The sequence below is a fragment of the Brevibacterium sp. BDJS002 genome (assembly GCF_028201555.1).
Lineage (GTDB): Bacteria > Actinomycetota > Actinomycetes > Actinomycetales > Brevibacteriaceae > Brevibacterium > Brevibacterium aurantiacum.
On record NZ_CP116392.1, the window covers coordinates 3,791,598 to 3,849,268 of the forward strand.

Here is a 57,671-nt window from a genome sequence, read left to right on the forward strand (position 1 = left end):
TGTGACTGCACCTGCACGTCAAGGGCGGAGACCGGCTCGTCGAGGATGAGCACCTCTGGTTCGACAGCGATCGCGCGGGCGATCGCCAGTCTCTGGCGCTGACCTCCCGAGAGCTCACGCGGAGTCCGCCCCAGCAGACTCTCATCCAACGCCACGAAACCGAGGAGGTCCCGCACCCGAACCGGGCGGTCCCTCCTGGTCCCGATCCTGTGCCCTCGCAGCGGTTCGGTGAGGATCTTCTCGACCGTATAGCTCGGGTCCAAGGCCGCGCTCGAGTCCTGGTGGACGTACCGGATCCGGCGCCCGAGTCCCTTTGCCCCGTAAGTGCTCAGCTCCCTGTCGTGCAGTTCGATGGTGCCTGCGTCGGGTCGTTCGGCTCCGAGCAGGATCCGAGCGGTCGTCGTCTTCCCGGATCCAGATTCGCCGACGATGCCGACGGTTCGTCCGGCAGTGAGTTCGACGCCGAGGCGCTTGACCGCCGGGTGCGGACCGCCGAAGTCACGGGCGATGTCGGTGGCCCGAAGAACCACCTCGGCGTCGGTGGCAGTGACCTCAGTCGGTGATTGATCAGCCGAGGCGCCAACCGTCGAGGCGCCAACCGTCGGGGACCGACCCGGGGCGATGTCGGCGCTTGGTCGGAGGCGTCCTCCGCCCAGGTTGGGTGCTGCGGTCAGCAGAGCCCGTGTGTATTCCCGGCTCGGTGAGGCGATGATCGACCGCGTGCGGCCCGCTTCGACGATGCGCCCGCTGCGCATGACGATCAGATCCTCGGCGCGTTCCTTCGCGACCCCCAGATCGTGGGTGATGAGGAGGAGTGCGGTGGAGGAGCCGGCGACGAGTTCGGAGAGCACGTCGAGGACCTGCTTCTGCACCGTCGCGTCCAAGGCCGAGGTCGGTTCGTCGGCGATGATGAGCGCCGGATCCGCGGCGATGGCGTTCGCGATGAGAACCCGCTGACGTTGGCCCCCGGAGAGTTCGTGGGGGTAGCGGCGACCGTGCTCGGCCGTGTCGAGACCGACCGCGTCAAGCACCTCGGCGACCCTCGAACTGATCCGGGGTCGGGCATAGCCGTTGACCGTGAGTGTCTCGGCCAGGCCGGAAGCGATCGTGCGCACGGGATTGAGTCCGGCTCCCGCGTCCTGCGGCACATAGGCGATGCCCGTGCCGAGGATGCGCTGCCAGGTGCGCGGCTTCGCCCCGACCAGATCCTCGCCGAGGTGGGAATGTGTGGCTGCGTGCACTGCGGTTCCGGCGGGCAGGAGTCCGGTCAGTGCGGCCGCCGTGGTCGACTTCCCCGACCCGGATTCGCCGACGATCGCCACGGTTCCGCCGGGTGCGATGGAGAGGCTGACATCAGAGATCGCCGAGGTGGCCGCCCGCGGGTAGGTCACGCTCAGACCCGAGACCTCGAGGACAGACGTGGGGGTTGACGTGTGCGCAGGCGTGGCGATGGGTGAGATGGGCTGGTCGAAACCGGTCTTGTCGGCACCGGGCTTGTCGGCACCGGGCTTGTCGAGGAGTTCGGTGCCGGCGCCCGAGGCTGGCCAGGCGAGGAAATCAGTGAGTGTCATCGGAATTCCTTCTCAGAGTTGAATACGTGGGAGATGCGGTTGGCGGCGAGCACGACGGCTGCGACGACGAGTCCGGGGAATGTCGTCATCCACCAGGCTGCGGCAAGGAAGTCACGGCCCTCGGAGACGAGGAGGCCCCACTCGGGCTGTGGCGGAGGTGCGCCGAAGCCCAGGAAGCTCAGGGCGGAGACGGCGAGGACCGCTGATCCGAATTCCAGTGCCACGAGTGCCCGATCGGGCCTCTGACCTGCGGCAGAATGTGGCGTGCGAGAACGCTCAGGGTGCTCAGCCCGTCGGCGCGTGCGGCACGGACGAATTCGGCTGATCGCCACCTGATGACCTCCGCGCGGGTGAGGCGTGCGAACGAGGGAATCGCGGCGACACCGACGGCGAGGGCCACATTGATGGTGCCGAAGCCGAGAGCTGTGATCACGGCCATGGAGAGCAGCAGACCGGGAATGGCCTGGAGGACATCGACGATGCGCATGAAGATCGCGTCGAGGACACCGGTGAAGAAGCCGGCGATGAGGCCGATGACCACACCGCTGATGACCCCGATGGCCACGGCGGCGAGGCTCGCCGACAAAGTCTGTGCGGAGCCGTGGACGGTGCGTGAGAAGACGTCTCTGCCCAGGTGGTCGGTGCCGAAGATGTGATCGAGGCTCGGAGGCAGCAGCCGGTTCACCGGATCGCCCGTCAGAGGATCGACTCCGGTGAGCAGACTCGGCCAGAAGGCTGCGAGCACGGCAAGGGCGAGGACGGCAAACGCGAGGATTTCAATGACGCCGAGGCGACTGCCGCTCAATCGCAGCGGCCCACGGGCCCTGCCTCCGCCTTGCTGATCGTTGCCACGCTTCTGGTCAGGCGTTGCCGGCCCGGAATCTTCGGTGCGAACGTCCTCACCGAGGTTCTCGGCTTGTCCGTTCTTCTGGAGTTCCATTGCCAGGCTCATGCGCGGGCTCCTTCGTAGTCGGTGGGGGCGGCGTCTGCCGGCACGTTCCTCGTTGCGGCCTTGAGCCGGGGGTCGAGGACGGGGTAGATGAGGTCGGTGGCGAGGTTGACGAGGACGAACACGGCGGCGGCGAGGAGCACGATGCCCTGCACGAGCGGGATGTCCTGCCCGGTCACGGCGGTCTGTGCCAGACGACCCAGGCCCTGTCGGGAGAACACGTTCTCGACGACGACGGCTCCGGCCAGCACCTGTCCGAAGAGGACTCCGCTCATGGTCAGTGCCGGCAGCACTGCGACGGGCAGGGCCTGTCGCAGCAGCAGTCGCAGACGTGAGTAGCCCGAGGCCGCGTAGGTCGTGACGTACGGCTGGATCCACGCATTCTGCAGGGCCCGGAACAGAACCTGCGCGATGATCGCCGACAGCGGGATCGCCAGGGTCACGGCCGGCAGGATGACTGCGGTCGGCGTGCCCGTCCCGATGGCAGGGAAGATCGGAAAGCGGAAGGAGAACACCTGCAACAGCATCAGCCCGACCCAGAAGGTGGGAAGTGCCACGCCCAGACCGGGCAGTGCCGCGAGTGTGTCCCGCAGCCAGGGCCTGCGCGTGAGCGTCGCGCCGATGGCGATGGCGGTGCCCGCCACCAGGGCGATGACCAATGCCACCGCTGCGAGACCGATGGTCGAGGGGAGCGAGGAGGCGATCGCCTCGGTGACGGGAGTTCCGGTCTGGATCGACGTGCCGAAGTCCAGGCGGAGGACGGCGACGAGGGCCAGGAGGTATTGGATGGGCAGAGGTTGGTCGAGGTTGAACTCGGCTCGCAGCCGTTCCACCTCGGCGGGGTCGAAGCTCTGCAGCTCTCCCCCGGCCCCGAGCATCGTGATGACGGGGTCCCCAGGGAGCCAGTAGAGGAGGAAGAAGCTGAGCGTGAACGCGATCCAGAGGACGATGACTCCCTGGGCCAGGCGCGAGGCGAGGTAGCGAAGGCTCATTGTGCCTCACCATCCAGCCAAGCGTCGTAGAGCTGGAAGCGCGAGGAGGCTTCGTAATTGAAGTCGTGGACATCCTTGCCTGTGCCGATGACCCCCGAGAGTTCGACGATCGGGATCGAATAGCCTTCGTCGATGAGGACCTTCACCGCTTCGGTGAAGTCCGCCTTGCGTTCGTCCTCGTCAAGGGTCGAGGTGGTGCGGGCGAAGATCTTGTCGACCTCGTCCGCCTTCTTCCTGGCGTTGCCGTTCTGTTCGCTGACGCCGAAGTAGTTGCGCAGCACATCGCCGTCGGCCCGGGTGAGGTTGCCGAAGGTCAGCTCCTCCTTGCCCTCTGCCTGCTGCGCGGTGACCTCGGCGGTGGTCTTCTTCTCGAGTTTGAGGTCGAAGCCGATCTCACGCAGCTGCTGCTGGACGAGTTCGAGGAACGGAGCATCCTGCCAGTAGGTCAGGGTCACGCTCAGCGGCGTGCCGTCCTTTTCGCGGATGCCGTCGGAACCGACCTTCCACCCGTCGTCCTCGAGGAGTTTCTTCGCACCCTCTGGGTCATAGGCGAGCAGATCGGAGACGTCCTCGTATTCGGGGGTCGACTTCGCCAGCACCGAGGTGGCCGGTGCCTGATGCTCGGAGATGACGCTCTGGAGCTGGTCGCGGTCGATGCCCTTGACCAGTGCCTGCCGCACCGACTTGTCCTTGGCGATCTTGCAGGTGAGCTTGGGGACGAGGTTGTAGACGACGCCCGGGTTCGGACGGGAGGCGATGCCGAGTCCCTGCGCCTCGAGGGTCTTCTCGTCCTGGGACTGGACGGAGAAGTCGACGTCGATCTGACCGGAGAGCAGCGAACCGTTGCGCACGGAGGCCTCGGGCACGATCGAGAATTCGATTCCGTCCAGGTGGGCCGGCCCCTCATGCTTCGCGATCGAGGACGGCCAGTTGTAGTCATCGAACCGTGAGAGCTTGATCGCCTTGTCATGGACGAAGGAATCCAACTTGAAGGGTCCTGTGCCGACGATGTCGCCGGTGCAGCGTTCCTCGGCACTCTTCGCGAGCGTGTCCGAGGAGTAGAAGCCCAGTGACATCGTCGAGGTGGCCTGGAGGAACTGAGCATTGGGCTTGTCGAATTTGAAAGTGACCGTCGACTCGTCGGGAGTCTTGATTGACTCGAGCCCGTCGAGGTAGGTCTGTCCGAGCGAGGCCTTAGCACCGAGATCCTGAATCGCTTCGAAGTTCTCCTTCACCGAGGCGGATGTGAAGTCGGTGCCGTCCTGGAAGGTGACCCCATCACGCAGATGGAAGGTGAAGGTCTTCGCATCCTTGGAGACGTCCCAGCTCTCGGCCAGCCACGGCTTGATCTCCTGAGTCTTGGGATCTTGATCGGTCAGCGAGTCGGTGATCTGCCGCGTGACATTGAGGGTGACGTTCGTGCCCTGCTGCTGACCGTCGAGGCACGTCGGGTCGACGTCATAGGCGATCTTGAGCGTTCCACCCGACTGCGGTTTCGCATCAGCATCCGCATCGGCCCGAGCGTCTCCGGAGCAGCCGGCAAGCAGAAGAGATGCCGCGGCAAGCAGGGAGAGGAGCACCTGACCGCGGCCTCGGCGAAGCGAAGCGGCGGATCGTATTGGTGGAGCCGGTTGTTCGGATGCGAGTGAGTGGCTGCTGATGGTCGGCATGGGCGTCCTGGGTGTGAGAAGTGAATGTTTGAGAAGCGAGTACGAGAAGTGAGGCTGTGAAGGGTGCGACTGGTTCTCACCAATTGCCCCGAGGTTGACGAACGCATGGCACTGCCACGGCAGAGGTCGAAGAGGGACTACTACGAAGGCTCTCCAGCTAGATAGATTGCTCAACACATTGAAAAAAAGGATTGAACATCGCTGCGATAGCACCCCGACCGGCGCGCACCCTGAGACCCGGATGCAGGCAATGGACAGGCGCAATGGAAACGGCGAACCAACCAAGGGTCTAGGAGTAGGTCTAGCGGGTCAGTCACCTGCAAAAGAGCGGCGCATGCTCATGGGCATCGAACAATCAAGAGCCTCGAACCGCGTGGCTAGCGCCCAGGCCTGAGTGTTCTTGTATGCGATCATCGCGTCCTCTGTTGAGATAGCTCCGTCATGTCGTGCTGACGAAATTCACAATATCAGGATTCAGATTGCTCAACAATACATGCATGAGATTTCCGTCTTACGGAGTCACACTTCACCCACGGGGAGCCATTGACCTTCACGATCAAGCCATGCAATACTTAGCTTCATGGCTAAGTATTCGGACGAGCTCGATGCGATGTTCACCGCACTTGCCGATCCCACGCGGCGCACCGTGATTCACCAGCTGGGCCACGGACCGGCGAGCATCGGAGAGTTGGCAGAGCCCCTGTCGATCTCGCTCCCGTCGTTCATGAAGCATGTGCGCACCTTGGAATCGTGTGGGCTGATTCGGACACGGAAGTCAGGACGAGTGCGCACCTGCGTGCTCAACAGCGATCGCCTGACACTGCTCAATGATTGGCTCGCCGAGCAGAGACTCATCTGGGAGGCCAGCACAGATCGTCTCGAGCAGTTCGTGACCGGCGACAGCGACACCACACACATCGGGCGACAGCGACACCACTCACAGTAGGGAAGAATCATGACCGCACATCTCGCTCGCACCCGGCATTTCGACTTTGCTCTCGACCTCACGATCCAGAGAGTGATTCGAGCGCCCAAGGAAACCATCTGGTCCGCCTGGACGGATCCCGAGAAGCTGGCGAAGTGGTGGATTCCAGAACCGCTCACCCTCCGCGTCGACGCGCTGGAGCTGCGTCCCGGAGGGGCCTTCTCCACCATGATGAGCGAGGACGGCGAATCGTTTGTGCCGCACGTCGACGCAGTCTTCCTCGTCATCGAGGACAGCAGTCGCCTCGTGTTCACCAACGCCGTCAACAGTTCCTGGCACCCGGCCTTTCCCGACCCTGTCTCCATGACCACCGAGATCATCTTGGGCGACCATGCCGATGGCACCGACTATCAGGCCGTCGTCCGCCATGGCAGCCCCGAGCAGCGCGCCCGTCACGAGGAGCTCGGCTTCTTCGACGGCTGGGGCACCGTCACCGAGCAGCTGGCGAAGTCCGTGGAGTGAGGCGAGCGCTACGGCGCTTGCAGCAGCACGTGCAGCAGCACGTGCTGCTGCACGTACGGCAGTCGGCCTCAGACGAGGCTGGCCGTCGCCTTGACACGATCCGTCACGGTCGGCACTTCACTCTCCGCTGGAATCTGCGCCTTCATGGTGGCGGCCAGCACCAGCGAAGTCAGGAGCGCCGCGATAGAGACGAGCGTCCAGATCAGCGGAGCGATGCCGATGAGAAGCGCAGTCGCGATGCCACCCATTGCCAGGGTGACTGCGATGAGGGCCCGAGGAACAGGAGTCAATAAACGCTGACCCACTCGAGCCTCGGAAGTCGAGAAACTCTCCCGCACAACCCTCGCCGCTGCGCTCCCGAATCTGGCCAACCTCGCCTCGCTGGGATACGGGATCTTCGACATGGCCACTGCCAAAAGCGCAGCCAGTCCCATCACCGTCATCAGCCATGGCAGCCTGGACAGCCACCACCAGCTCGATTCGATCTCAGGCAGTACGATCCCGGCCGCTGACAGTCCATCCCCCACCGGTACTCCAGCCAGCAGCTGAGCTGCATAGCCCAGTACTCCGATGAGGGTGATGACGATCGGCATGTGCCACAGGTAGACCTGGATGCCGTAGGTGTTGCCCCAGGAGATGACACGCTGCCAGATGCCAGCTCGGTACTCGCGCGCACGCTCCGTCCCCTGACGGCCGCCGGCCACAATTTCGTTCAGACGCGCATGGCTCAGTCGCAGGATGGACATCTGTGCCACTCCCAGCAGCACCAAGGCCCCCGTCGGCGGGTTGAGATTGACGAGCATGTCCGGGCTGTAGACCCCGAGTCCCACGAGCACGCCGAGGCTGGCCAACGCGAGAACCATCGTCGTCCACGCGAGTCCGACTCGGACAGGCTTATGTATGGCGTCGGCGTAGAAGAACCCGAGCTGCTGGATCAGGGGCCATACGAACAGGAAGTTGAGATAGCCAAGGCCAGTCAACCCGGTGAGTGCGACCACGGTGTCCAAGGCGATGACTGCGCCGGCGAGCACTGCGATCGACCGCCTCGGCGCCCTTTCGTGGAAGTCCACGGCCAGCGGCACCAGGGAGGTCAGTCCGACGTAGACGGCGAGGAACCATAGGGGTTGTCCGATCCGCGTGCTTGCTTCTGCGAGCAGGCCGGTGGGCACCCCCAGTTCCGAGGCGATCGACAGTCCTGCGCCAGCGAGGCCGATGAGGGTGGCGACCGGGATGACGAGGCGGCGCAGACGGGCACGAATATAGTCGGCCCAGGTGCCTCCGGTGGCTTGGGTGCGTCGCCAGCCGTTGATGGCGGCATATCCTCCGATGAAGAAGAACAGCGGCATGATCTGGAAGAACCACGAGGCAGCTGTGAAGCCAGCGGTATGCAGCAGCGCCACCGTGGGCACAACGTCACCGTCTGCGCCGAGCACGGCTGCGCTCATCATCGAATGCAGGATCACCACGACGACGAGGCAGCCGAAGCGGATCAGATCGATCGCCCGGTCCCGATGCGGTCGATCAGTGGTGCCGCTGGGTGGGACGGGAAGGTGGTTCACCCCGGCCTCGGGCGGCCTGCTGAGGGTCAGTGACATGTCGGCTCCTTGTCGGATTGAGCTCCGCTGATTGCACGGAGTGCGGAGCTCGTCGTTCGATATATCCGAAGCTATGGGCGCGATCGCCGCCCACACATCACCTCTGAGTTCCGACCTGAGCCCGCCCAAGCACTACTTTCGGGTGAGTCGGGACGCCCCGACTCCGTACCCTCATCGACCCCGCCCTCCGAGAGCCTCGGCCCAACGTGAGTGCAAGAATGGCAACGAGAGCATCACCCGATCAGGGACCTGACTCGTCCCGAACGTCCTACTGAGGAGCGCCCAACGATGACGACGATCGCCTTCGAGACCACCGACCTGCCCATCATCGGAGCCCCGATGGCGGGCGGAACGACGACACCCGAGCTCGCAGCAGCGGTCGCCCGTGCCGGCGGATTCCCATTCGTGGCCGGCGGGTATCTCAGCGCCGAAGCATTGGCCCCTCTGGTCGAGCGCATGCGGGAGACGACCGAAAACTTCGGCGTCAATCTCTTCGCTCCGAACTCTGTGCCCATCGATCGCGGGGCCTTCGACGCCTTCGTCTCGGCACTCGAGCCCGTTGCCGCCGATCGCAGCGTCGGCATCAATCCCGAGTCCGTTGATGACGACGATCATTACACCGACAAGGTCGACTACCTCGTCGACAACCCCGTGCCCCTGGTGTCGATGACGTTCAACATCCCCACCGCCGAGGTGGTCGATCGTCTCCATTCCGTCGGCACTCAAGTGGTGTCCACCGTGACGACCGCCGCTGAGGCGCGCACGGCTGCCGATCGCGGAGTTGATGCGCTCATCGTCCAGGGGCCTCGCGCCGGCGGGCACTCGGGCACCGCCGATCCGACACGGTCCATCGAGGATCGGGCCACCGTCGATCTCGTGAGAGATGTCCTCGCCGAGGTGGATCTGCCCCTGGCTGCCGGAGGTGGAGTCGACAGCCCCGAGTCCGTCGACGAGCTGCTGCAGACTGGGGCGAGCGCCGTGGTCGTGGGCACTCTTCTGCTGCTGAGCGATGAGGCAGGCACTGCGCCGACTCATCGGGCGGCCCTGCAGTCCGAGGATTTCGACGAAACACAGCTGACCAGGGCGTTCACTGGTCGGCCGGCTCGTGCGCTGGTCAATGATTTCGTGCGCAAGTTCGATCCGATCGCGGTCGACGCCTACCCGGCGGTCCATCATCTGACGAAGACGTTCCGCGCCCACGCAAAGAAGACCGACGATCCGCAGGGGCTGCACCTCTGGGCTGGCACCGGCTACCGCAGCGCCCAGACAGGCTCAGCGGAGACGATCGTCAAAGAGCTCGGCGCCCATTTCGCCCGGAGCTGAGAACTCCTCGACGATTCGCGAGGCCGGACTACCCAGTGGCTCGTTACCCGGAGACTTGGTGCCCGGAGCACCTTAGATGGACGTTTTGGTCGGATCTAGCAGTGATTCTTCTGCCCAAAACGTCCAGCTAAGAGCACTTCGAGCGTGCCTGCGGCTCTCGGGCACTGGGAACTCGGGCACTCCCTAGAGTTTCAGCTGCCGGCGACGACCAGCCCGGATTCGTAGGCGGCGACGACGATCTGGGTGCGATCGCGCAGGCCCAGCTTGGACAGGATCCGCGACACGTGGGTCTTCACGGTCTGCTCGGCCAGGAACAGGTGCTCAGCCACCTCGGCGTTGGCATGGCCTTTGGCCACCAGGGTCATGACGTCGATCTCACGGTCGGTGAGCTGCCCGAGCACGGCGGTGTCCTTGGCGATCTTGGGTCCGCTCACGTACTCGGAGATGAGTCGGCGGGTCACGGACGGCGCCAACAGCGACTGCCCCTCGGCGACCACGCGCACGGCGGTGATCATGTCTTCTGCGGTGGCGTCCTTAAGGAGGAAGCCGCTGGCCCCTGCGCGCAGTGCTGAGAACACGTACTCATCGGCGTCGAAGGTGGTGAGCATGATGATCTTCGGGTGCTCGCCGGGCATCGAGAACACGGCCCGAGTGGCATCGAGACCGTTGAGCTTCGGCATCCGGATGTCCATGAGGATGACGTCGGGTGCGGTTCTGCGCACGAGGTCGACGACTTGCGAACCGTCCTCGGCACTGCCGACGACACTCATGTCCGGCTGTGCATCGAGGAGAGCTCCGAATCCTTGGCGGACCATGGCCTGGTCATCGACGATGGCGACGCGCGTCGTCTCGGACGAGGGCGGCGGAACCCCGTCGCGCGCAATCGACCCTGGTGCGGGACTCGGCGTCGACCCTGGTGCGGGACTCGGCGTCGACCCTGGTGCGGGACTTGCCCCTGGCACTCCTGCTTCTGGCATGCTCTCACGCTACCCGACCCGCACCACGGTGGACCCTCGAAAGCCCGTGAAATCAGGCGGAAACCTCCCCACCAGGGCCGATTTCATCCGAAAGTAGCACTCCCCCGCCTGCACAATCACTCCTTCGTATGATGCGCCCCATGACACCAGGTCCTTAGCGTGCACACCATGATCATCACAGCGATAATCCTCGCCACGGTCGCAGCCTTCTGCTTGGCACTCGGCACCCACTTCCAGCAGTACGCCGTCGCCACCATGACACCCGGACCCAAACGCCGAGCCACCTGGATCACAGGCCTGGGACTCATGGGCATGGTGACCGTCCTCAATGTCATCGCACTGGGCCTCGGGCCGGTCGCCATCGTCCAACCCATCGGTGCGATCTCCCTCGTCTTCGCCGCGCTCATCAGCCGCCGGTACTTCGGCTTGCAGCTCGGTGCCCCACTGCTCATCAGCATCGGGGTGACGATGTTCTCGATCTTCGCCTTCGTGACCACCTCGGCGCAGTTCTCCCACGAACTCGTCGCCACCGAGGAATCGGTGACGTGGCTGCTGGCACTCCTCATCGCCCTCAGCGTCTTCGGCGCGCTCTTCGCACTCAGTCGGGCCGGGCACATTCCACGCGTCATCATGACCGGCATCATCTTCGGCACGGTCGCCGCCGCGACACATGTGCTCGCCCGCACGGTCGTGGCTGGCGGACTCCCCGAGTTCGACCTCATGGGCGCGCGGTGGTGGATGGTGCTGGCAGCCGTGGCCCTCGCCTCGGCGGTGGGATTCTGGCTGGTCCAGACTGCCTACGCCTCAGGCCCTCCAGAGACGGTTCTGGCCGGTCTGACCGTCATCGACCCGATCGTGGCGGTGGCCATCGGCGCCGCCTTCTTCGGCGAGTACACGGGCCTCACCCCCATGGCCGTCGGCCTGCTGCTGGTGGCCGCAGCTGGAGGGATCGCCGGGGTGTGGATGCTCTCGCAGTTCCACCCTCGCGTCCTCGAAGCGAAGTCGGTCCTCACCGGGCTGATCCCAGCAGCCGTTCCCGCACACCTCTCATCAGAGCCGCGAACACCGGCTCACACTAGTCAAGGAATCCGATCATGAACCAGACCCTCGAATCCTCATACACCGATGCGTCTTCGTGGCCGAGCACGTATTCTGAGAACGTGCCCCGTCCCCCAGATACGCCGCCGCAGACCCGGTCATGGTGGTCGCGGATGTGGCACAACCTGGGCCGCGACGCCATCCTCGTCCTCCCCGGATTCTTCATCTCCCTCATCGGGTTCATCGTTCTCATCACGATGTTCTCCGTCTCGATCGCCACCCTCATCATCTGGATCGGCGCCCTGCTCCTGCCGCTGACGCTCTACGTCGCGACCGGATTCGCAAACCTGTCCCGGGCCCGTGCCCGGCAGTGGGGAGCTCCCATCGCCGAGGTTGTCCATCGTCCCCGCGGACGCGGAATCAGCGGGTGGTTCGGTGTCATGGCCGAGGGACGGCGCTGGCTCGACCTGCTCTTCGAAATGGTCTTCGCGCTGCCGATCCGGCTCTTCACCTTCTCTGTGGTGATCCCCTGGTTCTTCGGTGCCCTGGGTGGGATCACCTACTTCTTCTGGGGACGATTCCTCCCCTACGACAACACCGATCTCATCAGCCTCATCGCAGCCTGGTGGAACGACACCCCCTTGGTGGATCTGGGATTCGGCGCCGAGGCGACCTTCCAGTTCATCTCCGGACTCATCCTCCTCGTCACGTTCCCCTTCGTCCTGCACGCCATGGCCCGGTTGGAGATCGCGGCGATTACGGCAGGTCTGGCGCCCGGTCACGATGGGGCCACCTCGGCGGGAAAAGCACGAGCCGGTGACGCATGGGGCCACGATCCGATGGGGGCTGCTTCGGCGACTTCGTCGGGATCGACAGTCCTGGTGTCACCGGCAGCCAACTCGTTCCTGACGCGCTCCGCCGGCGAGGGCTGGTTCTGGCTGATGAGCATCTTCGTGGGCGTGGTGCTCGTGGCCATCGGATGGCCGGTAACGGCGGTTGTCTACGGAATGCCAGCGGTCGTTGCAATGCTCCTCGCGCTCACCTCGAGCGGGGCCTTGGTGCTTGCCGTGAGCAAACCGATCCCGGCCATCGTCCTCGGCCTCGTCTCCTCCGCTGCAGGAATCGTCCTCACTGCGGACGTCACAGGGGAGGTCTGGCCGTGGGCAGTGACGTCAATCTTGGCTTTGCTCTTCCTCCACCTCATCATCGGAATGCGGCACAGCTGGCTCCACCTCGTCATCCTGTGGTCGATGTCCACGGTGCTCGGGGCGCTGAGCCTGACCATGCCCCATCCGGGAGGACTGTCGGGGGCGCTGGCGAACGTCATCACCACGGTCTCGCTGACTGCGGGAATCTCGATCGTCGCGGTCATCGGCAACCTGTGGATTCGCGGTCGTACCCAGTTGGCCAACGAACGCCAGCTCAGCGCCGAACAGCTGGCCAAGCGTCAGGAGCTCGAGGAGCGCAACCGGATCGCCCAAGAACTCCATGACGTCGTCGCCCACAGCATGTCCGTCATCAGCGTCCAAGCCACCACGGCCCGCTACCGACTGCCGGAGCTCGACCAACGCAGCGTCGAGGAGTTCGATTCGATCGCCGGCTCCGCCCGGCAGGCGCTGACCGAGATGCGTGGTCTGCTGGCGATTCTGCGCGGCGGCCGCGATGCCGATCTGGCACCGCAGCCGACGATCGATGACATTCCCGGCCTGGTCGAGGCCACACGCGGCTCCGGCGCCGAGGTGGAACTCGAGTTCCCGACGGGACCGAACTCGCTTAACCCGACGACCGGGTTGACCGCGTTCCGTCTCGTCCAGGAAGCCCTGTCGAACGCCCTTCGACACGCTCCCGGTGCTCCGATTCGGGTGAGCGTCTACTCGGATGAGTCATTGCTGTCGATCGGTGTCGTCAACGGTGCTCCGGATCCGAATCAGTCCGCTGCCGGCCACCTCGGCGGCGGATTCGGCCTCAAGGGCATGCGCGAACGAGTCGAGGCACTCGACGGCACGCTGCAGGTGGGGCCGACCGCAGCGGGCGGCTTCGAGGTGCTCGCAACACTGCCCGCGGGCTGAGCCACACGCTCGGCGTCCCCGCGGGGACGCCGCCTGGCGTCGAGGATGACGACTCCCGCGAAGACGATCGGCGCGGCAATCGAGATGAGGGTCTCGATCGTCGGTCCGCTCGTCGCATTCAGATCGGCCCCGGAGAGGACACCGAGTCCCAGTGCGAAGATGTTGTTGACGATGTGGAAGGCCATGCCGGCCTCCAGGCCACCGGTGAACAGGGTGAGAGCGCCGACGACGACGGCGAAGATGCCGACGTCGATGAGTCCCGGCACGTCATAGAGGTGACCGAAGACGAAGAACGGGACGGGGATGAGGACGGCCCAGGCGGGATGTCTGAGCCAGGAGCCGATGACGTTCATCGCCAGACCACGGAAGACAACCTCCTCGGCGGCGGCCTGAAACGGGACGAGCACGAGGACGGCGACGAGCATGGCGGCCATATGAGGGCTCCACGCCAGCCCGGAGGCCAAATCGCCCATCGCACCTGGTGAGAGGACGATCATCACGAGCGCAGCGATCACCCACACCGGCAGCGCCAGCAGCACATAGCGGCCCAGCAGACTCCAGCGCAATCCGCGACCGATCGAGATCATCGACCAGAACCAACGGCGATAGACCATGCGTGTGGCCAGTTCCACCGCCGGCCACATGAGGATGACGCTGATCAGGCCGTTGACCATTCCATTGACGGTATTGAAGTCGACCATTGAGTCGGCGAAGGCGTCGAAGTCACCACCGGAGCCACCAGCACCACCAGCGCCCTCGACGTAGACCAGCGCCCAGATGAAGAAGCCGCCGAACTGGACGATGAGACCGACCCCATAGAACAGGCCGGCAAGAAGCAAGACGAGCAGCGGGCTGTACCACTTGTGCCGCGGGTGGGATCTGAACTGACGAATGTATTGCGTTGACATGTCTCCACCCTTTCGCACCACCTCGGCGCGGGCCCTCGACCATCGGTTCGAATGATCTCATCCTTTCGGGCGACAGCGCCGGCGAGCGGGGGCGGGTAGTGTCGAATTGTGAATCCTCACCCCGGTCGCAGAACTCTGACATATGCCCTGCTGTGGACAGGTGTCTCGGCAGCCATCGGTGTGCTCGCGCTCTTCATCATCGTCGCAACAGAATGGCCGGATCTCGCGGAGGCGGGTGCCCGCACCGGAGCGCTCAGTGCCGAACTGTTCATTCACATCGGCTTCGGAGTCATCTCCTTGGCCTGCCTGCCGATCGTCCTGGCCTTCGACGGGCGGACGATCCCCCGCAAGGCCCTGCGCCCCAAAGTGATCGCGGCCGAGAAGCTGCGCGACTTCCTCGCCACGAGTGGTCGCGGCGGCGATGAGTTCCTCGCCGCCGACGGCTCCGTCGAATCCCTGCAGCGTCGCCCCGGCGGGTGGGTTCCGGTCGCTGTCGGGCTCCTCGGCATCGTCACCGGCACGATCGGCGTCCTCGGCGCGGTCGCCGGTTTGGTCATGCTCATCACCCTCACCGCTCGACGCAGCTGGTCACTCGACTTCGTCTGCCTGGCGGCAGCCATCATCGCCCAGGGCCTGACATACACGCTTACGCCCACCGCGGTCGGAGCATTCGAGCTGCCGCTGTTCCTCGTCAACGGCACCCTCTACGCGATGATCGTCGTCATCGGCGTCATCCGCGGAGCCCGCGAACAGGGCCTCATCGACACTGCAGCCCAGACGCTGCTGCGCGAACGATCCCGTCAGGACCGTGCCGTCGCCGAGGTGCGCCGCGGCATCGCTCGCGACATGCACGATTCGCTCTCGCACCACCTCAGCGTCATCGCCATGTACTCCGGTGCACTCTCGGTGCGCCGAGATCTCGACCCCGAGGCGGTCCACGAAAGCGCCCGTCTCATCGCCAGCAGCGCCCGCCGATCCGGCATCGAGCTGCGGGAAGTGCTGACGATGCTGCGCGGTGACGACCAGGGCACCGTCATCGACCCCGATCTCGACCGACTCGTCGCCGACCGACCGGAGTCGGTGACCCTGGTCTATGAGGAGCCGCTGACGTCCGAATCGCTGCACGTCTTGGGCAGCCTCGAGCGGATGACGATCTATCGCTTCGTGCAGGAGACGATGACGAACGCCTTCAAACACGCTCCCGGTGAGATGCTGAGCATCACCATCGGCGGCGACATCAGCAGCGAAGACGGAGACAAACCCCATCGGTACCTCACGATGACCGCGCGCAACCCCTATCCGGACAGCCTCCTCGGCGACACCGTGGCCGCAGGGACCAATCGCAAGCAGTACATCGCCGGCTCCGGCCTGGGAATTCTGGGCCTCAAGGAGAGGGTGGAGGCGATGGGCGGTGACCTCGTCGTCAGCCATTATCCCGATTTCGAGCTGCGAGCTCGCATCCCCGTCCAAGACACGGAGGAGATCAGCGCATGAGCATCAGGACCATCATCGCCGACGACGAGTCACTCATGCGTTCGGGCCTGCGCCTCCTCCTCGGCGCGGCCGATGACATCGAGATCATCGCCGAGGCGGCTCACGGTGCCGAGGCCATCGACCTGGCCCGGAAGCTGAGCCCCGATCTCATCCTCATGGACATCCGCATGCCCGTCATGGACGGGCTGGAGGCGACCCGGGCCCTCATGGCCCAGGCCTCTCACCCGGAGGTTCTCATCCTCACCGCCTTCGGCACCGATGAGTTCGTCCTCCAAGCGCTGCGGGCCGGTGCTGCCGGCTACATCCTCAAAGACACCCCACCCGATGAGCTCATCCACGCGGTCAGGGCCGCCGCGAACGGCACTCGTGCCGTGTCACCGGGGGTCATGGAGTCCCTGCTGGGACGAAGCACCACCTCGGCGGCGGGCACAGGCACCTCCGATGCCGGGCCACCGAGTGGGCCCGACCCTTTGGAACCCCTGACCTCGCGAGAGCGGGAGATCGCCGAGGCGGTCGCTCAGGGGATGACGAATGCGCAGGTGGCGCGGGCGCTGTTTGTCTCCACGGCCACGGTCAAGACGCACCTGGCGCGCATCTTCTTCAAGCTCGGCGTCAGCACCCGCGTGCAATTGGCGCTGCTGGTCAACGAACGGCGCTGAACGGCGAGGGTTGAGCGTCGAGGGCTGACTCAGATCACTTCGGAGCCATGCGGATGGCACCGTCGAGGCGGATGGTCTCACCGTTGAGCATCGGGTTGGCCACGATCGATTCGACGAGCTGAGCGTACTCGGCGGGCTTGCCCAGTCGCGAAGGATGAGGAATCGACTTCGCCAGCGATTCCTGAGCATCCTCGGGCAGACCGGCCATCATCGGGGTCTCGAAGATACCCGGTGCGATCGTGACGACACGGATCTGCGAGGAGGCGAGCTCACGGGCCATCGGCAGAGTCACCGAGGCGATGGCGCCCTTGGACGCGGAGTAGGCGATCTGGCCGATCTGACCGTCGAAGGCAGCCACCGAGGCGGTGTTGACGATGACGCCGCGTTCCTCGCCGACACTCTCCTGCGCCTGCATCGCAGCGGCGGCGAGGCGGCACACGTTGACGGTGCCCACGACGTTGATGCTCAGCACCTTTGAAAACGCGTCGAGGGGCAGTGGGCCCTTGCGCGAGACGAGTTTGCCGGGAGTCGCGACTCCGGCACAGTTGACGACGACCCTCAGCAGTCCGAGACCGGTCGCGGTGTCCACGGCCGCCTGGACCTGCTCTTCGTTCGTGACATCGGCTGAGACGAAATGGGCACTGGAGCCCAGTTCCGCTGCCACCTGCTGACCCACCTCGGCGTTGAGGTCGACCATGACGACCTGGGCACCGGCAGCCAGGAGCCGTTCCGTGGTGGCACGGCCGAGCCCGGAGGCTCCGCCGGTGACGAGTGCGACTGTGTTGTTGAGATCCATGAGTGTCCTTCGCAGCGTTGAGTGAACGGTTGAGTTGGTTCGACTTTAACGCAGGCCAGTCTGGTCCGGGCACGACGAAGCCCGCCGACCTTTCGGTGCGACGGGCTTCGAACGTGTCAGCTGTTGGTCAGGCTGCCTGCTCCTCGGAGGCGGCATCCTCACGCACGGACTTCAGGGCCTCGCCCCAGGACACGAGGTCATCGGTCATCGACGCGAACGGAGTCGCGGAGACCTCGGTCGGGGTGAAGACGCCGTCGGCGAAGTCGGTGAAGAGGCTGAAGGAGGCCTGGTCACGGACGACGGCCAGCTTGTAGTTGGCGAGGATGTGGCGCAGGTGCTCAGCGGCACGCACACCCTTGTCGGCGCCGTAGTTCACGATGCCGGCGACCTTGTGGTTGAACTCGGCGGCCACGAAGTCCAGGGCGTTCTTCAGGGAACCGGAGATCGAGTGGTTGTACTCGGGGGTGACGAAGATGAAGGCGTCGAACTCGTTGAGCTTGGCGCCCCAGGCCTTGGTGTGATCGTTCTGGTACATGTTCGCGCCAGCCGGAATGACCTCGTCGAGCAGCGGCAGGTTGAACTCACCGAAGTCGACAACCTCGGCGCGCACGTCCTCGCGGCCGGCCAGCTGGTCCTTGGCCCAGGCGACGACCTGTGGGTTGAGTGCCTGTGGGCGTGAAGTTCCGGGAATGATGGCGATGTTGAGCATGTCCGTCCTCAGTTCGATGGCAAGATGCAATGTCAGATAATTCTGTTCTTGGGCGTTCGGCACACAGCAGTCCACTGCGGTGCGCCCACGTTCGAACAACATGGTTGAAAACTTGATAATTCCAGATTCTGGAGTGATCGCTGTCACGTTGATCGTGGCGTCGTTGTCACGTTCAACTGCGATTCGGACTCCTGGGGCACCTCTCTACCATCGGAAGAGCCGGGTTCGGATCACCATTCCGCAGGGCGCAGATCCCCGAATTCTGGCCGGAAACGGCCAGTCTCAGCCCAACGTCATGTATCCTCGGTTGGCAAGTGAAAGATTGTTCGATATCCGACCGTCAAGGAGCATAAGCACCGTGAGATCAACCAACGGCCGCAACAACATCCTCCGCTCGGCTCGGGACACCTTCGCCGCAAAGGGATTCGACGGTGCCTCCATCCGCGATATCGCACAGGCCGCAGGACTGAGCCTGTCCGCACTCTACTATTACTTCCCATCCAAGCAGGAAGCTCTCTATGAGCTCGTGCACACGGCGTACACCTGGTACAGCGAGCACAGCCGAGCCGCCATCGCCGAGGTTGGCGATGATCCGACCGAGCAGCTGACCGTGGCCGTGCGCTACCTCGCCCGGTACCGGATGGAGAATGTCTCGGTGTCCACCGTGCTGCTGCGCGACACCGAACGGCTGACCGGTGACAATGCCGCTCGCGTGAAAGAACTCCAGCGTGAGGCACGAGTCATCATGGGCGACATCGTCCAAGCCGGCATCGACGCCGGGACGTTCCAGGTCGACAGTGCGCAGCTTGTCACGCGTGCGATCCACTCGATCTGCAATTCGCTCTCACTCTGGTACCAACCCACCGGCGACCTGACTCCCGATGTCATCGAGCGCGATTTCACTCAGTATTCCCTGCGCATCCTCGGCATCGACCCCAGCGCAGTAGAGCTTGACCGGCTCATGGCGCTGCCGATCAGCCAGGCAGGCATGCTCGACTTCATCTCCGACGACAAGGCCTGAGTCCGGCCGGTCGGCAGACACCCGGGCCGCAGACACCAGCGGCGCTGCCCAGGTCACTATTTTCGCCCGAAGGTACTAATCACGCGCGGCGCCGTGCGTGATTAGTCCCTTCGGGTATCTTTTGTCTCCAGAGCCGACCGCGGCCCCGCTCGACCAGCGGCCTGCTCAGCCGACGGTGGTGCGCAGGCTGCGGGCCAGTTCGCGGCGCTTTGCCTGCTCATCCGGGTCAGGCACGGGCAGCGATGCGATAAGCCGCTTGGTGTAGTCGTTGCTCGGCGACCCCAGCACCTTCTCGCCCGTGCCCTCTTCCAACAGTTCACCGTGGAAGAGCACGCCGATGCGGTCGGAGAGCATATCGACGACGGCCAGGTCGTGGCTGATGAACAGGGCCGCGAAGTCGAACCTGTTCTGCAGTTCGACGAACAGCTCGAGCACCTTGGCCTGCACCGACACGTCCAGCGCCGAGGTCGGTTCATCAGCGATGAGCAGTTCCGGGTCGAGGGCCAGTCCGCGTGCCAGGGAGGCTCTCTGACGCTGGCCGCCTGAGAGCTCGTGCGGGTACCTGGCAGCGTAGGCGCTGGGCAGCTGCACCGAGTCGAGGAGTTCGAGGACTCTCTTCTCACGGTCCTTAGCCGTCATGTCTCGCTTGTGGATGGCGAACGGCTCCGCCACACACTCACCGATCGTCAGGTGCGGGTTGAAGGAGGCCGCCGGGTCTTGGAAGACGAACCCGATCCGGCGCCTGATAGGGGAGAACGCCTTCTCCTTGAACCCGACCATCTCGTGGTCGAGCACCTTGAGGCTGCCTCCGCTGGCCCTGGTCAGGCCGGCGATGGCACGCCCGATTGTGGTCTTGCCCGAGCCGGATTCGCCGACCAGTCCGTAGACCTCGCCGGCCTTGATGTCGAAGCTGACCGAGGACACCGCCTGGAAGTCCGATCGCCCGAACCCTCCCGGGTAGACGATGTCGAGGTTTCGCGCCACGACGATGGATTCTCGTTCGTCTCGTGGCGTGCCGGAGTCAGGCCCCTCCCCCGCCGAGGTGGCTGTGGCCTTCCCGTCGCCACCTGCCGTCGCGCTCGAGCCACCGGCCCGCTCTTCGGCGGCAGCGGCCTTGCGGCTGCCGGCAACCGTCGATCCCAGGCGAGGAACAGCGCCGAGGAGGTCACGCGTGTACTGCTCCTTCGGGTCACTGAAGAGCTGCTTGACCGAGGAGACCTCGACGAGGTCACCGCGATACATCACGGCCACCCGATCGGCGAGGTCGGCGACGACACCCATGTTGTGGGTGATGAGCACGATCGCGGTCCCTGTCTCATCGCGCAGGTCCCGCAGCAGGTCGAGGATCTCGGCCTGGACGGTGACGTCGAGAGCCGTCGTCGGCTCGTCGGCGACGATGAGTTCGGCGCCCAGCGCCAGCGCCATGGCGATGACGATGCGCTGCTTCTGCCCACCGGAGAACTGATGCGGATAGTAGTCGAAGCGGTTCTGCGCATCGGGAATCCCGACCTGCTCCATCGCGGCGATGACCTTGGCCTTGAGCTCGGCCTTGCTCGCACGTTTGTGGTGGGCCCGCAGGCCCTCGGCGATCTGCCACCCCACGGTGTAGACGGGGTTGAGCGCCGTCGAGGGTTCCTGGAAGACCATCGACACATCGGTTCCGCGCAGCTTGCGCAGCTGCTCCCCGGAGACGCTGAGCACGTCCTTGCCGGAGACGATGACGGCGCCCGACCGCTGTGCGGTTTCGGGCAGGAGTCCGAGGATGCTGCGTGCCGTCACGGTCTTGCCGGAGCCGGATTCGCCCACGATGGCCAGCACCTCCCCTGGGGTGACCGACAGGGTCACGTTCTTCACCGCGTGGACGTCGCCGCCGTCGGTGGAGAAGGTGACGTCGAGCCCGTCGATGTCGAGGATGCTCTTCGCCCGACTGGCTGTGCTGTCCGAGCCGGCCGCGCTGTCCGAGCCGTCGGTGCTGTTGTCTTTCACGTTCTCATTCATCACTTGGCCTCCGCGGTCTCATTGATGCTCGACGATGAGCCGGCCTTCGCGGCCTTCGCTGTCTTGGCGCCCTTGGCTTTGCGACGCACCCGCAGACGCGGGTCGTTGAGGTCGTTCATCGACTCGCCGACGAGGGTGATGCCCAAAACGGTCAGCACGATCGCCAAGCCTGGGAAGACCGAGGTCCACCACACGCCGCTGGTCACGTCGGGCAGTGCCTTGTTGAGGTCATAGCCCCATTCCGACGCCGAGGTGGGTTCGATTCCGAAGCCCAGGAACCCGAGTCCGGCCAGAGTCAGAATCGCCTCGGAGGAGTTGAGGGTGAAGATCAGCGGCAGAGTACGGGTGGCATTCCGGAAGATGTGCTTTGAGATGATCCGGGTCTTCGAAGCACCGAGCACGATCGCCGATTCGACGAAGGGCTCTGCCTTCAGGCGCAGGGTCTCTGCGCGGACGACGCGGAAGTACTGCGGAATGAAGACCACGGTGATCGAGAACGCGGCCGCGGCGATGCCGCCCCAGGCACTCGACTGACCGCCGGAGATCGCAATCGACATGACCAGCGCCAGCAGCAGGGTCGGGAAGGCATAGACCGCGTCGGCGATGACAACGAGGATGCGGTCGAGCCAACCGCCGAGGTAGCCCGAGACGAGTCCCAGGATCACGCCGGCGAAGAGTGACATGATCACGGCCACGATGATGACGGCCACCGCGGTCTGGGCTCCCCAGACCACACGGGAGAAGACGTCGTAGCCGCCGACGGTCGTTCCCCAGATGTGGGTCCCGCCAGGTGGCAGCTTCGATCCGAAGTTGCCCTCGGAGGTGCCCAGCTGGTTGAACCCGTAGGGGGCGATCAGCGGTGCGAAGATCGCGCAGATGAGGACGATGCCGCACAGGATGAGACCCGTGATGAGCATCCCTCGCTGCAGACCCACTGACTGACGAAGATGGGAGACGATCGGGAGGCGGGAGAACCAGGACTTCTTGGCTGTGTTGTCTGGAGTGGACATCAGTACCTCACTCGGGGGTCAATGAAGGCGGCGATGACGTCGACGAGGAAGTTGGTCAGCGCCACGATGATGGCGAGGAAGACCACGATTCCCTGGACGGCCACGAAGTCACGGGCGGTGAGATATTCGGCGAGTTTGAAGCCGAGCCCCTTCCATTCGAATGTCGTCTCCGTGAGCACGGCGCCGGCGAGCATGAGCGCGATCTGCATGCCCATGACCGTGATGATCGGGATCAGCGCGGGACGGTAGGCGTGTTTGGTGACCAGGCGGTATTCGGAGATGCCGCGGGACCGGCCGGAGTCGATGTACTGCTGGCCCAGGGTGCCGATGAGGTTCGTGCGCACGAGGCGGAGGAAGACTCCCGCCGTGAGCACGCCGAGGGCGATCGCGGGCAGGACCGCGTGGGCGAGCACATCGCCGAGAACCTCGAAGTTGCCGATGCGGATCGCATCGATGATGTAGAACCGGGTGGGCCCAACCACGCCCGACATGATGTATTCGGTCTCGGTGGTGCCGCGACCCGCCACGGGCAGGATGGGCAGGAAGACGCCGAAGACCAGCTTGAGGATCATGCCCGCGAAGAACACGGGAGTCGCGTAGCCGAGGATCGCGAGGATGCGCAGCGCGGCGTCGGGGGCCTTGTCCCTGTGGTAGGCAGCGAGCATGCCCAGCGGGATGCCGAGGATGAACGCGACGATGAGGGCGTAGAAGACGAGCTCGATGGTCGCGGTGCCGTAGTTGAGCAGAATGCTCGACACGGGTTGGCCGTCTGAGACCGTGGTGCCGAAGTCGCCCTTGAGCAGATTGCCCATGTATTCGAAGTACTGGACGAGGAGCGGCCGGTCGTAGCCGGCGGCATGGATGCGTTCGGCCAACTGGCTCTTGGTCAGGCGTCCACCCAGAGATGCGGTGATCGGATCACCGGTGATGCGCATGAGGAAGAAGACCAGAGTGGTGAGGATGAAGATGGTGGGAATGATGAGGAGGAATCGGATGACGACGTAGCGTCCCAATCCGCCCCCCGAGGGCTTCTTCACCGCGACCGAGGTCTCGGCGGTTTCTGCCCCTGGTTCGCTGATGGCTGCAGACATGTGTTCCTTCATTGCTGGCGTCGACGCTCAGAAAGCTCGAGTGCCGACGTGGTTCTTGTTCGGTGCCACAGAGTGCGGGCACGCTGGATGCGGTTGCAGACACGCTGGATGCGGTTGCAGACACGCTGAATGCGTTCGCGGGCACGCTGGGTTGCGGTCGCAGGCATGCTGGGATGCCATGCGAACGCACCACGAGGTGCAGGCGGGCCGGGCGGCTCACCTGCACCTCGAATGACGATCAGGTCATGGATCGTCGCGGCGTAGCCATGCGCACTCTCACGTCGTTGGCGACGTGTGTGGTTCGCGCTCTCACTTGCTCAGCAGCGCCAACCGGAACTGGAACGCGGGGTCAAGGGTGTCATCGACGCCCTTGACGTCCTTGCCCGAGACCGCGATCTGGTTGCCCTGAAGCAGCGGCAGGGTCGGCAGCTCTTCGGCCAACTGACCCTGAATCTTCTTCAGCGCGTCTGCGCGCTTGCCCTTGTCGTCGATGGAGGACTGAGCGTTCAGTTCCTTGTTCATCGTCTTATCCCGGTAGTGATTGGCCAGGAAGCTCGGTGTCTCGTCGGTGTCATAGAAGAACGGCACCAGGTAGTTGTCGGCATCCGAGTAGTCCGGGAACCAGCCGAGCTGGTACATGGGGTAGGCGTCGTCGGTGCGGTCCTTGCTGTACTGCACCCATTCGGTCGACTGCAGGTTGACCTTGAACAGCCCGGTCTTGTCCAGCTGATCCTTGACCAGAGCGTATTCGTCGCCCGAGGAGGGACCGTAGTGGTCGGGGTTGTACTGCAGGTTGAGCGTGACCGGTGTCTTGACGCCGGCATCCTTGAGGGCTTTCTTGGCCTTGTCGACATCGGCTCCGCCCTGACCGTCACCGTACTCCGACTTCAACGGCTCGTCGGCGCCCGGCAGTCCATCGGGAACATGCGAGTACAGAGGAGTGAAGGTGTCTTTGTAGACCTGGGAGGCGATTGCCTGACGATCCACCGAGTCGGCCATGGCCTGACGCACGGCCAGGGACTTCTTCTCATCCGCATTGTCGGTCTTGGCACCGAAGGGCATCGTGTCCATGTTGAAGACGATGTAGCGGATCTCGCCGCCGGGGCCCTTGTGCACCTTGAGGTCCTCGTTCTTGCCGAGGTCTTCGACGTCGGTGGCCGAGAGCGAACGCCAGGCCACGTCGATCGTGTTCTCCTGGACGTCGAGCTTCATGTTGTTGGCGTCCGAGTAGTACTTCATCTGCACGGTCTCGGTCTTCGCCGGCTCGATGAAGCCCTTGTAGTCGGGGTTGGCTTTGTAGGTGATGAGTTCGTTGAACTTGAATCCGTCGATCGTGTAGGGACCGGCAAAGGCCTTGCCGTCGACGATGTCCTGGTTCTCAGTGATCTTGTCCGCCTCGAAGACGTCCTCGTCGACGATCGGTCCTGCGGCACTGGCCAGCACACCTGGGAAGGTCTGGTCGTTCTTGCGCTTGAGGTTGAAGATGACCGTGGAGTCATCCGGAGTCTCAACTGATTCCAGGCCGCCGAGGAGGGACGACGGTCCGTTCGGATCCTGAATCTTCAGCTGTCGATCGAAGGAGAACTTCACGTCCGAGGAGGTGAGTTCGTTTCCGTTCGCATACTTCAGCCCGTCCTTGAGCTTGACCTCGTACTTCGTCGGCTCACTGAAGTCCGCCGATTCTGCGATGGAGGGATTGAGGTCCGCGGTTCCCGGCTTGTAGGCCAGGATGAACGGATAGACCTGCTGCTCGACGAGCGAGCTTCCGTTGTCATAGGCACCGGCCGGGTCGAGAGCGACAACCTTGTCTGTGGTTCCCACTGTGAGGGAGCCACCGCCCTCTTCACCGTCGTTGCCGGTGGTCGAGGTCGAGCATGCCGAGAGTAGCAAAGCGCCGGCAGCGGCGATGGCCACTGCCTTTGCACCAGTTCGACGTTTCATTGTGTTCCTTGTCATCCAAAGTGCTCTCCGTGTCGTCTTTGCTCGGAGAGATCCGCACCACATCTTACGGCCGCCGTCCCAAATAGTGAACTGAATAGTATGACTCCGCCCACTCTGTCATCACTTTGAAACCTCGCGGTGACCGCTCAGAAGACCGCGCCCGAGCTGATTTTCCGGGCCGACACCACTGGATTTGCGTCGCGGGTCACAATCCGTTTGACTTATGAGGTCAATCACAGAGAAAACTCACGTTTTCGTCGCTGATTGCCCATGAAAATGCTCGATCGGGCTCACTGCCGGGTCCCGCCGAATGTTCGTTTCCACTTTTTGCCTCCCTGATAGGAGAAGCATGTCCGCAGTCCTCGAATGGCTCAACGGCATCATCTGGTCCTCTGCCCTCGTCTACCTGTGCCTCGGTGCCGGTGTCTACTTCACCATCCGCTCTCGCGCAGTCCAGATCCGACAGATCAAAGCGATCTTCACCCAGATGTTCCGCGGCAAGAGCTCCGATGAAGGAGTCTCCTCGTTCCAGGCCCTATCGATATCGCTGGCCGGTCGAGTCGGAGTCGGCAACATCGCCGGCGTTGCCACCGCCATCGGCTTCGGCGGACCAGGTGCCATCGTGTGGATGTGGATCTCTGCGCTCCTCGGCGCCTCGACCTCCTACGTCGAATCAACTCTTGGCCAGGTGTTCAAGGAGCAGGACCCCAAGACCGGTGAATACCGCGGTGGACCGGCCTACTACATTGAGAAGGCCTACCGCCACACCAAGGCCAAGGGCCTGTTCAAGGTCTACGGCATGGTCTTCGCAGCAGTCACCGTCATGGCGATGAGCTTCATGCTCCCGGGCATCCAGTCCAACGCCATCTCCGGCGCCGTTGAGAACGCCTGGGGAACTCCGACCTGGATCACTGCGCTCATCCTCGCCATCATCATGGGCTTTATCGTCATCGGCGGCGTCAAGCGCATCGCGCACTTCGCTTCGCTGGCAGTGCCCTTCATGGCCGTCATCTATATCATTGCCGCGATCGCCGTGACCCTGATCAACGCCGACCAGATCATCCCGGTCTTCCAGCTCGTCTTCACCTCAGCCTTCGGCATCGACGCAGGACCAGAGGCTGCCTTCGGCGGAATCATCGGCATGGCCGTCCAGTGGGGTGTCCAGCGCGGTATCTACTCAAACGAAGCCGGTCAGGGCACCGGACCTCACGCGGCCGCCGCCGCCGAGGTCTCGCACCCGTCGAAGCAGGGTCTCGTCCAGGCCGGGTCGGTCTACATCGACACCCTATTCGTGTGCTCGGCAACTGCGTTCATGATCCTCTCCACCGGCATGTACAAGGTGTTCGGCGAAGACGGCACCACCATCATCGGCACGGGGCGCGGTCAGATGGTCGAAGAGATCGCCGCGACTCCGGGCGAGAAGTGGCCGCAGGCCGGTCTCGACACGATGATCTCCGGTTTCGGCGCCAGCTTCATCGCGATCTCGATCTTCCTCTTCGCCCTGACGACCATCGTCGCCTACTACTACATGGCCGAGACCAACTTGGTCTACCTGCTGGGTCGGATCAAGAACCCCCTGGCGCTGACCATCGGCAAGCGCGTTCTGCAGGTACTCATCCTCGTCGCAGTCGCCGTCGGTGCGATGTCGGCCTCCGGCAGTGCCTGGGCACTCGGCGACATCGGTGTGGGTCTCATGGCATGGCTCAACATCATCGCGATCCTCATCCTGCAGGGTCCTGCGTTCAAGCTCCTTCGGGACTTCGAACGTCAGAGGAAACAGGGGCTGGATCCGGTGTTCGATCCCAAGGCGCTCAACATCAGGAACGCTGACTTCTGGGATACGCGCATCGCCAAGGTGGCGGCGGGAGAGAAAGTCTCGGAAGGCTGATCACCGCTGCCAGGCACAACTGAGTAGACACAATTGAATAGACGAGAGGTCCGGGACAATGGCGTCCCGGACCTCTCGTCGTACCGCGCGGTTGTTGCGCCGCACCGCCGCAGCTACTCCAAAGTTGCGACAGGGCTGCGGCGCGTGCTGCCTATTTCAGGCTGGTTCCTGCGGAGCCGAGGTTCTGGCATGCCTCGACGATGCGATCGGCCATGCCGGCTTCGGCTGCCTTGCCGTAGGCACGCGGGTCGTAGATCTTCTTGTTCCCGACTTCGCCGTCGATCTTGAGTACGCCGTCGTAGTTGCGGAACATGTGCTCGACGACGGGACGGGTGAAGGCGTACTGGGTGTCCGTGTCGATGTTCATCTTCACGACTCCATGACGAACCGCCTCGGCGATCTCTTCTGCGCTCGAACCCGAGCCGCCGTGGAAGACGAGGTCGAAGGGCTTGTCCTTGCCCACCTGCGCGCCGACATCGGTCTGGATCTCACCGAGCAGCTCGGGACGCAGCTTCACATTGCCCGGCTTGTAGACGCCGTGGACGTTTCCGAAGGTCAGAGCCGTGAGGTAGCGGCCCTTCTCGCCGGAGCCCAGAGCCTTGACGGTGGCCAGGCCGTCGGCAACCGTGGTGTAGAGCTTGTCGTTGATCTCGTTCTCAACGCCATCCTCTTCGCCGCCGACGACGCCGACCTCGATCTCGAGGATCGAGTGGGCGGCCGCCGAGAGCTCGAGCAGCTCCTCGGCGAGGACGAGGTTCTCAGCGAGGGGAACAGCCGAACCGTCCCACATGTGCGACTGGAAGTAGGGTTCGCCGCCGTTCTTCACACGTTCGGTCGACAGAGCCAGCAGCGGCTTGACCCACTCTTCGACCTCCTTCTTCGGGGCATGGTCGGTGTGCAGGGCGATGTTGACGTCGTAGCTCTTGGCCACCTCGGCGGCGAAGACGGAGAACGCGATGGCTCCGCGCACTCGGTCCTTGATCGTCGGGCCGGAGATGTACTCGGCGCCACCGGTCGAGATCTGGACGATGCCGTCGGATCCGGCCTCTGCGAAGCCGCGGATGGCGGCGTTGATCGTCTGCGAAGAGGTGCAGTTGATCGCGGGGTAGGCGAAGCCCTCAGACTTCGCCCGGTTGATCATCTCGGAATACACTTCGGGGCTTGCAATGGGCATATGGGCTCCTTGGTCGGTGGATTCGGTGCGCTTTCGGTTGCTCCCAGACTACTCGGTCTCCGGCAGGCGACAGAAGCGGTCCCCGCCGTGTACAGGGAATTCTCGCTTCTCCGCGAACATGCGGCCTGCACGAGCACAGACAGCAGAGGCGACCAGGATCAATCACCTGGTCGCCTCTGCTGCTTCGTTGGATTCTGCCGCACGATCCCTATCGGGAGCCCTTGGGCTTCCTCTCCTCCTTGGGTGCCCTATTCAGCACACCCTTGGTCCGTGACAGCCGATAGTCGATGCGTGCATCGACCTTGTCGCCGAGGTATTCGTCGAAGTCATCGGCAATGTGTTCACCGACCTCGTGGAAACGCTGACCGGTCTCGATCTCCCGAGCCCTGGTTGCCTCGATCTGGAACGCTCGCACCATCGAGATCGCGATGAATATCAGGATGATGCTGAACGGCAGCGCCGTCGCCAGAGAGGCGGCCTGCAGAGCACCGAGACCGCCTGCCAGGAGCAGTCCGATCGCCAGAGCTCCCTCGAGCGCCGCCCACAGAACACGCGACCACACCGGAGGATTCGGATGTCCGCCCGACGCCAGCATGTCGACGACCAGCGAGCCGGAGTCCGAGGAGGTGATGAAGAAGATCGCCACGAGGATGATGGCAATCACAGAGAGGATGCTGCCCATCGGCAGGGAGCTGAGCACGTCGAAGAGCACCTTCTCTGCCACGACTCCGTCTTCGGGATCGACCAGTCCGCCGTCGCCGAAGAGCTGTTCGTGGATTCCCGTGCCGCCCAGTGCCGCGAACCAGATAAATCCGACCACTGTGGGCACGAGGAGGACGCCGGCGATGAACTCCCGGACGGTGCGCCCCCGTGAGATGCGGGCGATGAACACGCCGACGAAAGGAGCCCAGGAGATCCACCAGCCCCAGTAGAAGATCGTCCAGCTCGATGCCCACTCGGCGCCTTCCTCACCGGTGTAGGCACCGACGTCGAAGGTCATGTTGAAGAAGTTCGCCAGGTAGACACCGAGGGATTCGATGAGGTTCTGGAACAGGAACAGGGTGGGGCCGAGCAACAGCACGGCGATGAGCAGAAGGCCCGCCATCGACAGGTTGATGTTCGACAGCCACTTGATTCCCGCACCCACACCCGAGACTACGGACAGGGTGGCCAGGAAGGTGATGACGACGATGAGGATGACCAGGAACGTATTGTCGACCTCGCCGACGAGACCGATCGCCTGGAGGCCGGACGAGATCTGCTGAACGCCGAGCCCCAAGGAGGTCGCAATGCCGAAGACGGTGCCGAAGATCGCGAGGATGTCGATGACATCGCCCATCCACCCCTTGACGCGGTGCCCGAGCAGCGGCTCCAGCGCCCAGCGGATCGACACAGGACGTCCCCGGCGGTGGATCGCGTAGGCCAGTGCCAATCCGATCACGGCGTAGATCGCCCAGGGATGCAGTCCCCAGTGGATGAAAGTCTGGGCCATCGCCAATTTGGAGATATCCGCTTCGCTGCCGTCCCATCCCGGCTTGGGTCCGGATGTGGCATAGGTCAGCGGCTCGCCGACGCCGTAGAAGACCAGGCCGATGCCCATACCGGCGGCGAAGAGCATGGCGAACCAGGAGAAGACTCCGAACTCGGGTTTCTCCCCGTCACGCCCGAGCGTGATCTTGCCGAACTTCGAGAACCCGATCACGACGGAGAAGATGACGAATCCGCCGATGACGAGCATGTAGTACCACCCGAGGTCGGCGACGATCCAATCGTTGATGCTCGTCAGGACCTTGCTGGTGCCATCTGGCAGGAAGATCGCAAGCAGCGCAACGCCCAGAATGGCGATCAGGGCAGGCCAGAAGACGGCCGGAGCCACCATTCCCTTGCCCATGCGCACTCCCTGAGCACGCAGTTTCGCGGTGATCTGTTCGTCGCTGTCGTCATCGGCGATCGAGACTTCGCGCGGCAGATGCAACCTGATCGGTTCGGGGTCTTCGAATAGCAGATGTGGGCGATGGGCGTCATCTATCGGCGCCGAGGCGGATGTTCCCTTCGCCTCATCGCTCCCATTCTCGTCGGAGGCAGTCATAGGACCTTTCGGTTCGAGCGGACATAAGCGTCTACCCACTCTGCCGCACAGCACCGTCGCTATCAAGTAATTCTCCGCAAACTATCGGAGAAATCACTGCATTCACAATCCGTTGCTCTGCTCTGCCTTGCGCGACAGGCCCGGTCAGCCGCGGTTGCACCGGCGATGTTTCAGTACAGTGGCGCCATGGAGACAAATCCGAGGCCAGCCGCTGGGTCACGTTCGAAAATTCTCAGCTGGGCGCTGTGGGACTGGGGTTCGGCGTCCTTCAATGCCGTCATCATCACCTTCGTCTTCGCCCCCTATCTGACGAAGAGCGTGGCTGCGACCGAGGAGGCAGGCTCGTCGGCGCTCGGCTGGTCGACGGCCGCGGCCGGGCTGATCATCGCTCTCGTGGCACCGGCCGTGGGCACCAGGGCCGACGCCGGGGGACGGCACAAGCTATGGCTGGGCGTCCACACCGGGATCGTCATCCTCACGATGTTCGGCCTCTTCTTCGTCCGCGACTCCCCCGAGTATCTGTGGCTGGGTCTGCTCCTCATCGCCATGGGCAGTGTGTTCTTCGAGTTCGCCGAGGTGTCCTACAACGGCATCATGGTCCGCATCACCCAACCTGACAACGTCGGGAAGGTCTCCGGTTTCGGCTGGGGCATGGGCTACGCCGGCGGCCTCGTCCTCCTCGTCATCCTGCTTGTGCTCGTCATCCAGCCCGAGGTCGGACTCTTCGACGCCGGTGATGAGGGCGGAATGAGATTCCGCATCGTCGCCGCCCTCTCCGCGGTCTGGTTCGCGATCTTCGCTCTGCCGGTGCTGCTCACCGCGCCGAGTGCCAAGGCCTCCAGCCCCGCACAGGGGCATCCGGTCAAGGCGTTCATCGCCGACTATGCCGCGCTCGTCCGCCGCCTCGTGCGGATGTGGAAGGAGGAGCACCAGACGCTGCGCTTCTTCATCGCCTCGGCTGTCTTCCGTGACGGCCTGGCCGCGATCTTCGCCTTCGCCGGGGTTCTCGCGGCAGGCAGCTACGGCTTCTCCGCCTCGGAGATCATCATCTTGGGTGTAGCCGCCAATGTCGCCGCCGGCGCAGGAGCGATGATCGCCGGAGTCTTCGATGACAAGCTCGGACCCAAGCCCGTCATCATCGCCGGGCTCATCATCATCCTCATCGGCGGACTGCCGATCCTCTTCAGCGATACCGCAGCCGTGTTCTGGGTCTGTGCTCTCGTGCTCAGCTTCTGCGTCGGCCCGGTGCAAGCCTCGAGCCGATCATTCCTGGCCAGGATCACTCCGCCCGAACGAGCCGGAGAGAACTTCGGCCTCTACGCCACGACTGGTCGGGCCGTGAGCTTCCTGGGCCCGGCCATGTTCGCGGTCTCGATCTCGATCTTCGGCTTCCAGCGGGCCGGAACCCTGGGCATTCTCATCGTGCTGTTCATCGGCCTGCTCCTCATCATCCCAGTCAGGCCCGATGCCCCACGGAAGGCGATGCAAGCGCAGGCCGAGAGCTGAGGCGACGAGGAGCTGAGGTACGGGACTCCCCCTCCCAAAAGGGGCCAACGGTTGGTAAGTTCTCCTCGATCCAAGAACGAACTTCGATGAGAACTTACCAACCGTTGACGCATCGAGTGCGGTGCCAGCCGCGGCCAATGGGTTTGGCGTCAGTCGCGGGCCAGCAGCTCGTCGATCTGGTTGATCGCGCCGGTCGACCCTTCGACGACACCCATCTCGAGCACGGTCTTCAGCCCGTCAAGGGACTCGAAGGTCGATTCGTAGGTGACACGGGTGCCGGCGGCCACCTCGGCGAAAGTGTAGGTGTTCGTACTGCCCGGCATCGACTCGACTGCGTTGAAGTCCTCATCGGCGAAATAGTCGCGGAAGACGAGCCGTGAGGGCTCCTCGACCGAGGAGATCTCCCAGAGACCGCAGAACTTCTCGCCCTCTGGGCTGGTCATGAAGTACGTGACCCTGCCACCGGGCGTCAGGCTGTGATCGACGACCGTGGCCGGGTATGTGGGCGGACCCCAGATCTTCTCGAGCTGGCGCGGATCCGCGTAGATCTCCCAGACCCGTTGCGGCGATGCCGCGAATTCGGCGACCAGCGTCAGAGTCAGGTTCTCTTCGTCGTGGGTGGTGTCAATGACTGGCATGGCTGCTCCTCATTCGATTCTCTGCTTGTCTCATTGCCCCGTGGCCTCCTCATCGCTCCGCGGCCTCCTCATCGGCCAACAGATCATCGATGCGTGCGACCCGCGCACGCCATAGGTCCTCTAACTCGCCCAGCAGCGATCGCACAGTGCGGATCGCCGCCATCTCGACATGCGCGATCTGGGCTCTGCCGACCCGCTGCTTCGACACGATCCCCGCTCGTTCGAGAACAGCAACGTGCTTCTGCACTCCTGCGAAGCTCATCTCATAGGATGCGGCGAGCTCGGACACCGAAAGCTCTTCGACCATGACCCGCCGCACGATGTCGCGACGCGTCCGATCGGCCAACGCCTGAAACATCGCATCCACCTGATCGTCGAGAAGTGCTTCCATACCTCGAATCATACAACCATATAGTTGTACGTCAAGAGTTTTCATTGCATTCATTGACACCACGATTGAACACGCGTTTAATATTAAACATGCGTTCAACCCATGATGATTCGAACTCGAAGAAGCAGTCCGCTGCGCAAACTCAGGGAGCCGCGGAGGCACCAGGAGCCACGGAGGAGAAGCCCACCCGCTCCCCGAATGCATCTCCGGAGACTGCCGACCGGATCCGCACTGCAGCGATCCGGGAGTTCTCCACGCATGGGTTCACGAAGTCGACGATCCGCAGCATCGCCTCGGCGGCAGAAGTCTCTCCGGGACTCGTCATCCACCACTTCGGGTCGAAGGAGGGGCTGCGCACCGCCTGCGACAACTACGTCTTCGACGCCATCGCCGAGGCCAAAGCCGCAAACGCCGAGTACGCCACCCAAGCCATGCAGATGATCTTCGAAGACTCGAACATGGCCATGAACATCAACTACCTCACGAAGTCACTGCTCGATCCCAGCGAACACGGCCAACGCTATTTCGAGCACTACATCAGCCTCGTCGAGGACTACATCGCCCATGGCTTCGCCGGATACGTGTTCCGGCAGAGCGAGGATCCGCGGGGGCAGGCGGCGACTATTGCGACTCTGGCGCTGGCCCCGGCGATACTCGAGCACCGGTTGCAGGAATCGCTGGGCACGAACGACACCGCAGGGACGATGACTCGCCTCGCGCCCCACCTCCTTGACCTCTACCTCAACGGCGTCATCGAAGCCATCCCCGAGGGCGCAGACACCAACACAGATTCAGACGGTACAGCCCAAGACCCCACCGATCCCTCTGGAGGCGATCAACCATGACCACGATGACGAACACCCCACCGTCCACCTCGGCGATTTCCGGCGCCGGCTCCATCGCGATCTCGATGCAGAATGTGGTCAAGAGCTATGGCCGGGTCCGTGCACTCGACGGGCTGTCTCTCGACGTTGCCCGCGGCGAGGTCCACGGCTTCCTCGGTCCCAACGGTGCGGGGAAGTCCACGACGATTCGGATCCTGCTCGGAATCCTCAAACACGATGCGGGACACATCAGACTCCTCGGGGAGGACCCCTGGGCGAAGGCGGTGTCGCTGCACCGCAGACTCGCCTACGTGCCCGGCGACGTCGAACTGTGGCCCAGCCTGACCGGCGGGGAGGCCATCGACCTGTTCGCGCGGCTGCGAGGCGGGGTCGATACTCGAAAACGCGATGATCTCATCGAGCGCTTCGATCTCGACCCGCGCAAAAAGGGGCGCACCTACTCCAAGGGCAACCGGCAGAAGGTCGCCCTGATCTCCGCGCTGGCCTCCCATGTCGACCTTCTGCTGCTCGATGAGCCGACAGCCGGTCTCGACCCGCTCATGGAGGCCGTCTTCCAACAGTGCGTCAGGGAAGCGAAGGAGGAGGGACGCACGGTTCTCCTCTCGAGCCACATCCTCGCGCAGGTGGAAGCGCTGGCCGATCGTGTGTCGATCATCAGGTCCGGGACGATCGTCGAATCGGGCGCCCTTGCGGAACTGCGCCACCTCTCCCGCACGACGATCACCGCCGGGCTCGAACACGATGTACCTGCCCTGTCCGAGGTGTCCGGCGTCCATGACCTGACCCGTGAGGGAACGCAGCTGCACTTCAGCGCCGATACCGCGCAGCTTCCCGCCATCATGCGCGCCCTCGGCGAACACGATATCCGGTCGCTGACAGCCACTCCCCCGACGCTCGAACAGCTGCTGCTGCGCCATTACAGTGACCCCGCCGGAAGCAGCTCGACCGACGGCAACCCCACCGATGACAGCTCGGCCGAGGGCGGCTCCGGTACGGGGATCCTCACGAGGGAGGAATCATGACTCTGCTGACTCGCGCCGAGAGCACCGCCGACCACAACGACGGAGAACTCAGCACCACCGGTCATGGGCGTCATGCCGAAGACCGCTCCGGATCTCAGGTGACAGGGCTGTGGACTCTCCTGCGGCTCATGGTCAGACGAGACAGGTGGCGAGCGCCCATCTGGATCCTCAGCCTCACCGCCCTCACCGCCTACTTCGTCAATGCGATCGCTGTAGTCATGGACGAGGACACCCTCGCCTCAATGGTGGTGTTCGTGAAGAACCCCGTGATGGGGCTGATCACCGGCCCAGGCTACGGATTGGACGAGATCACCATCGCCCGCTTCGTCGTGGGCATGTACGGGGTCTTCCTCATGATCGGCGCCGCCCTCATGTCGATCCAGACGATGACCAGGCACACCCGCGCCGAGGAGCAGAGCGGTCGGGCAGAACTCATCCGAGCGAATGTCACCGGTCGCCACACACAGCTTCTCGCCGCACTGATCCTCACCCTGGCGATGAACCTCGTGGCTGGATTCCTCATGTCACTGGCCTTTTACTTCTCCGAGGCGAAGCCGGAGCCCTTCTCCTCTGCGCTTCTCTTCGGCGCGAGCATCGCCGCAGCGGGATGCGTGTTCGCTGCGATCTCCGCGGTCACCGTGCAGCTGACGTCGTTCTCCCGCGCCGCCTCAGGCATCGCCGGTGCGGTGCTGGCCGCGTCGTTCGTCGTCCGCGGCCTCGGGGACATGTCTGCCGTGGCCGGCGGTGACCTGGACTGGCTGTCGTGGTTCTCTCCTCTGGGATGGTCACAGCAGACGGCTCCCTACACCCTCGACAGGTGGGCTCCGCTGCTGCTGTCAGCAGCGGCCGTCCTCGCCCTTATCGGGTTGAGTCTGTTCCTCCAATCCCGCCGCGACCTGTCGGCCGGAATCTTCGCCGACCGCCTCGGCCGGCCCACTGCTTCCCCGTTCCTCTCGACCAGCACCGGGCTCGCACTGCGCCTGCAACGGTCGAGTCTGACCTGGTGGTCGATCGGGATCTTCGCGATGGCGCTCATCTTCGGGTCCTTCACCGGAGCCATGGAAGACGGTGCCGCGGGGATGCCGAAGGAGATCCTCGATCTCATGGGCGGATCAGGCGGAATCGTTGACGGCTACATCGGCTACATGGCCCTCTACTTCGCCATGATCGTCTCCGCCTACGCGATCATCGCCGTCTCCGGTCTCCGGGCCGAAGAGACGAGCTTTCGCACGGAACCGGTACTCGCCGCCGCAGTGGGGCGTGGTCGCTGGGTGCTGTCGTGGACTCTCGTGACGCTCCTCGGCTCGCTCTGGCTCATGACCGTGGCTGGCGTGGGCGAAGGACTGGGCGCGGCCGCATCCACCGGCGACTGGTCACTGCTGGGTCCCGCGATCCTCGGTCACGTCGCGCAGACCGCCTCGGTGTGGGTCCTGCTCGGTCTGGCGCTGGCACTCTACGGACTCGCCCCGCGACTGCAGGGACTGGTCTGGATTCTCTTCGTCTACAGCGCCGGGATGGCCCTGTTCGGGCAGATGATGCGCCTCGACGAGGCAGTCCTCGACACCTCCGTGTTCGTCCACATCGGGCAGTACCCGGCCCAGGATCTGTCCGCCGAGGCGGTTCTGACCCTGACCGCGGCAACCGCGGTTCTCCTGGCGCTGGGTGTGATCGGGTTCCGGCGCCGCAACCTCATCACAGCGTGAAGGCTGGGCCTGTGGGCCCGGAGCGGGCCGAAACGAGATGAATTCGTCACCTCCGAATGACCTCCGTCGGAACTATCCTGGGAACACCGTGCGACGCTTCGACGAAAGCATTCCCAATGATGAGAAACCCTTCGACACATGACGTGGACATCGCTGTCCTCGGCTCCGGCGCCTCGGGAACACATGGGCTGCTGCGCACCATCTCTGAGCTGCGCGACCGGAGGACACCCTTCGATGACCCAATCCGCATCACCGTAATCGATCGCGATGAGCAGTTTCATTCCGGCATCCCCTATGGTCACCGATCCGGCCGCTCCTCGCTGCTGATCTCCGCGTTGGAGAGTTTCCTGCCTGATCGTGAGCGCAGCGATTTCATCAGTTGGTTGGAGGCCAGACGGCAGGAGATGCTCGACTGGGCGAGAGACGATCGCACCCCCGATTCGTCTCTAGCCACACTGATGGAACGGGACTGGATCCTCCGCCATGAAGATGCGGTGCGTGCCGGAGGGTGGGACGACCTCTATCTTCCGCGCAGGCTCTACGGCCAGTATCTGTCCGAACTCGTCGAACGCACTCTCGAGGACGCCCGTGGCCTTGTCGAGGTCGACTTCGTTCACGCCGATGTCAACGAAGTGACCAGTGACGGCAGCGGCGGAGTCCATCTGCGTGAACGCGATGGCGAGGGTGGGATTCCGTTCGAACTCCACGCACATTCCGTGCTGCTGGCCATCGGCTCACCCCCGGTGCGAACTCTCGATGTCTCCGCTGCCGAGCGTCCGAGCACCGACGATCTTCTCGATATGGGACTGGTCGCCGACATCCACACTCCAGACATCGAGCACGTGATCGAGCGGATCAGAGGTCGGCTTGAGAAACTGCCGGTGGAGAAGCGGAGAATTCTGCTCATCGGCGGCAACGCCGACGCCCTCGAATTCCTGCTCGCCTCGCACAGACTCAGGCAGGACACCGGCGCTCGACTCTTCATCCTCTCTTCCCGTGGTCGACCCCACTACTGGCACCACGACCGGCCGGGCGAACGGGCCTCGACCCCGATCCTCGACCGCCTGTTCGCGACAGCCGAGGCGGGAACCCTGTTGCGCGCCCGGGACCTGCATGAGGCCGTCCGTGCAGAACTCAGCGCCGCGATGACCCAGAGGAACGTCAACTCGACGATCGCTGCACTCATCACTGCGGTCGGCTCATCCCTGCGGTACATGGACGATTTCGAACTCTACTCCATGGCCACCGACCATGGAGTCGCCATCTCCGACCTGCTGCGCCGAGCTGGCGGCGATTCCCTCGACTTCCTCACCGACGGCATCAATGACGGATCCATCACCTGCATCCCCGGGCGCTTTCGCGAAGCGGAAGTTCGCGAGGACATGCTCTTCGCGAGTGTGGATCAGCTCCCAGGAGCAGCACCCGGCCCGAGCGACGAGACGAGTCCCACCAACGCCCAGGACAGCCAGGACCATGGCTACGCTGTGATCGTCAATGGGACCGGCTTCGAACGGGTGACGGACACCCGTTCCCCTCTCCTGCGGCAGATGCTCGGATCGGGAACCGTCCGCGCCTCAGCGTCGAGGACGGGGCTTTCCCTCGACGAGAAGTTCCAGGCCGCACCGGGCGTCTTCGTCCTCGGGCCGCTGATCGCCGGGCACCATCACGGGAAGTCGGCCTACTGGCATATCGAGAGCGTCGCCCGGATCATCCAGCTGGCGGGTGCGGTGGCCGACAGCCTCGTCACCGAGACCCTCGTCAAACGCTCGATGAGTGCATACCTGCCGGCCTCCTGAGTCTCGCGGCGAGGCCCGTCGTCGACCGCCCGCTGCCTAGGCTCCCACTGAACCGAGGTAGCCCAGCACCCGAGCGCGAGTCACTGCCGCTTCCCGTCCGCTGACTCCAAGCTTCCGGTAGAGGGAGGAGAGATTGTTCTTCACCGTCCCCTGAACCAACAGCAGATCGCGGGCGATCTCAGCGACGCTGGCCCCCTGATCGAGCTTTTCGAGCAGAGACATCTCGCGGCGTCCGAGCATCGGAAAGTCAACCAGCCCGACCACTGCCTCGCCGAGGCTGGCCAACTTGTCCATGCCCGCTGCGTGGGATTCGCTGCCGAGAGATCGGCGACTCGGTGAATGGGCCAAGGGGACGAGGAGCTCCGTGATCTTCTGCCAGATCGGCTCCTCGGCGCTCATCCGCATCAGCTCCTTCCGCTCCGCCATAGGCAGCCGCACGATCGGCAGCACGGTACCGACAAGCACGGAGAGTTCCAAGAGCTCCACAAACGCCAAGCGCGCGGCTTCCAGATCGCCGAGGCGCAGCAGCGCCGCGGCCTTGATTCCCGTGAGTTCGGCTCGGTCGCGGGTGTCAACGTGATTCTCGTAGTACTGTGCCTCGGCAATGCGAACCGAAGCTTCGTTGCGTCCGGCCACCAACTCGCTGCGCGCAAACAGCACCTGGCTGACTCCCGAGATTCCTGACAGCTTCTCCAACAGCACTTCGGCCCGATGCAGCTGTCCGAGACTGATGAGCATGCCGATGCGTGAGGCCATGAGCATCTCTGCCGTACCGCCCGTCGCACAGACGCCGGGCGCGTGCATATCGATTGATTCCTCCGACCGCAGAAGTGTCGAGCGTGAGCTCGCCACCAGCTGTGAGAGCGTCCTTTCGATGATCGGCACGTGAAACCACAGATCACCCATCTCTGAGTAGTCGCGCATGCGGCGCACGGTCTCCTCCGCTGCGCTCAGATCCAGCTTGTCGATGCTGCGATAGGCCTCGACGATGAGCGCGGCCGGTCGGAAGGTCTGCTCCTGCACGAACGGCGGAACGTCGAGACGTGCGAATTCAACGATCTCCGTGTCGGCACGTTCATGATCACCGGCAAGGTACGAGGCCAGAGCCGTCCAGGCTGTGACGGCAGGAGACAGGAAATCACCGACCACGCTGTCCTCCTTCACCTCGTCCTCGATCGATCTCAGCAGTGCCAGGGCACGCCCCGGCTCACAGGCGAGGACACTGTGGATCGCGGCATGCAGACGAACGATTCGGCTAGGACGGCGTGCCACTCCGCTGGCCACCCAGCCTGCACCTGACTCAGCCGCGGCATGATGTGTTCCTGCGGCACCGAGGCGAGCCATCTCACTCATCACTGCGTGGAACCGCGACGGCGCCCCTGCCTCTCCGAGCAGCACTCGCTCAGCGAGCTGCCCGACCGGATTGTCCTCCGCCCCGAGGTCACGGCGCAGCGCTCCCGGAGCGGTCAGGCGGGCGACCTGCTCGCGCACCACCAGGCTCAACGGCACCCCAGTGGGTGGGACGGCGTCGAGCAGTGCCTCCTGCACCATAGTGGCCACGGTGGTGACCTCTCTCAATTCCGGGACTGCACGCAGCGCGGGAGCTGGCAGCTGGGCGAACGCAGCCACGCTGGATCGGTGGTAACGGTAGAACAGAGAGTATCCGCAGGCGAGGAAGATGCGGTCGAGCAGCTCCCACGCACGCACTCGTCGCGCCAGCACGAGCGCGTTGTCCACCAGCAGCGAATCGGGAGAGCTGGCCAGTTCGAGCTGCGTGGTGAACGCTTCTGCCAGCGACATCTCGACTGCCGCAGTGACACCTTCCAGCCCCTCTTCAATCAGGCTCTTACGTGCCCAGGCTGCGATGAGCAGAGGCACATACCAGTGCGATTCCTCCGGTCCGGCGGTGACGGCACCCGACATCTGCAGACGCAGCAGAACGGTGGGAACATCGGCCCACGCAGGGTCAGTCCACCGCTCGGCCGAGACCTCGAACGCGATCCGGGCGACTCCTTCGTCGAATCCGTCGAGGAGCGACAGCACCTCGAGCGCATGCTGATCGGCGGTCGACAGCGGGAGCGAGAAATCGTCCGTCTGCGAGACGACGAAGTCCGCGAGCCCGGCCGAGCCCAGCAGCTCGTCCAGACTCCGTCCGGTGGTTTGGACTGCCGACACCGCAACACCGGCAAAGGACTCCCAGCCGCCGCTGGCGGCGTGGATGATCCGCGCCGCATCGTCATCGAGATTGAATTTTGTCTGCAGCTCCGCAGTAGTGAGCTTCTTCGCAGCCTGGTCGATCATCTGTGTCTGTCTTCCGCTTGGAAGCCGTTGTCGGAGTCGGTGTCATCAGGGACGACGGGAACCTCTGTCGGAGCGGTCACGAAGTCGAAATCGTCCGCGCTGATTCCCTTGAGCTCGGATCCCAGCTTGGCCAGCGTGCTGGCGTTGAGTCCGGAGTCCACGGTGAGGAAAGGACTGAGCACCCGTACCAGTTCAGACATCTTCAGCGGGTTGAGCTCATAGTCGGCAGACAGCACCTGCGTGCCGACTGCGCGAATGAACTCCTGCTGATTGCGGATGCGCTGCAGGTCACCGTTCGCGAACGCCGTGCGCTCGCAGACGAAGGCGAGCGCCGCCGCCCCATCAAGCGTGTTGGGCCCGATGCTGAAGTCATGACCTCCGGATTCGAAGGCCGCCGAGGACACGACGTCGACACCGCCGACGAGATCGGTCAGATCGCTGAGTCCGGCGAGATCGATGACAGCGACATGGTCGATGTCGATGGCGAGGAATTCGGAGACCGTCTGCACGGCCAACGGCAGTCCTCCGACTTCGGCGGAGGATTCGACAGTGCCCTGCCCATGGCCCGGCACACTTACCCAGGTGTCGTTCGGGATGGAGACGAGCTCGACCCCGCTGCGGTCAGCAGGAATGTGGACGACCATGATCATGTCCGTCGGGAATCCTGCGGAAGCCGTGGAGTCAGTGGCTGCGGTGGAGTCCGGAGCAGCTTCCGGAGAGTTGGTGCCGAGGAACAGAATGTCGACTGCCTCCGGCCCAGCACTCCTGTCCTCCTGCTTCGATGACGCCAGCTGTTTCGCCAGAGCAGGGTCGTCGGTCTTCGCGGTTCCCGAATCCCAGGACAGCCCCAGATACCCGGTGTATGCACCGACTCCGGCTCCGACGAAGAGGAGGGCGAGGACTGCGAGGCCCGCCCCGATGATGATCGTCTGCTTCTTCATACTCCTACCGCCTCATCGATGTAGGCTGCGATCTCCGCAACCACCTGGCTCCGGTCCTCCGGCGGCAGGTCCGTGCTCGACGGAAGCGCCAGCCCAGTCCGAAACAGTTCCTCCGCACGGCCGGTGATGTAACGCCGATCGCAGCCAGCGTGCACAGGCTGCAGGTGCATGGGTTTGAACACAGGGCGAGTTTCGACTCCGCGCAGCAGCAGCGATTCACTCAGCGACCAGGCATCGGTGCCTGATTCGGGTCCGACGATGAGCACGCTCATCCAGCAGTTGCCGTCGGCGGCGTCGAGGACTCGCATTCCGCTGACTGATCTCAGCGCCTCGTCGTAGGCCCGATTGTGGGCCCGTTTGATCGCCACGATCTCCTCAAGTCTGTCCAACTGAGCCAGACCGAGTGCCGCGAGAAGATTGGACAAGCGGTAGTTGTATCCCACCTCGGTGTGCTCATAGTGCACCACCGGCTGCCGCGCCTGGGTCGAGAGATAGCGAACCCGTGCGGCAGTCTCGGGGTCGGAGCAGAGGACCGCACCACCCGAGGAGGTGGTGATGATCTTATTGCCGTTGAAGGACAGTGCGGCAACCTCGCCGAACGATCCGGCCGGCTCCCCACTCAGACTGGCTCCCAATGATTCGGCGGCATCGGAGACGACGACGGCATCATAGGCCGCGGCGATCTGCCCGATGCGCAGGTAGTCAGCGGGTCGTCCGTAGAGGTCGACGGGCATCACCGCACGGATCGGACGTCGTGTGGCCAGGGAGTCCGCGCAGGCGGCCTCGAGCACCGCGACATCCATGAGACCTGAATCATCGCAGTCGATGAACACCGGTTCGGCGCCGAGGTAGTGGAGGGCATTGACCGTCGCGGCGAAGGTGAGCGTCGATACCGCAACACGGTCTCCGCGCCCGATCCCCTGTACCAGCAGGGCCAGATGCAGCGCAGCGGTTCCAGAACTCACCGCCACGGCATGAGACCGACCGGTGACAGCGGCCAACCGTGATTCGAACTCATCCAGCTGTGGGCCTGCCGGAGCCACCCACCCGGATCGCAGTGCCGCAACGACCGCGCTTTCTTCCTTCACCCCCACAGATGGGATGCACAGGGGAATACGCATCGTCGTCATGACCAGCTCGTCCCGGCCAGGTCGCGCCTGCCGGCAGTCTGGCCGACTCCGGCCACTTCGACAGCGGGCATCTCGGCAGGCATCTCAACGAAGTTCGAGATGGAGGGCGCCGAGGTGAGCGCACCAGCCGGTGCTGTCCCGTCCACTCCGTCCACGGTCTCCACATAGCAGTCGCGGATGTTCTCGAGGGTTGCGCCCGGGACGGGAACCGCCGTCGGGTCCAAGGGTGAGACCTCGACCGTCCATGACACCCCGTTGGCCGAGGTGCGATCGAGCTCATCGGGCGAGAACAGCTCCTCGTGCAGCTTCTCCCCCGCACGCAAGCCGGTGTAGACAATGGGACACGACCGCCCGGTCAGGGCCATCACCCGCTTCGCCAAGTCGACGATGCGGACGGGTTTGCCCATGTCGAGGACCTGCGTCTGGCCGCTGCCGCCCAGGGCCGCGGCTCGCAGCACCAGGAGGCAGGCTTCGGGAATGGTCATGAAGAACCGCGTGACATCAGGGTGTGTCACGGTCAGCGGACCACCCCGTCGGATCTGATCGGCGAAGGAGATGAGCACCGACCCACGTGAACCGAGGACGTTTCCGAAGCGCACCGACACATAGGGAAGGCCCGTTGCGGCCGCATAGTGGGCGGTGAAGCGTTCTGCGACGAACTTCGACCGCCCCAACTCGCTGCTGGGATTCGCCGCCTTGTCCGTGGAGATGTTGACGAATCTGCCGACACCGTGTTTCTGGGCCGCGCGCAGGACGTTCAACGAACCGTGCACATTGGTCTTCCACCCTTCAGCGGGATAGCTTTCGAGCATCGGCAGATGCTTGAGCGCGGCCGCATGGATGACGATGTCAGGCTTGTGCTTGGCGAACGCATGGTCCAGCGCCTGCGGGTCACGGATATCGGCGAGGACGAGGTCAGGAGAATCCATCAGGGCTCGCCCCTCGAGGCTCATGCACAATGCGTGCAGCTCAGACTCGTCACGGTCGAGCATGATCAGTCGTCTCGGATCGTGCCGCGAGATGATCCTGCACAGTTCGGATCCGATGGAGCCGCCGGCCCCGGTCACGAGCACGGTGCGACCTTCGACGAGATGGGAGATCTGATCGCTCTCGGGTTCGATGGCGGGCCTGCCGATGAGGTCGGTGACGTCGAGATCGCGGATGTCGGAGAGCCCGATGTCCGATGAGAGCATGTCCAGGGGCGAAGGCACTGCCCGCACCCAGGTCGTCTCGGGCTCCAGACGCTGAACAAGGGAGGCGAACACCTGCGCCGGTGCATCGGCGATGCCGACGATGACTCCGGCGGCATGCGAAGCGGCAACCACCTCGGCGACGGTAGAGGTGGTGCCACGGACGGGAACACCGTGGATGAGCTGCCGAGCCTTGGTCGGGTCATCGTCGATGATGGCCACGGGACGGTAGGGGCTGAGCGGATCCGCCATCATCTGGGAGACCAGGGAAGCCCCGAGGTCACCGGCGCCGACGATGATGACCGGCTCACCGGCCAACGGCACCAGCTTCAGCTCCTGGAGGACTCGGACAGCCTGCCTGACGAAGACCATGAGCGCTTGGGCGAAGAGCAGAGCCAGAAGCAGCCAGGGGATGTCCTCCCGATATTCCGGCACTGCGCCCATCACGGCGGTGCCGGTGAAGAGTATGGCCGCGACCACGCCCTGGTTGCGCAGTTCACGGTCGGAGCCGAGCTGATACCGGTTGCGATACAGCGAGAGCAGGTAGCCCAGGCCGAGCTGACCGATGACGAGTGTCGGCAGCAGGAGAAGAAACTCGCCGCCCCAGACTCGCCCGAACAGGGAGACGACGAGGAACCACGAGATGATGAGGGCCGACCCGTCGAGACAGGCCAGGCCGAGAGCACTGGAGTAGGGCCGACGACGAGGACTGTCAGCGGCGGACGGCAAAGGGGCTGGGAGTTCATTCATTGTTTTCACGAGGCCCAGGATTCCCCAGCCCTCTCACAGCCGATAGGGGGTTACCTCCGGACAGCGACGTGTCACTACTCTGTCATGATCAGGTCATCACTGGCTCCCGATACTCAGTCACCCGCAATGACCTGGAACTTGTGGATCAAACCCCCTCACACCGCCCCTCAGACACTCGGGTGCCCCGAGATTCCGCCCTCGACGGTTGACCGCACGGAGTCTGCGGGTGACCGTAGACCGCAGCGATTTCGACGATTTCACGTCCCGCGTGCTCCTAGTCTGAGAGCGTCAGCGACAGCAGGGAACAGGGACGGTGAAGCAACGTGAGAATCGGCTTATTGGCCAGCACCGGTGGGATGTTGGACTCCTTCTTCATCGAGATCGCACAATCGTGGCGATCATATGGAAACACCGTCAGCTTCGCTGCCGGATCAGCGATGGTCTCGGACGAGGCGACGCTGATCCCCGGGCTCTCCCGTCGTCCCGACCCGGGCACGATTCGAGCCCTGGCCGGCCTGCGGCAGTGGGCGGAGGGCGAGGATCTCGAGGTCATCGTCACGAACTCGGCAACCGCCTCGGCGCTGGTGAGACTGGCCGGAACGAAAGTGCCCATCGTCTACTTCTGTCACGGACTGCACTGGAACGAGCTCAACTCGATCTCGGACCGGGTCTGGCCGATCCTCGAGCGCATGCTCCTGCCGCGCACCGCCGGAATCATCTCACTCAATGCGGACGACCAGGCATGGTTCGCCGAGCGCATTGAGAGCTCTCGTCGGCTGTATCTGTCGGCCGGAGTCGGCCTCGACCTGGCTCGCTACCCCGTCAGAGACTTACCCGACGGTCCGCTCAGCCTGTGCTGGATCGGGGAGTTCTCCCCTCGCAAACGTCCGCATCTGGCCCTGGAGGCAGCGGCCGAACTGCAGCGACGAGGAATCGACTTCCATCTCGAGATGCTCGGCGAGGGAGTCTTTCGTGCGCAGATCCGTGATGAGATCTCTGCCCGGGGACTGTCGGGTATCGTCTCCGCAGATGGTCCAGGCGATGCGGCCGCGGTGCTCGCCGACAGTCATGCACTGGTGCACACCGCACAGTGGGAGGGTCTGCCCCGTGTCATGTTGGAGAGCCTGGCGATCGGCCGCGGCAGCTATGCCTTCGACGTCAAGGGCGTGCGTGACATTCCGCTGGCACAGCTGAGCGTCGACGGCGACGTAGAAGAGCTGGCCACTCGGATCGCCGCTGACTGGGAATCGGGACGACTGCGCCGACCCCTGACCTTCGACCGAGACCTCCTCGACTACTCACATGCCGCCGACGGAATCCGGCAGTTCCTACCCACCTTCATCCGCACCGTGTCGACGACGTCTGCCAGTCGGAGAGAACCTCATGTCGAATGATGCTCTGATCTCCGTCATCATCCCCGTCCACAACGGCGAGAGGTACCTGCAGGACTGTCTGTGGTCGGTACTCACTCAGTGCCATGAGCATCTTGAGCTCATCGTCGTCGACGACGGGTCCACCGACAGCACACCGGAGATCCTTGAAGAACTCAGCTCGAGGGACCCCCGAATCATTCGTCTGCAGACCGACCATGCCGGAGCCTCGGCGGCTCGCAATGCAGCGCTGGCGAGGGCAGGTGGTGAGTGGATCATGTTCGTCGACGCCGACGACCAGCTCCTCAGCCCTTGTCTGCTCACAGCAATAGCCGACTCCTCGGACTCCGCCCTCGACGTGGTCACCTTCGAGACCAGCAGCAGCCCCGCCGATATCGCCGATGCCCACGACGCCGCGCTCCTCCCACGGCACAGGTGCATCGCCGGTGAAACCCGACTCACGAGGCCGAAGCGGGTTCTCGACCCGTCCTATCTGGGCCCGAAGATCATCGACGAATCGTTCAATACGGTCTGGAACAAGGCCTACCGTCGTTCGACGCTGGCCCGCTCGGGGGCGCGTTTCCCCGTTGGGGTCCACCTCGGCGAAGATCTGCTGTTCAATCTCTCCTTCGCCCGTGCAGCTTCGACCGGGAGCCACCTGCCCCTGCTGGGCTACTACTACCGGCGAGACAATTCAGCGTCGGTGACCAAACGCTTCATCCCCAGAAAACACGAAGAGCTGATGCTCGTCAATGATGCTCTGCAGCAGTTCGGCTCGGACCTGAGATCGCCCGAGCTGATCGCCGCGGCCGGATACATTCGGGCCAAGAATGCGGTGTCCTCGACCAGGGACCTCCACCACCGGCAGTGCCCACTCCCCCTGCGGGAGAAGTTGGCGGCGGCCAAGACCTATCGCAGTGCGGCGACACGGGTGGCCGTCCGCGGCCTGAGACCCGTTCAGCTGATGTTCGGCTCCGTCTACAATCTGCTCGATCATCGAGTGCTGTTCCTCCTCACCGGGGTCCTCGCCGCGGCGAACCGGCGGGCCATTCGCTGAACCGGCGCAGGCCTCAGGTGTTGAGCAGCTTGTCCATTGCGCCGATGTACTGGCTCCAGCCGAGGAAGGCGATCATGAGCCCGACACTTGCCAGTCCCTGTCTCCACCCTTTCAGACAGAGCACCGGGATCGTCACGATCAGCGGCACAATCGACCAGGAATAGGCCGCGACCCTGTCGCTGTAGTAGACGAAACCCAGTGCCAGGTAGTACGTGTTGAGGATGATGAAGGCGTGGAAGAGCTGTCGGTACCAGTCCGGCAGGCCATCGATCTTCCGCAGAACGACATAGCCCATCACCAGGACGCAGAGGCCGAGGATCCAGAAGTCCGGTCTGTTCGTGCCGCCCGTGTACAGATCTGCGTTCTCAGGATCGGTGTAGGTTTCGAGTTCTTCCGAGCCGGAGGCGAACGGCGCCAACAAGGTCGCGTTGAGTCCCGTGAGGAACAGCAGGGAGAACACCACCCACACTCCCACGAGGAAATTGGTGGAGGCCTTCGGCAGAAACCGGATACCGAGGAGCAGCAGCGCCGCAGGAATCGCCGACCAGTGAAAGAGGGACGCAATGGCCAGCCACACGAGTGTCTGCCACAGGCGGGCGTGCCGACAGATCGAGACCAGAGCGAGCAGGATGAACAGCAGAGACAGTCCCTGCCGCAGCAGATAGCTCGAATACCCGGTGAAGAAGCCGAAGCAGAAGGTGATGTAGTAGACGACGGTCACCTGCCATGCCGACCGCAGCAGCCAGAGCAGTGCGAGGGCGAGCACGATCGAGCCGATCAGGGCAATGACGAAGAAGTAGACCCGCGGGTCGTGAGTGAAGAGACCGATGAGCCAGCCCAGCAGCAGGAAGGCTGGTTCGCGACCCTCACTGTCATAGGCGTAGAAGACCTCGCCGGTGGGCGCGAAGCTGAGGATCTGGAATTCCGTCGAGTAGATCGCCTTGTCGGAGATGTCGTAGTTGCCCAAGGCCGCAACGATGGTGTTGATCAGGATCAGCGAGATCAGCGGAAGCAGAGCATTGCTCCAATGCCGCAGCTGCGGGACTCTCCAGCTCAGAACGAGCATGAGAACCCAGACAGTCGTCAGGCCGAACCAGATGGCGATCATGATCGTTTCGTGCCGCCGTCGTAGCCGATCATCGGCAGAGCAGGACTCGGCAGCTCGGACTGAATTCCGTAGGTTCGGTTTCGGTCGGCCTCCGCCGCGGAGAGTTCGGACCGGTTCAGCACGAGACCGATCGGAGCTCCCAGTTCATCCAGAGCCCTGACGGATTCTGCGACGGCGCGAGACTTCACCCGTCCGGCGCCCGCAACGAGAAGGGTCCTGCTGGCCAGTCGGGAGAGGATGAGTCCGTCTGCCACAGGCAGCAGGGGCGGACCGTCGAGAATGACGAGGTCGAACCTGCCTGCCAGTTCGGAGACCAGTTCTGCCATTGCACGGGTCTCGAGCAGCTCCGCGGGATTGGGCGGAATCTCTCCGGCCGTGAGCACACTGAGATCATGATCACCCCAGGTCTGCAGGAGCTCACTCAGGTCGAGGCCCCCGACCAGGGCAGTCGTGAGACCGGCCGCATTCTCCAAGCCCAAACGTGAGGCGACACTCGGTCGTCGCAGGTCGGTATCGACGAGGACGACACGCTGCCCGGCCCGAGCGCTCGCGATGGCCAGATCGACGCTGAGCGTAGTCTTGCCCTCCCCCGCCTGGGCCGAGGTCATGAGGAGGACGGTGCTCTCCTCGTCGACGTGGGCGAAGCGGAGATTGGTTCGCAGCCGCAGGATCGACTCACCGCGAACGCCGGAGATCGCGGGCCCGCCCCTGGCAGACTCATGAACGATGGCGCGATCTTCCGGAACCGATGCCATCAACGGCGCCGAGGTGATCGCCGCCAGATCGTCCTTCGTCCGGACGACGCTGTCGAAGGTTCCACGCACAATCGCAATGGCGATGCCTGCCGCCAGACCGAGCAGTGCACCGATGGGTGCGAAGACCCAGGTGGGCAAGCCGTCTGACGCTTCCGGGACCACTGCTGCATTTGCCTCGATGAGGTCGATGGCAGCCGTATCGGTCTTTCCCGGGTTCTCGAGCATTCCGATCCTCTCCGTCAGACTGCGAGCCACTGCAGTCGAGAGCCGAGCCGCGCCGTCGGCGTTCTCGGCCTGAGCCTGAACGGTGATGAGCACGGTCTCCGGGTCGCTGAATGCTTCAACCTGACCGGCCAGCGCTTCGGGAGTGGTGTCGAGTTTCAGATCTGAGACGACCGGCTCGAGGACGGATTCGCTGCTGACCATTCCCACATAGGTCTGGATTCGCTCCTTGATGAAGTCCGAAGCCATGCGCATCTCATAGGGATCGCCTGAGGTGGGCACCGACACGAACAGCTCGGTGCGCGCTGTATACGTCGGCGGGAGCACGGTCGAGACCCCGAAACCGCCCAACCCGCCAGCTATGACGGTGAGGATGAGCAGCACGATATGACGGCGGAGGAGGGACAGAAATTGCTGGAGTTTCATCAGAGATCAGCTTCAGTCGGGCCGGAGAACCGGCAAGAGATGACATCGCAGCTCTGCTCGATGTCCGGGACTCGTTCTCGCGCTCTCAGCCTAGTGAGACTTGCTTCAGGAAGGACCCCTTCCCGTCCTTGACTACGGTTCCCCGCGAGGGAAGCACGGAATACCGCACATGTCAGTGGTGCATCCGCAATCCGGCAGCGAAGCCCACCACGGAACCGCAGGCGGGGACCATACTGGAAACCGGCGCTCGCCATTCCGAGGCCGCGCCCACAGTCAAGGAGGAACCCACCGGTGCACAGCCCCCGATCCTCCTTTGCGGTGGTCACTTTCGGCAATGTCGCGGTTGCCGGCGCCCAGTGGTATCTGGTGTGGCTGTTCGCTCAGCAGAGCGGACCGATCGCCGTCGGCCACTACTCCACGCTGATCGCGATGATGACACCAGTCTTCATCGCCACGCAGCTCGGTCTGCGCAACCTCTTCGTCACTCTGCAGCAGACTGTGCGCTGGCGCATCTATCTCGGCTGCCGCCTGTCCACCGTCGGCCTGTCAATCCTCATCATCACCGGGCTGGTCATCTTCGGGCCCGCTCAGATCCACTCTGCTCTCGCGTTTCCCCTGCTCATGATCAAGGTCAGCGATTCGATCGGTGATCTCTTCTATGCCCGACTGCAGAAGACCGAGCGTCTCTTCACCTTCGGTCTCATCCTCCTCGGCGTGGCCACAGTCAGCGCAATCACGGTCACCGTGGTGATCCTCTCAACCGGGTCAGTCGTCACCGCACTGTGGTCTGCGGCCGTGGTGTCTGCCGCGGGCACGGTCGTCACCATCTGGGTGGCTTCGGCCAAACCGCCCGAAACGCCTGAGGCGATAGAGTCTCGGACCTCGGTGCGCGAGGAGATCCGTGCACTCATTACGGCCGGCGTCCCGATGTCTCTGATGCAGGGTGTCTATTCCCTGCTGTCCTATGTGCCGCTTGCCGTGGTCGCCTGGTTCGGATCACCCAGCGACGTCGGTCGCTACGCTTCGGCCGCTTACCTCGTCGTCTTCGCGAATCTGGTGGGCGCGTCAATCGAGACGGTCGTCCTGCCTGCCTTTCGCACCATCCACGACGGCGACGGACCCGTGGTGCTGCGACGCAGAGTGAAGCGGCTGTGCGCGATCGCTCTGACCAGTCTTGTCCCCTTCGTCGTGCTCGCACTGTTCATCGGGCCGTGGCTGCTGTCGACCATCTACGGCGCCGACTTCGTCCTCTCCCGAGAAGCCGTGCTCTTCCTCGCCCTGGCGGCCCTCTGCACACTGCCGACCTATCTGGCATCGGCGAACCTGCTTGTCCTCAACCGCTATTGGGCGACCTTCTTCGTCGGCGCAGTCGCGATCGGCACTGTTCTCGCAGGCGGTGGGATCGCCGGCATGGCCGGAATGTCCGCTGTGGAAGCAGGCTGCCTCGCGGTGTTCATCGGCTCTCTGACACGACTGCTGGGCGAGTTCTACTGCTCCCGACCCCGGCTGGAGTCATCGCCGGTTACTCTGTGATCGGGTTCTATGTGGTCGGTGGCACGGGGCCGGAGAACGGGCATCGCTTCAGGCTCGGCCGAGGCTGCTGTTCCGGTACTCCCAGTCGACCATTTCGTACACGCTCGGGAGCATCTGGTCGTTCATCACCGGGCTGATTAGGTCCCAATCATCGTGCGGATCGACAACATCGTCGAAGTCCGGTCCGCCGGGAGCCGGCATGCGGGAACGCTGTGCCAGAGCGACCAGGTTCTCCCAACGCTGTCGAGTCGTGGAATCGTCGCGCCCCGAGAGGGAATGGATGATGCGAGCGAACTCCCGCAGTGTGAAGGTCCGTCTGAGCGCACGCGGTTCAAGAGTCACCACCTGGCTCCGGTGCCACCGTTCCATGCCGATCACCAGATCCGCGTTCGCGACATGGGCCGGCTGCAGACGCTTGGCGCGAAACTCGCTGAGGTCGAAACCCCAGTCTGCCGCCAGGGACTGCACATCGTCGGTCGCCCCGGCCCCGACCACGCCTTCGGTGCCCGCACTGTCGAGGGCGAATCGGCCGGGGGCGATTTCGTCGAGCCCCTGTTGGAGGAGCCCAGCGGCCAGCGGCGAACGAAAGAGATTTCCGGTGCAGACGACGAGGACTCTGAATTGGTCGGTCGGAGACTCACTCCCGGTCGTCACTGCTCCGCAGTCCGCTCTCCGGCCCCGATTCTCCTGGGTGAGTCGCCTGTTCCCGAGGCTGGCTGATCGGCTTCTCGGACAGCACTGTCGGAGCGTGCGGTGAGGCGTCCGGTTCCCCCGGTGCGCTGTGCTCTCCGCCGAGTCCGGCTTCCGGGCCAGACTCGAGGTGTGCGTGTGGACTGCTCGGCGCCGAGCTCTCCCGGCAGCCATCCGACCGGTTCCCTAACGTCGGTATGAGGTGGCTCTTCTTCCCTGCTCGTCGTACCGCGACCGGAAGCGGGTGGCAGACTGGCAGCCGACTGCCGCGCCGAGTAGGTCTTCGTGTATCCGGTCAAATCGGAATGTCCCAGAGGGACCTTGTTGACGACGAGGCTGAGCGGAGTGTCGACCACGGACAGATCGTTCAGCGCTTCCTCCAGCTCATTGCGTGACGTCTCATTCACCGCGATGACGTGGATGATCCGACCGGCGATCTTGGCCAACAGCAGCCCGTCCGCGACAGGAAGCACCGGTGGGCAGTCGAGGATGACGGTGTCGAAGTCATTGCGCAGAACAGTCATGAGAGTGGACATCGATCTCGAGTCAATGAGTTCCACCGGATTGGACACCTTATCGCCGGCAGTCAGCACATAGAGTTCGTCATGCCCCCACGGCTGCAGCAGATCGTGGACATCGGCCGTGCCCAGGAGTGCGGTGGTCAGTCCTGCCGAGTTCTCAAGGCCGAGCCTGTCGGCCACGGCGGGCTGGCGCAGGTCGACATCGACCAGCACCACTCTCTGCCCGGACTGCGCCAGCGAGATCGCCAGATTCACGCTGGTGGAAGTCTTCCCTTCGGAGGGCACCGATGAGGTGACCTCGATGACGTTGTTCGCGTCCTCGACTCGTGCAAATCGCAGGTTGGCTCGCAGGCGTCGAATTGCCTCTGCATAGGGAGAATCCTGATAGCTCGCTGTCGGCTCCGGATGCGCCGAGGATTCGTTGCGAACCGGTACCGAGGCGAGGATCGGCGCAGCGGTCACCTCGCGGATGCCTGTGATATCGCGGATCTTGGAGTCCACTGCGGAGCGGAACAGCGCAATTGCGATACCGAGTGCCGCCCCCAGGAAGATTCCGATTGCCGCGCAGAGCCACCGGGCTGGTCCGCTCGCCGTCGAGGGGACGCTCGCATCGTTGGCCACAGCCAGCCGAATACCCGACTGTGCCTTGCCGTGACGGGATTCGAGATCGGTGATCGTCGTGGTGAGGCTGTCTGCCACTGCCTCCGACACTCGAGCGGCTCCTCCGGGTGTCGTGGCAGTCGCGCTGACGGTGAGCAGCACGGTCCCATGATCGGATGAGGCCGACACGTACTCAGCCAATCTCTCGGGGCTGATCTTCAAGTCCAGATCGCGGATCACGGGCTCGAGCACAAGGCGGGAATCGGCGAGATCGACATAGGTTCGCAGCCGTTCCTGAACGAAGGCGGACGCGATCTGCTTCTGGTCCGGGTTCGCTGCCTCGACTGTGGATACAAACAGCTCGGTCTGCGAGGTGTACTCATCCGGGAGCAGGAGGTAGACGCCGACACCACCAAGACCGCCTGCTGCAATCATCACGATCAGCAGGACGATGTTCTTCCGCACAATCCGCATAAAGTCGATGATGCTCATCTCGGGTCCAATCAGGTCTGAAGGGGAACAGCTGCGGTGATGTTTGGCCCCAACTGTACTGTCGGCGGCGGCAGAACGGTCGGTCCCGTCACCGACCTTGCGGCCTCCCGCAAAGACCCTGCGGAGGCATTGGTCTCCCACCGACTCACCTCTGGGAAATTCGACCAGACCCGGCCTCTCAGAGACTGCGGTCGGGGGCACATCCCTGTACTTCCCATTCGCGAATCACGTCGATCGCGGAGACGATCTGGGTGTTCATCCGTTCGTATGCCCGTGCCGGACGATTGTGCGGATCGATGACATCATCATCGTCGGCATCCCCTGGTGGAGGGGTTCGATATCTGGGTGCAAGAGCGACGAGGGACTGCCACCTCCCTGTCGGCGTTGCCAGCTCCTCGGGGCGCACGGTGGGAAGGATGCGTGCGAACTCGCGCAGGGTGAACGTGGTCCGCAGCGCCCGCGGACTCACCTTCACCACCTGGCGTCTGAGTGCCCTGTCCATGACCAGGATGAGATCGGCTTCAGCGATCATCGCCTCATCAAGCTGGCTGACGACGAATCCGTGCAGACGAATTCCCCGGCGCGATGCCAATCTCAAGACCTCCACCGCAGCTGGGCGCCCAGGCGTGACATGGGTTCCCGCGCTGCGCACGGTGAACTCACCCGGCGCCTCGGTGTCGAGCTCATGCTGCAGCATCCGGGCTGCCAGTGGGGAACGGCAGATGTTGCTCAACCCCACGACGAGGATCCGAAATCCTGTGGGCATCACTGCCCAGTCTCCGTTGACAGCTGCGTTCGTCATTGGCTTGCGTCCGCTTTCGGCAGACTCTGCATCGCCGATCTGCCTCGATCAGCGTCGGCGAACCTGTCGGCATACGCGCCGGCATACGTGTCGGCGGAGGAGGCCTCATCCGGCCACAGCCTGCAGACGGCAAGAATTCGGTCTGCCGATGGAAGGTGTCCGAATTTCAGCTGTTCGTCAGGGTCTGAAGTCTCGTAGAACCCAGCTTCGACCAGAACCGAACGATCCACGCTGTCGGCGGACATGGCGCACACTGCGAATTCAGCCTCGGTGGCTCGAGTCCGGTTGGTCAGGAGTCTGACGATCTCTCGCCGCATCTCGATCTCCGGTGCCGCCTCCGACCAGTCGTCGAAGCGGATGAGCAGCGTCTTCGCGTTCACGACCGACATCTCACAGGATCCGATCGCCTGGCCTGCTGTGCTGCTCACTGCCCACGTCGTCATGGCCTCGGTCCGGGTGCGCTGTTCGAACACCAGCAGGTCCGATTTCAATGTGCCGCCGAAGTTCTCCGCCGTCACCTCACCGTCTTGGCTGATGCCATCTGCGCGTAGGACGATTGCCACTGTTCGCAGGAGTATGCGCAGGTCAAGTCCGAAGCTCAGGGTATCCACGTATTCGACGTCAAGGTCGAATCTGTCATCCCAGCGCACACGATTGCGGCCATTGACCTGTGCCATTCCGCTCAGTCCTCCGCGCACCTGGTGTCGACGTCGCTGCTGATCCGAATAGTGAGGCAGATAGCGGGTGGGAAGCGGTCGCGGACCGATCAGGCTCATGTCTCCGCGCAGCACATTCCACAGACTGGGCAGCTCGTCCAAGCTGCTCGAACGCAGCACCCGACCGAACCGAGTCATCCTCTGTCCATCGGAGACAAGGCCGCGCTCGGGATCGGCATTGAGCATGCTGCGAAACTTCCACAACCGGAAGACCCGTTCGCCCTGCGTCACGCGCTCCTGGGTGAAGAACATCGGTGCCCCGAGGAACAGTAAGACCAAGACACCAACGACGGCGAAGACCGGCGCCAGCACCAGCAGAGCGACCAGAGCGCCGAGGATGTCCAGCAGTCTCTTGATGACGTGATATCCGATCATCTCGGCACTCCTTCAGGCTGCGGGACCGTGCATATTGCTGCGGTGCGGGGACCCTGTTCAGGGCTGAAGCTCGTTTCGTCGGTCACCATGATGACGCACTCCTCACTCTCTTCCGGTTCTCAGGCTAGGCGCGCGCGAACGCGCTTCCACTCGTCTTGCTGCAGGCTTGCGGGAGACCGTCGAGTTCCTGCGGTCACCGTCGACTTCAGGCCACGGGAAGCCCGGCGCCGTTCGCCAATCGAGCGATGAGTCCGGTCCGCGAAGTGACGTCGAGTTTTCGGTACACAGATGTCAGTCGCAGTTCCACCGTGCGCAGAGAGACGAAGATCCGCGGTGCGATCTCCCTGTTCTTCAGACCTTCTCGAACCAGCTCAACGACGGCTCGTTCATCCGCACTCAGCTGGTCAAGCAGACTGTTCTGCGCCGGCTCCGCCCGAGCCTGTGTGCGCTCAGGTCCGGCGGTGCGGGCCAAATGGCTCGAACCGACTTCACGGAAGATCGCCACCGCCAAACGTGCTCGTTCTGCGGCACCGCTGTGAGCACCGAATTCGGTAAGACGATTGGCCATCACCAGGAGTGTCACTCCCTTGTCGAATTGGGAGTCATCGGGCCTCCACGAGCCGAGCAGCCGCCCCATGGCTTCGAGCCCGGCAGGCTCGGGGAGCATGATGATGCGCGAGCGTTCCAGAGCGAGTTCGGCCCAACGAGACGGCACCCTCTCGACTCTGCCGTGGAAGACACGGACCAGCATCCCCGCATGTTCTCGTCGCCCTGTGGCGATCAGAGCCTCGATGAGATCCGGTTCGTAGCGGATGATGTTCGGGTTAAGCTCGCTCGCAGCCAGCTCTTCGCAGCGATGCAGATGGCGCACCGCCTCGGCGGGAAGTCCCATGCGCAGCAGATAGTTGCCCTGGATGGCGTTGAGTTCGGCCAGGAGGTTGAGATTCTGAGAAGCCGTGGCGTGCGCCGTCACCGCTGCTTCGACCTTCTCCGCATCACTGGCACGTCCCTGTGCCAGGAGGCTCCAGCACTGCAGCAGGAGCAGACGGTCCCGTCGGATCGCCCCACCGGAACCAGCAGGGGTCGCGCATCGGTCGATGAGCGCAATGGCCAGACCGATATCTCCTCGGCGAATCGCGATCTCGGCGCGCACACACTGCGAGTGTGTTTCCCAGATGGTTCCCCGGACGTCTCCGGCGTCCAAACAGTCCAGCGTGGCAAGAGCCGAATCGTAGTTCTCGGCGACCATCAGGCCCATGGACAGCAGGAGCAGACCGACAGGGTCTGATTCCTCGGCCGCGTCGAGAGCCCGGAAGTCCTCCACAGCGCGACCGTCACGCCCCCGACCACATTCGAGGAGGACATCCAGGGACCGGTGCAGTCGCCGTGTTCGGTCGTCGAAGTGAGCGCTGAGTCCGTTTGCGGTACTCAGCAGCTCCTGTGCTTCGGCGTTTTCTCTCCTCAGCACATGGCACAGTGCGATGACCAGCTGCAGATGCGCCACTTCGGCCGGCGCCGCCGCAGCTTCGCTGCGACTCCACTGGTTGCGCAGGCGCAGCGGGACGCACTGGTGGGCGAGGAATTCGGCCCACACACCCAGCGTGCGAGCTCGGACGAGGACTCTCGCGTCGGTGCTGTGGGCAGCGTGATTGAGATAGCGCAGGGCGAAGTCGATGCGTCCGCGGTCGATCAGACAAGCAGCCAGAGTATTCAACTGTGAGGAGACTGCCCCCGGGTCCATGCAGAGTGCAAGGGCGCGTTCGGCGAATTCGATGCCGGCCCACTCCAGTCCCAAACGAACCAGCTCGCTGGCGTCCGTGAGCAGTTGGAGCGGCGTCTCATCCGTGGCATCGGTGAAGGACCGGTGCCAGCGGTGGAGCTCGGGGTAGGACCACTCGCAACGCTGCGCCAGCAGCGAGTGACCGGCCAGACGCTCATCGATGCTCATGGCCCGATGCCGGCTGGCGCGGGTCAGTTCCTCCGAGATGCGGCAGTACATGCCGTCTTTCTCGACGGTGCCTCGTGCCTCCAGTTCCGAGAACCACTCCTGTGCCCTGCCAGCGTCTCCGAGCAATGCAGGTCGCGGGGACAATGGGGCCAAGGACATGAGTCCCAGCAGCTCGTCAGCGGGTGTGCCGAGTCCGGACTTCTCCGCCGAGACCATCTGCTCAGCATTCGGTCCCAGGCGCAGCGGCAGGTCCATAGCCTGCGACCCTTCCAACTGATTCGACGGCAGGCGTTCGAGCAGCTGAAGCAGAGCAGAGGGTCGTCCCGAGGCCGTGCGCACAGCAACGTCGGCGACTCCCGCGGCAATGCGCCCGCCAGTCAGGTCGTCCGCCAGTTCACGCATTCGGCTCTGGCTCAGGTGTCGCAGCTCCACTG

General features: G+C 63.8%; 45 protein-coding genes and 1 pseudogene (2 of these 46 cut by a window edge). 17 read left to right on the plus strand and 29 right to left on the minus strand.

What is annotated here, in order from left to right; all coding sequences use genetic code 11:
- The 5 genes in view from PGC08_RS17550 to PGC08_RS17570 are tightly spaced (each overlapping or abutting the next) and all read right to left on the minus strand, a layout consistent with a single transcriptional unit that may run on beyond the window.
- On the minus strand, nt 1-1,571 hold the 5' portion of the coding sequence (locus tag PGC08_RS17550) for a dipeptide ABC transporter ATP-binding protein (RefSeq protein WP_271709014.1). It extends 286 nt beyond the left edge of the window; 1,571 of the gene's 1,857 nt are visible here — the first part of the coding sequence; it begins with the start codon at nt 1,569-1,571; the stop codon falls past the left edge of the window.
- Nucleotides 1,568-1,795: a hypothetical protein gene (locus PGC08_RS17555; RefSeq protein WP_271709015.1), complete on the minus strand. Its 228-nt coding sequence runs from the start codon at nt 1,793-1,795 to the stop codon at nt 1,568-1,570. Before PGC08_RS17555 ends, PGC08_RS17550 begins: the two co-directional genes overlap by 4 nt.
- On the minus strand, nt 1,750-2,523 hold the full coding sequence (locus PGC08_RS17560) for an ABC transporter permease (RefSeq protein WP_271709016.1): 774 nt from the start codon (nt 2,521-2,523) through the stop codon (nt 1,750-1,752). The genes PGC08_RS17555 and PGC08_RS17560 overlap by 46 nt, the downstream gene beginning before the upstream one ends.
- Nucleotides 2,520-3,512 (minus strand): ABC transporter permease, encoded by a 993-nt coding sequence (locus PGC08_RS17565; protein WP_009881769.1) that lies wholly within the window; start codon nt 3,510-3,512, stop codon nt 2,520-2,522. The genes PGC08_RS17560 and PGC08_RS17565 overlap by 4 nt, the downstream gene beginning before the upstream one ends.
- A complete protein-coding gene (locus PGC08_RS17570; protein WP_271709017.1) occupies nt 3,509-5,182 on the minus strand; it encodes an ABC transporter substrate-binding protein in 1,674 nt (557 codons plus the stop codon). Before PGC08_RS17570 ends, PGC08_RS17565 begins: the two co-directional genes overlap by 4 nt.
- Nucleotides 5,183-5,762: 580 nt before the next feature.
- Between PGC08_RS17570 and PGC08_RS17575 the strand changes: the two genes are divergently transcribed.
- Entirely contained in the window at nt 5,763-6,128 is a 366-nt protein-coding gene (locus tag PGC08_RS17575) for an ArsR/SmtB family transcription factor (protein ID WP_035278168.1), read from the plus strand.
- 9 nt (nt 6,129-6,137) lie between these two features.
- The gene (locus tag PGC08_RS17580) at nt 6,138-6,629 is read left to right on the plus strand and encodes an SRPBCC domain-containing protein (protein WP_271709018.1); all 492 of its coding nucleotides are present in this window, start codon (nt 6,138-6,140) and stop codon (nt 6,627-6,629) included.
- Between the two features lie 68 nt (nt 6,630-6,697).
- Here PGC08_RS17580 and PGC08_RS17585 read toward each other — a convergent pair whose 3' ends face one another.
- Nucleotides 6,698-8,224, minus strand: a complete 1,527-nt coding sequence (locus PGC08_RS17585; RefSeq protein ID WP_271709019.1) for an acyltransferase family protein — start codon at nt 8,222-8,224, stop codon at nt 6,698-6,700.
- A 288-nt stretch (nt 8,225-8,512) separates the two neighbouring features.
- Here PGC08_RS17585 and PGC08_RS17590 point away from each other — a divergent pair, with 288 nt between their 5' ends.
- A complete protein-coding gene (locus PGC08_RS17590) occupies nt 8,513-9,547 on the plus strand; it encodes a nitronate monooxygenase (protein WP_271709020.1) in 1,035 nt (344 codons plus the stop codon).
- 191 nt (nt 9,548-9,738) lie between these two features.
- Here the strand turns inward: PGC08_RS17590 and PGC08_RS17595 are convergent, their stop codons facing one another.
- Nucleotides 9,739-10,362 carry a response regulator gene (locus PGC08_RS17595; RefSeq protein WP_009881775.1) on the minus strand — a complete coding sequence of 208 codons (624 nt, stop codon included), beginning with the start codon at nt 10,360-10,362 and terminating at the stop codon, nt 9,739-9,741.
- 330 nt (nt 10,363-10,692) lie between these two features.
- Here PGC08_RS17595 and PGC08_RS17600 point away from each other — a divergent pair, with 330 nt between their 5' ends.
- Together PGC08_RS17600 and PGC08_RS17605 are read left to right on the plus strand one after the other, a co-directional pair.
- Complete coding sequence (locus tag PGC08_RS17600) at nt 10,693-11,622, plus strand: hypothetical protein (protein ID WP_101556608.1); 930 nt, start codon at nt 10,693-10,695, stop codon at nt 11,620-11,622.
- Nucleotides 11,619-13,631: a sensor histidine kinase gene (locus PGC08_RS17605; RefSeq protein ID WP_333937527.1), complete on the plus strand. Its 2,013-nt coding sequence runs from the start codon at nt 11,619-11,621 to the stop codon at nt 13,629-13,631. The genes PGC08_RS17600 and PGC08_RS17605 overlap by 4 nt, the downstream gene beginning before the upstream one ends.
- Nucleotides 13,632-13,846: 215 nt before the next feature.
- Here PGC08_RS17605 and PGC08_RS17610 read toward each other — a convergent pair.
- Nucleotides 13,847-14,539 (minus strand): annotated as a pseudogene (locus tag PGC08_RS17610) (CPBP family glutamic-type intramembrane protease); the annotation flags it as partial.
- 108 nt (nt 14,540-14,647) lie between these two features.
- On the opposite strand from PGC08_RS17610, the gene PGC08_RS17615 reads away from it, so the two are divergent.
- Together PGC08_RS17615 and PGC08_RS17620 are read left to right on the plus strand one after the other, a co-directional pair.
- On the plus strand, nt 14,648-16,033 hold the full coding sequence (locus PGC08_RS17615) for a sensor histidine kinase (protein WP_096161824.1): 1,386 nt from the start codon (nt 14,648-14,650) through the stop codon (nt 16,031-16,033).
- Nucleotides 16,030-16,692 (plus strand): response regulator, encoded by a 663-nt coding sequence (locus PGC08_RS17620; RefSeq protein ID WP_096161825.1) that lies wholly within the window; start codon nt 16,030-16,032, stop codon nt 16,690-16,692. Before PGC08_RS17615 ends, PGC08_RS17620 begins: the two co-directional genes overlap by 4 nt.
- Before the next feature lie 34 nt (nt 16,693-16,726).
- On the opposite strand, the gene PGC08_RS17625 is transcribed toward PGC08_RS17620, so the two are convergent.
- Both PGC08_RS17625 and PGC08_RS17630 read right to left on the minus strand, forming a co-directional pair.
- Nucleotides 16,727-17,488, minus strand: coding sequence for a 3-hydroxyacyl-CoA dehydrogenase (locus PGC08_RS17625; RefSeq protein WP_096161826.1), 762 nt, complete (start codon nt 17,486-17,488; stop codon nt 16,727-16,729).
- 127 nt (nt 17,489-17,615) lie between these two features.
- Entirely contained in the window at nt 17,616-18,299 is a 684-nt protein-coding gene (locus PGC08_RS17630; RefSeq protein ID WP_271709022.1) for an NADPH-dependent FMN reductase, read from the minus strand.
- Between the two features lie 256 nt (nt 18,300-18,555).
- Here PGC08_RS17630 and PGC08_RS17635 point away from each other — a divergent pair, with 256 nt between their 5' ends.
- Nucleotides 18,556-19,218: a TetR/AcrR family transcriptional regulator gene (locus tag PGC08_RS17635; RefSeq protein ID WP_193086332.1), complete on the plus strand. Its 663-nt coding sequence runs from the start codon at nt 18,556-18,558 to the stop codon at nt 19,216-19,218.
- A 165-nt stretch (nt 19,219-19,383) separates the two neighbouring features.
- On the opposite strand, the gene PGC08_RS17640 is transcribed toward PGC08_RS17635, so the two are convergent.
- The 4 genes from PGC08_RS17640 to PGC08_RS17655 all read right to left on the minus strand — a co-directional run bounded on the left by PGC08_RS17640 (nt 19,384) and on the right by PGC08_RS17655 (nt 25,258).
- Nucleotides 19,384-21,216, minus strand: a complete 1,833-nt coding sequence (locus PGC08_RS17640; protein WP_009881785.1) for a dipeptide ABC transporter ATP-binding protein — start codon at nt 21,214-21,216, stop codon at nt 19,384-19,386.
- Entirely contained in the window at nt 21,216-22,226 is a 1,011-nt protein-coding gene (locus PGC08_RS17645) for an ABC transporter permease (RefSeq protein ID WP_101583466.1), read from the minus strand. The genes PGC08_RS17640 and PGC08_RS17645 overlap by 1 nt, the downstream gene beginning before the upstream one ends.
- A complete protein-coding gene (locus tag PGC08_RS17650; protein ID WP_271709023.1) occupies nt 22,226-23,317 on the minus strand; it encodes an ABC transporter permease in 1,092 nt (363 codons plus the stop codon). Before PGC08_RS17650 ends, PGC08_RS17645 begins: the two co-directional genes overlap by 1 nt.
- Nucleotides 23,318-23,626: 309 nt before the next feature.
- Nucleotides 23,627-25,258, minus strand: a complete 1,632-nt coding sequence (locus tag PGC08_RS17655) for an ABC transporter substrate-binding protein (RefSeq protein WP_069601028.1) — start codon at nt 25,256-25,258, stop codon at nt 23,627-23,629.
- Nucleotides 25,259-25,607: 349 nt separating this feature from the next.
- On the opposite strand from PGC08_RS17655, the gene PGC08_RS17660 reads away from it, so the two are divergent.
- Nucleotides 25,608-27,146, plus strand: a complete 1,539-nt coding sequence (locus PGC08_RS17660) for an alanine/glycine:cation symporter family protein (protein ID WP_009881790.1) — start codon at nt 25,608-25,610, stop codon at nt 27,144-27,146.
- Nucleotides 27,147-27,297: 151 nt separating this feature from the next.
- Here the strand turns inward: PGC08_RS17660 and fbaA are convergent, their stop codons facing one another.
- Both fbaA and PGC08_RS17670 read right to left on the minus strand, forming a co-directional pair.
- Nucleotides 27,298-28,320 carry a class II fructose-bisphosphate aldolase gene (gene fbaA / locus PGC08_RS17665; RefSeq protein ID WP_009881791.1) on the minus strand — a complete coding sequence of 341 codons (1,023 nt, stop codon included), beginning with the start codon at nt 28,318-28,320 and terminating at the stop codon, nt 27,298-27,300.
- 208 nt (nt 28,321-28,528) lie between these two features.
- The gene (locus tag PGC08_RS17670) at nt 28,529-30,409 is read right to left on the minus strand and encodes a BCCT family transporter (RefSeq protein WP_271709024.1); all 1,881 of its coding nucleotides are present in this window, start codon (nt 30,407-30,409) and stop codon (nt 28,529-28,531) included.
- 186 nt (nt 30,410-30,595) lie between these two features.
- Between PGC08_RS17670 and PGC08_RS17675 the strand changes: the two genes are divergently transcribed.
- Nucleotides 30,596-31,915: an MFS transporter gene (locus PGC08_RS17675; protein WP_271709025.1), complete on the plus strand. Its 1,320-nt coding sequence runs from the start codon at nt 30,596-30,598 to the stop codon at nt 31,913-31,915.
- 149 nt (nt 31,916-32,064) lie between these two features.
- On the opposite strand, the gene PGC08_RS17680 is transcribed toward PGC08_RS17675, so the two are convergent.
- Nucleotides 32,065-32,553, minus strand: coding sequence for an SRPBCC family protein (locus PGC08_RS17680; protein WP_271709026.1), 489 nt, complete (start codon nt 32,551-32,553; stop codon nt 32,065-32,067).
- A 49-nt stretch (nt 32,554-32,602) separates the two neighbouring features.
- A complete protein-coding gene (locus tag PGC08_RS17685) occupies nt 32,603-32,944 on the minus strand; it encodes an ArsR/SmtB family transcription factor (RefSeq protein WP_009881797.1) in 342 nt (113 codons plus the stop codon).
- Between the two features lie 89 nt (nt 32,945-33,033).
- On the opposite strand from PGC08_RS17685, the gene PGC08_RS17690 reads away from it, so the two are divergent.
- The 4 genes from PGC08_RS17690 (at nt 33,034) to PGC08_RS17705 (ending at nt 38,310) form a co-directional block, all read left to right on the plus strand.
- Nucleotides 33,034-33,789, plus strand: a complete 756-nt coding sequence (locus tag PGC08_RS17690; RefSeq protein WP_271709027.1) for a TetR/AcrR family transcriptional regulator — start codon at nt 33,034-33,036, stop codon at nt 33,787-33,789.
- A complete protein-coding gene (locus PGC08_RS17695; protein ID WP_271709028.1) occupies nt 33,786-34,811 on the plus strand; it encodes an ABC transporter ATP-binding protein in 1,026 nt (341 codons plus the stop codon). The genes PGC08_RS17690 and PGC08_RS17695 overlap by 4 nt, the downstream gene beginning before the upstream one ends.
- The gene (locus PGC08_RS17700; RefSeq protein WP_271709029.1) at nt 34,808-36,514 is read left to right on the plus strand and encodes an ABC transporter permease; all 1,707 of its coding nucleotides are present in this window, start codon (nt 34,808-34,810) and stop codon (nt 36,512-36,514) included. The genes PGC08_RS17695 and PGC08_RS17700 overlap by 4 nt, the downstream gene beginning before the upstream one ends.
- Before the next feature lie 143 nt (nt 36,515-36,657).
- Complete coding sequence (locus PGC08_RS17705; protein WP_271709030.1) at nt 36,658-38,310, plus strand: FAD/NAD(P)-binding protein; 1,653 nt, start codon at nt 36,658-36,660, stop codon at nt 38,308-38,310.
- Between the two features lie 36 nt (nt 38,311-38,346).
- On the opposite strand, the gene PGC08_RS17710 is transcribed toward PGC08_RS17705, so the two are convergent.
- Genes PGC08_RS17710 through PGC08_RS17725 form a run of 4 tightly spaced genes read right to left on the minus strand, consistent with a single transcriptional unit; the run spans nt 38,347 to nt 44,622 of the window.
- Nucleotides 38,347-40,611 (minus strand): LuxR family transcriptional regulator, encoded by a 2,265-nt coding sequence (locus PGC08_RS17710; RefSeq protein WP_271709031.1) that lies wholly within the window; start codon nt 40,609-40,611, stop codon nt 38,347-38,349.
- Entirely contained in the window at nt 40,608-41,552 is a 945-nt protein-coding gene (locus PGC08_RS17715) for an LCP family protein (RefSeq protein WP_271709032.1), read from the minus strand. Before PGC08_RS17715 ends, PGC08_RS17710 begins: the two co-directional genes overlap by 4 nt.
- Complete coding sequence (locus PGC08_RS17720; RefSeq protein ID WP_271709033.1) at nt 41,549-42,682, minus strand: aminotransferase class I/II-fold pyridoxal phosphate-dependent enzyme; 1,134 nt, start codon at nt 42,680-42,682, stop codon at nt 41,549-41,551. Before PGC08_RS17720 ends, PGC08_RS17715 begins: the two co-directional genes overlap by 4 nt.
- Nucleotides 42,679-44,622, minus strand: coding sequence for an SDR family NAD(P)-dependent oxidoreductase (locus PGC08_RS17725; protein ID WP_271709034.1), 1,944 nt, complete (start codon nt 44,620-44,622; stop codon nt 42,679-42,681). The genes PGC08_RS17720 and PGC08_RS17725 overlap by 4 nt, the downstream gene beginning before the upstream one ends.
- A 323-nt stretch (nt 44,623-44,945) precedes the next feature.
- On the opposite strand from PGC08_RS17725, the gene PGC08_RS17730 reads away from it, so the two are divergent.
- Nucleotides 44,946-46,016 (plus strand): glycosyltransferase, encoded by a 1,071-nt coding sequence (locus tag PGC08_RS17730; RefSeq protein ID WP_271709035.1) that lies wholly within the window; start codon nt 44,946-44,948, stop codon nt 46,014-46,016.
- On the plus strand, nt 46,006-47,049 hold the full coding sequence (locus tag PGC08_RS17735) for a glycosyltransferase family 2 protein (RefSeq protein WP_271709036.1): 1,044 nt from the start codon (nt 46,006-46,008) through the stop codon (nt 47,047-47,049). The genes PGC08_RS17730 and PGC08_RS17735 overlap by 11 nt, the downstream gene beginning before the upstream one ends.
- Nucleotides 47,050-47,062: 13 nt before the next feature.
- On the opposite strand, the gene PGC08_RS17740 is transcribed toward PGC08_RS17735, so the two are convergent.
- Both PGC08_RS17740 and PGC08_RS17745 read right to left on the minus strand, forming a co-directional pair.
- Nucleotides 47,063-48,157: an EpsG family protein gene (locus PGC08_RS17740; RefSeq protein ID WP_125178437.1), complete on the minus strand. Its 1,095-nt coding sequence runs from the start codon at nt 48,155-48,157 to the stop codon at nt 47,063-47,065.
- Nucleotides 48,154-49,560, minus strand: a complete 1,407-nt coding sequence (locus PGC08_RS17745; protein ID WP_125178438.1) for a polysaccharide biosynthesis tyrosine autokinase — start codon at nt 49,558-49,560, stop codon at nt 48,154-48,156. The genes PGC08_RS17740 and PGC08_RS17745 overlap by 4 nt, the downstream gene beginning before the upstream one ends.
- Nucleotides 49,561-49,851: 291 nt before the next feature.
- Between PGC08_RS17745 and PGC08_RS17750 the strand changes: the two genes are divergently transcribed.
- The gene (locus tag PGC08_RS17750; RefSeq protein WP_271709037.1) at nt 49,852-51,093 is read left to right on the plus strand and encodes a lipopolysaccharide biosynthesis protein; all 1,242 of its coding nucleotides are present in this window, start codon (nt 49,852-49,854) and stop codon (nt 51,091-51,093) included.
- 48 nt (nt 51,094-51,141) lie between these two features.
- On the opposite strand, the gene PGC08_RS17755 is transcribed toward PGC08_RS17750, so the two are convergent.
- From PGC08_RS17755 to PGC08_RS17775, 5 genes are all read right to left on the minus strand, one after another.
- Nucleotides 51,142-51,747 carry an arsenate reductase/protein-tyrosine-phosphatase family protein gene (locus tag PGC08_RS17755; RefSeq protein WP_271709038.1) on the minus strand — a complete coding sequence of 202 codons (606 nt, stop codon included), beginning with the start codon at nt 51,745-51,747 and terminating at the stop codon, nt 51,142-51,144.
- Nucleotides 51,744-53,396: a polysaccharide biosynthesis tyrosine autokinase gene (locus PGC08_RS17760; RefSeq protein ID WP_271709039.1), complete on the minus strand. Its 1,653-nt coding sequence runs from the start codon at nt 53,394-53,396 to the stop codon at nt 51,744-51,746. Before PGC08_RS17760 ends, PGC08_RS17755 begins: the two co-directional genes overlap by 4 nt.
- Nucleotides 53,397-53,574: 178 nt before the next feature.
- On the minus strand, nt 53,575-54,198 hold the full coding sequence (locus PGC08_RS17765; RefSeq protein ID WP_125178442.1) for an arsenate reductase/protein-tyrosine-phosphatase family protein: 624 nt from the start codon (nt 54,196-54,198) through the stop codon (nt 53,575-53,577).
- The gene (locus PGC08_RS17770) at nt 54,195-55,289 is read right to left on the minus strand and encodes a sugar transferase (protein ID WP_271709040.1); all 1,095 of its coding nucleotides are present in this window, start codon (nt 55,287-55,289) and stop codon (nt 54,195-54,197) included. Before PGC08_RS17770 ends, PGC08_RS17765 begins: the two co-directional genes overlap by 4 nt.
- 205 nt (nt 55,290-55,494) lie before the next feature.
- Nucleotides 55,495-57,671 carry the 3' portion of a helix-turn-helix transcriptional regulator gene (locus PGC08_RS17775; RefSeq protein WP_125178443.1) on the minus strand. It continues 508 nt past the right edge of the window, so the window shows 2,177 of its 2,685 coding nt (coding positions 509-2,685); its start codon lies beyond the right edge, outside the window; the stop codon is at nt 55,495-55,497.

What these genes read in the sequence shown, in the direction of transcription:
- PGC08_RS17560 (WP_271709016.1), bottom strand. Translation starts at nt 2,523, where the DNA reads ATGAGCCTGGCAATGGAACTCCAGAAGAACGGACAAGCCGAGAACCTC.
- PGC08_RS17565 (WP_009881769.1), bottom strand. Translation starts at nt 3,512, where the DNA reads ATGAGCCTTCGCTACCTCGCCTCGCGCCTGGCCCAGGGAGTCATCGTC.
- PGC08_RS17570 (WP_271709017.1), bottom strand. Translation starts at nt 5,182, where the DNA reads ATGCCGACCATCAGCAGCCACTCACTCGCATCCGAACAACCGGCTCCA.
- PGC08_RS17575 (WP_035278168.1), top strand. Translation starts at nt 5,763, where the DNA reads ATGGCTAAGTATTCGGACGAGCTCGATGCGATGTTCACCGCACTTGCC.
- PGC08_RS17580 (WP_271709018.1), top strand. Translation starts at nt 6,138, where the DNA reads ATGACCGCACATCTCGCTCGCACCCGGCATTTCGACTTTGCTCTCGAC.
- PGC08_RS17585 (WP_271709019.1), bottom strand. Translation starts at nt 8,224, where the DNA reads ATGTCACTGACCCTCAGCAGGCCGCCCGAGGCCGGGGTGAACCACCTT.
- PGC08_RS17590 (WP_271709020.1), top strand. Translation starts at nt 8,513, where the DNA reads ATGACGACGATCGCCTTCGAGACCACCGACCTGCCCATCATCGGAGCC.
- PGC08_RS17595 (WP_009881775.1), bottom strand. Translation starts at nt 10,362, where the DNA reads ATGGTCCGCCAAGGATTCGGAGCTCTCCTCGATGCACAGCCGGACATG.
- PGC08_RS17600 (WP_101556608.1), top strand. Translation starts at nt 10,693, where the DNA reads ATGATCATCACAGCGATAATCCTCGCCACGGTCGCAGCCTTCTGCTTG.
- PGC08_RS17605 (WP_333937527.1), top strand. Translation starts at nt 11,619, where the DNA reads ATGAACCAGACCCTCGAATCCTCATACACCGATGCGTCTTCGTGGCCG.
- PGC08_RS17620 (WP_096161825.1), top strand. Translation starts at nt 16,030, where the DNA reads ATGAGCATCAGGACCATCATCGCCGACGACGAGTCACTCATGCGTTCG.
- PGC08_RS17625 (WP_096161826.1), bottom strand. Translation starts at nt 17,488, where the DNA reads ATGGATCTCAACAACACAGTCGCACTCGTCACCGGCGGAGCCTCCGGG.
- PGC08_RS17630 (WP_271709022.1), bottom strand. Translation starts at nt 18,299, where the DNA reads ATGTTGTTCGAACGTGGGCGCACCGCAGTGGACTGCTGTGTGCCGAAC.
- PGC08_RS17640 (WP_009881785.1), bottom strand. Translation starts at nt 21,216, where the DNA reads ATGAATGAGAACGTGAAAGACAACAGCACCGACGGCTCGGACAGCGCG.
- PGC08_RS17645 (WP_101583466.1), bottom strand. Translation starts at nt 22,226, where the DNA reads ATGTCCACTCCAGACAACACAGCCAAGAAGTCCTGGTTCTCCCGCCTC.
- PGC08_RS17650 (WP_271709023.1), bottom strand. Translation starts at nt 23,317, where the DNA reads ATGTCTGCAGCCATCAGCGAACCAGGGGCAGAAACCGCCGAGACCTCG.
- PGC08_RS17655 (WP_069601028.1), bottom strand. Translation starts at nt 25,258, where the DNA reads ATGAAACGTCGAACTGGTGCAAAGGCAGTGGCCATCGCCGCTGCCGGC.
- PGC08_RS17660 (WP_009881790.1), top strand. Translation starts at nt 25,608, where the DNA reads ATGTCCGCAGTCCTCGAATGGCTCAACGGCATCATCTGGTCCTCTGCC.
- fbaA (WP_009881791.1), bottom strand. Translation starts at nt 28,320, where the DNA reads ATGCCCATTGCAAGCCCCGAAGTGTATTCCGAGATGATCAACCGGGCG.
- PGC08_RS17670 (WP_271709024.1), bottom strand. Translation starts at nt 30,409, where the DNA reads ATGACTGCCTCCGACGAGAATGGGAGCGATGAGGCGAAGGGAACATCC.
- PGC08_RS17675 (WP_271709025.1), top strand. Translation starts at nt 30,596, where the DNA reads ATGGAGACAAATCCGAGGCCAGCCGCTGGGTCACGTTCGAAAATTCTC.
- PGC08_RS17680 (WP_271709026.1), bottom strand. Translation starts at nt 32,553, where the DNA reads ATGCCAGTCATTGACACCACCCACGACGAAGAGAACCTGACTCTGACG.
- PGC08_RS17685 (WP_009881797.1), bottom strand. Translation starts at nt 32,944, where the DNA reads ATGGAAGCACTTCTCGACGATCAGGTGGATGCGATGTTTCAGGCGTTG.
- PGC08_RS17690 (WP_271709027.1), top strand. Translation starts at nt 33,034, where the DNA reads ATGCGTTCAACCCATGATGATTCGAACTCGAAGAAGCAGTCCGCTGCG.
- PGC08_RS17695 (WP_271709028.1), top strand. Translation starts at nt 33,786, where the DNA reads ATGACCACGATGACGAACACCCCACCGTCCACCTCGGCGATTTCCGGC.
- PGC08_RS17700 (WP_271709029.1), top strand. Translation starts at nt 34,808, where the DNA reads ATGACTCTGCTGACTCGCGCCGAGAGCACCGCCGACCACAACGACGGA.
- PGC08_RS17710 (WP_271709031.1), bottom strand. Translation starts at nt 40,611, where the DNA reads ATGATCGACCAGGCTGCGAAGAAGCTCACTACTGCGGAGCTGCAGACA.
- PGC08_RS17715 (WP_271709032.1), bottom strand. Translation starts at nt 41,552, where the DNA reads ATGAAGAAGCAGACGATCATCATCGGGGCGGGCCTCGCAGTCCTCGCC.
- PGC08_RS17720 (WP_271709033.1), bottom strand. Translation starts at nt 42,682, where the DNA reads ATGACGACGATGCGTATTCCCCTGTGCATCCCATCTGTGGGGGTGAAG.
- PGC08_RS17725 (WP_271709034.1), bottom strand. Translation starts at nt 44,622, where the DNA reads ATGAATGAACTCCCAGCCCCTTTGCCGTCCGCCGCTGACAGTCCTCGT.
- PGC08_RS17735 (WP_271709036.1), top strand. Translation starts at nt 46,006, where the DNA reads ATGTCGAATGATGCTCTGATCTCCGTCATCATCCCCGTCCACAACGGC.
- PGC08_RS17740 (WP_125178437.1), bottom strand. Translation starts at nt 48,157, where the DNA reads ATGATCGCCATCTGGTTCGGCCTGACGACTGTCTGGGTTCTCATGCTC.
- PGC08_RS17745 (WP_125178438.1), bottom strand. Translation starts at nt 49,560, where the DNA reads ATGAAACTCCAGCAATTTCTGTCCCTCCTCCGCCGTCATATCGTGCTG.
- PGC08_RS17760 (WP_271709039.1), bottom strand. Translation starts at nt 53,396, where the DNA reads ATGAGCATCATCGACTTTATGCGGATTGTGCGGAAGAACATCGTCCTG.
- PGC08_RS17765 (WP_125178442.1), bottom strand. Translation starts at nt 54,198, where the DNA reads ATGACGAACGCAGCTGTCAACGGAGACTGGGCAGTGATGCCCACAGGA.
- PGC08_RS17770 (WP_271709040.1), bottom strand. Translation starts at nt 55,289, where the DNA reads ATGATCGGATATCACGTCATCAAGAGACTGCTGGACATCCTCGGCGCT.